The 57671-nt window shown below is 53.1% G+C and carries 51 protein-coding genes and 2 tRNA genes; 22 read left to right on the forward strand and 31 right to left on the reverse strand.

What is annotated here, in order from left to right:
- Positions 1-304: 304 nt before the first annotated feature.
- The 6 genes from ACT3T6_RS12595 to ACT3T6_RS12620 form a co-directional block, all read right to left on the reverse strand.
- Positions 305-1303: an adenosine deaminase gene (locus ACT3T6_RS12595; protein WP_193054677.1), complete on the reverse strand. Its 999-nt coding sequence runs from the start codon at positions 1301-1303 to the stop codon at positions 305-307.
- Between the two features lie 29 nt (positions 1304-1332).
- Positions 1333-3060 (reverse strand): thiol reductant ABC exporter subunit CydC, encoded by a 1728-nt coding sequence (cydC, locus tag ACT3T6_RS12600; protein WP_193054676.1) that lies wholly within the window; start codon positions 3058-3060, stop codon positions 1333-1335.
- Positions 3050-4714 (reverse strand): thiol reductant ABC exporter subunit CydD, encoded by a 1665-nt coding sequence (cydD, locus tag ACT3T6_RS12605; protein ID WP_193054675.1) that lies wholly within the window; start codon positions 4712-4714, stop codon positions 3050-3052. The genes cydC and cydD overlap by 11 nt, the downstream gene beginning before the upstream one ends.
- Positions 4715-4729: 15 nt before the next feature.
- Complete coding sequence (gene cydB / locus ACT3T6_RS12610) at positions 4730-5731, reverse strand: cytochrome d ubiquinol oxidase subunit II (protein ID WP_193054674.1); 1002 nt, start codon at positions 5729-5731, stop codon at positions 4730-4732.
- Positions 5732-5733: 2 nt separating this feature from the next.
- Positions 5734-7149 (reverse strand): cytochrome ubiquinol oxidase subunit I, encoded by a 1416-nt coding sequence (locus ACT3T6_RS12615; RefSeq protein WP_193054673.1) that lies wholly within the window; start codon positions 7147-7149, stop codon positions 5734-5736.
- A gap of 201 nt (positions 7150-7350) precedes the next feature.
- Positions 7351-8325, reverse strand: coding sequence for a calcium/sodium antiporter (locus tag ACT3T6_RS12620; RefSeq protein WP_172118466.1), 975 nt, complete (start codon positions 8323-8325; stop codon positions 7351-7353).
- A 222-nt stretch (positions 8326-8547) separates the two neighbouring features.
- Here ACT3T6_RS12620 and ACT3T6_RS12625 point away from each other — a divergent pair, with 222 nt between their 5' ends.
- The 8 genes from ACT3T6_RS12625 to ACT3T6_RS12660 all read left to right on the forward strand — a co-directional run bounded on the left by ACT3T6_RS12625 (position 8548) and on the right by ACT3T6_RS12660 (position 16941).
- A complete protein-coding gene (locus ACT3T6_RS12625) occupies positions 8548-9852 on the forward strand; it encodes a paraquat-inducible protein A (RefSeq protein WP_287077581.1) in 1305 nt (434 codons plus the stop codon).
- A complete protein-coding gene (gene pqiB / locus ACT3T6_RS12630; protein WP_193054672.1) occupies positions 9852-11525 on the forward strand; it encodes an intermembrane transport protein PqiB in 1674 nt (557 codons plus the stop codon). The genes ACT3T6_RS12625 and pqiB overlap by 1 nt, the downstream gene beginning before the upstream one ends.
- Before the next feature lie 13 nt (positions 11526-11538).
- Complete coding sequence (locus ACT3T6_RS12635) at positions 11539-12129, forward strand: PqiC family protein (RefSeq protein ID WP_193054671.1); 591 nt, start codon at positions 11539-11541, stop codon at positions 12127-12129.
- 322 nt (positions 12130-12451) lie between these two features.
- Positions 12452-13705 carry a DEAD/DEAH box helicase gene (locus ACT3T6_RS12640; protein WP_193054670.1) on the forward strand — a complete coding sequence of 418 codons (1254 nt, stop codon included), beginning with the start codon at positions 12452-12454 and terminating at the stop codon, positions 13703-13705.
- 78 nt (positions 13706-13783) lie between these two features.
- On the forward strand, positions 13784-14287 hold the full coding sequence (locus ACT3T6_RS12645; protein WP_193054669.1) for a hypothetical protein: 504 nt from the start codon (positions 13784-13786) through the stop codon (positions 14285-14287).
- 8 nt (positions 14288-14295) lie between these two features.
- Positions 14296-15495: an MFS transporter gene (locus ACT3T6_RS12650; protein ID WP_172118462.1), complete on the forward strand. Its 1200-nt coding sequence runs from the start codon at positions 14296-14298 to the stop codon at positions 15493-15495.
- Positions 15496-15561: 66 nt separating this feature from the next.
- Positions 15562-16632 (forward strand): asparaginase, encoded by a 1071-nt coding sequence (locus ACT3T6_RS12655; protein WP_193054668.1) that lies wholly within the window; start codon positions 15562-15564, stop codon positions 16630-16632.
- A 69-nt stretch (positions 16633-16701) separates the two neighbouring features.
- Positions 16702-16941: a DUF2789 domain-containing protein gene (locus tag ACT3T6_RS12660; protein ID WP_172118460.1), complete on the forward strand. Its 240-nt coding sequence runs from the start codon at positions 16702-16704 to the stop codon at positions 16939-16941.
- On the opposite strand, the gene ACT3T6_RS12665 is transcribed toward ACT3T6_RS12660, so the two are convergent.
- Entirely contained in the window at positions 16938-17603 is a 666-nt protein-coding gene (locus ACT3T6_RS12665) for a VTT domain-containing protein (RefSeq protein WP_193054667.1), read from the reverse strand. The genes ACT3T6_RS12660 and ACT3T6_RS12665 overlap by 4 nt on opposite strands.
- Entirely contained in the window at positions 17596-18012 is a 417-nt protein-coding gene (locus tag ACT3T6_RS12670) for an SRPBCC family protein (protein ID WP_172118458.1), read from the reverse strand. The genes ACT3T6_RS12665 and ACT3T6_RS12670 overlap by 8 nt, the downstream gene beginning before the upstream one ends.
- 280 nt (positions 18013-18292) lie before the next feature.
- On the opposite strand from ACT3T6_RS12670, the gene queC reads away from it, so the two are divergent.
- The 4 genes from queC to ACT3T6_RS12690 are packed head-to-tail and all read left to right on the forward strand — an operon-like array spanning position 18293 to position 20761.
- Positions 18293-19003: a 7-cyano-7-deazaguanine synthase QueC gene (gene queC, locus ACT3T6_RS12675; RefSeq protein WP_193054666.1), complete on the forward strand. Its 711-nt coding sequence runs from the start codon at positions 18293-18295 to the stop codon at positions 19001-19003.
- On the forward strand, positions 19003-19647 hold the full coding sequence (gene queE, locus ACT3T6_RS12680) for a 7-carboxy-7-deazaguanine synthase (protein ID WP_172118456.1): 645 nt from the start codon (positions 19003-19005) through the stop codon (positions 19645-19647). The genes queC and queE overlap by 1 nt, the downstream gene beginning before the upstream one ends.
- Positions 19647-20480 (forward strand): 6-carboxytetrahydropterin synthase, encoded by an 834-nt coding sequence (locus tag ACT3T6_RS12685; RefSeq protein ID WP_193054665.1) that lies wholly within the window; start codon positions 19647-19649, stop codon positions 20478-20480. Before queE ends, ACT3T6_RS12685 begins: the two co-directional genes overlap by 1 nt.
- Complete coding sequence (locus tag ACT3T6_RS12690) at positions 20477-20761, forward strand: YkgJ family cysteine cluster protein (protein WP_193054664.1); 285 nt, start codon at positions 20477-20479, stop codon at positions 20759-20761. Before ACT3T6_RS12685 ends, ACT3T6_RS12690 begins: the two co-directional genes overlap by 4 nt.
- 3 nt (positions 20762-20764) lie before the next feature.
- Here ACT3T6_RS12690 and ACT3T6_RS12695 read toward each other — a convergent pair whose 3' ends face one another.
- Together ACT3T6_RS12695 and ACT3T6_RS12700 are read right to left on the reverse strand one after the other, a co-directional pair.
- Complete coding sequence (locus tag ACT3T6_RS12695) at positions 20765-24664, reverse strand: AAA family ATPase (RefSeq protein ID WP_193054663.1); 3900 nt, start codon at positions 24662-24664, stop codon at positions 20765-20767.
- A gap of 30 nt (positions 24665-24694) precedes the next feature.
- Entirely contained in the window at positions 24695-25351 is a 657-nt protein-coding gene (locus ACT3T6_RS12700) for a tRNA-(ms[2]io[6]A)-hydroxylase (RefSeq protein ID WP_087107350.1), read from the reverse strand.
- Between the two features lie 518 nt (positions 25352-25869).
- On the opposite strand from ACT3T6_RS12700, the gene acnB reads away from it, so the two are divergent.
- Both acnB and ACT3T6_RS12710 read left to right on the forward strand, forming a co-directional pair.
- A complete protein-coding gene (gene acnB / locus ACT3T6_RS12705; RefSeq protein WP_193054662.1) occupies positions 25870-28473 on the forward strand; it encodes a bifunctional aconitate hydratase 2/2-methylisocitrate dehydratase in 2604 nt (867 codons plus the stop codon).
- A 184-nt stretch (positions 28474-28657) separates the two neighbouring features.
- The gene (locus tag ACT3T6_RS12710; protein ID WP_193054661.1) at positions 28658-30544 is read left to right on the forward strand and encodes a glycerophosphodiester phosphodiesterase family protein; all 1887 of its coding nucleotides are present in this window, start codon (positions 28658-28660) and stop codon (positions 30542-30544) included.
- 50 nt (positions 30545-30594) lie between these two features.
- On the opposite strand, the gene ggt is transcribed toward ACT3T6_RS12710, so the two are convergent.
- A complete protein-coding gene (gene ggt / locus ACT3T6_RS12715) occupies positions 30595-32385 on the reverse strand; it encodes a gamma-glutamyltransferase (protein WP_193054660.1) in 1791 nt (596 codons plus the stop codon).
- A 119-nt stretch (positions 32386-32504) separates the two neighbouring features.
- Positions 32505-34880, reverse strand: a complete 2376-nt coding sequence (gene ppsA, locus ACT3T6_RS12720) for a phosphoenolpyruvate synthase (protein ID WP_193054659.1) — start codon at positions 34878-34880, stop codon at positions 32505-32507.
- Between the two features lie 230 nt (positions 34881-35110).
- On the opposite strand from ppsA, the gene ppsR reads away from it, so the two are divergent.
- Positions 35111-35944, forward strand: coding sequence for a posphoenolpyruvate synthetase regulatory kinase/phosphorylase PpsR (ppsR, locus tag ACT3T6_RS12725; RefSeq protein ID WP_172118447.1), 834 nt, complete (start codon positions 35111-35113; stop codon positions 35942-35944).
- Positions 35945-35972: 28 nt separating this feature from the next.
- Here ppsR and ACT3T6_RS12730 read toward each other — a convergent pair whose 3' ends face one another.
- The 4 genes from ACT3T6_RS12730 to ACT3T6_RS12745 form a co-directional block, all read right to left on the reverse strand.
- Positions 35973-36551: a hypoxanthine-guanine phosphoribosyltransferase gene (locus ACT3T6_RS12730; RefSeq protein WP_193054658.1), complete on the reverse strand. Its 579-nt coding sequence runs from the start codon at positions 36549-36551 to the stop codon at positions 35973-35975.
- Between the two features lie 42 nt (positions 36552-36593).
- Positions 36594-37619 (reverse strand): beta-N-acetylhexosaminidase, encoded by a 1026-nt coding sequence (gene nagZ, locus ACT3T6_RS12735; protein WP_172118445.1) that lies wholly within the window; start codon positions 37617-37619, stop codon positions 36594-36596.
- A gap of 77 nt (positions 37620-37696) precedes the next feature.
- Positions 37697-38224 carry a L,D-transpeptidase gene (locus ACT3T6_RS12740; protein ID WP_193054657.1) on the reverse strand — a complete coding sequence of 176 codons (528 nt, stop codon included), beginning with the start codon at positions 38222-38224 and terminating at the stop codon, positions 37697-37699.
- Positions 38202-38879 carry a TetR/AcrR family transcriptional regulator gene (locus ACT3T6_RS12745; RefSeq protein ID WP_172118443.1) on the reverse strand — a complete coding sequence of 226 codons (678 nt, stop codon included), beginning with the start codon at positions 38877-38879 and terminating at the stop codon, positions 38202-38204. Before ACT3T6_RS12745 ends, ACT3T6_RS12740 begins: the two co-directional genes overlap by 23 nt.
- Positions 38880-39144: 265 nt before the next feature.
- Between ACT3T6_RS12745 and lexA the strand changes: the two genes are divergently transcribed.
- Positions 39145-39822 carry a transcriptional repressor LexA gene (gene lexA / locus ACT3T6_RS12750; protein ID WP_172118442.1) on the forward strand — a complete coding sequence of 226 codons (678 nt, stop codon included), beginning with the start codon at positions 39145-39147 and terminating at the stop codon, positions 39820-39822.
- A 107-nt stretch (positions 39823-39929) separates the two neighbouring features.
- Here lexA and purU read toward each other — a convergent pair whose 3' ends face one another.
- The gene (gene purU / locus ACT3T6_RS12755; RefSeq protein WP_193054656.1) at positions 39930-40784 is read right to left on the reverse strand and encodes a formyltetrahydrofolate deformylase; all 855 of its coding nucleotides are present in this window, start codon (positions 40782-40784) and stop codon (positions 39930-39932) included.
- Between the two features lie 320 nt (positions 40785-41104).
- Between purU and ACT3T6_RS12760 the strand changes: the two genes are divergently transcribed.
- Positions 41105-42682, forward strand: coding sequence for a ribonuclease J (locus ACT3T6_RS12760; protein ID WP_193054681.1), 1578 nt, complete (start codon positions 41105-41107; stop codon positions 42680-42682).
- A gap of 67 nt (positions 42683-42749) precedes the next feature.
- On the opposite strand, the gene moaE is transcribed toward ACT3T6_RS12760, so the two are convergent.
- From moaE to ACT3T6_RS12810, 10 genes are all read right to left on the reverse strand, one after another.
- The gene (gene moaE / locus ACT3T6_RS12765) at positions 42750-43205 is read right to left on the reverse strand and encodes a molybdopterin synthase catalytic subunit MoaE (RefSeq protein WP_193054655.1); all 456 of its coding nucleotides are present in this window, start codon (positions 43203-43205) and stop codon (positions 42750-42752) included.
- Positions 43206-43208: 3 nt separating this feature from the next.
- A complete protein-coding gene (gene moaC, locus ACT3T6_RS12770; RefSeq protein ID WP_172118439.1) occupies positions 43209-44009 on the reverse strand; it encodes a cyclic pyranopterin monophosphate synthase MoaC in 801 nt (266 codons plus the stop codon).
- Between the two features lie 5 nt (positions 44010-44014).
- Entirely contained in the window at positions 44015-44575 is a 561-nt protein-coding gene (mobB, locus tag ACT3T6_RS12775) for a molybdopterin-guanine dinucleotide biosynthesis protein B (RefSeq protein ID WP_172118438.1), read from the reverse strand.
- A 50-nt stretch (positions 44576-44625) separates the two neighbouring features.
- Positions 44626-45858, reverse strand: a complete 1233-nt coding sequence (locus tag ACT3T6_RS12780) for a uracil-xanthine permease family protein (RefSeq protein ID WP_193054654.1) — start codon at positions 45856-45858, stop codon at positions 44626-44628.
- Positions 45859-45945: 87 nt separating this feature from the next.
- Positions 45946-46575 carry a uracil phosphoribosyltransferase gene (gene upp / locus ACT3T6_RS12785; protein ID WP_087107382.1) on the reverse strand — a complete coding sequence of 210 codons (630 nt, stop codon included), beginning with the start codon at positions 46573-46575 and terminating at the stop codon, positions 45946-45948.
- 98 nt (positions 46576-46673) lie between these two features.
- Positions 46674-47357 (reverse strand): uracil-DNA glycosylase, encoded by a 684-nt coding sequence (gene ung, locus ACT3T6_RS12790; protein ID WP_193054653.1) that lies wholly within the window; start codon positions 47355-47357, stop codon positions 46674-46676.
- Entirely contained in the window at positions 47350-47838 is a 489-nt protein-coding gene (gpt, locus tag ACT3T6_RS12795; protein WP_172118435.1) for a xanthine phosphoribosyltransferase, read from the reverse strand. The genes ung and gpt overlap by 8 nt, the downstream gene beginning before the upstream one ends.
- 8 nt (positions 47839-47846) lie before the next feature.
- Complete coding sequence (locus ACT3T6_RS12800) at positions 47847-48392, reverse strand: adenine phosphoribosyltransferase (RefSeq protein ID WP_172118434.1); 546 nt, start codon at positions 48390-48392, stop codon at positions 47847-47849.
- 38 nt (positions 48393-48430) lie between these two features.
- Positions 48431-49729 (reverse strand): NCS2 family permease, encoded by a 1299-nt coding sequence (locus tag ACT3T6_RS12805; protein ID WP_172118433.1) that lies wholly within the window; start codon positions 49727-49729, stop codon positions 48431-48433.
- A gap of 197 nt (positions 49730-49926) precedes the next feature.
- The gene (locus ACT3T6_RS12810) at positions 49927-50553 is read right to left on the reverse strand and encodes a riboflavin synthase subunit alpha (RefSeq protein WP_193054652.1); all 627 of its coding nucleotides are present in this window, start codon (positions 50551-50553) and stop codon (positions 49927-49929) included.
- 462 nt (positions 50554-51015) lie between these two features.
- Between ACT3T6_RS12810 and ACT3T6_RS12815 the strand changes: the two genes are divergently transcribed.
- The 4 genes from ACT3T6_RS12815 to ACT3T6_RS12830 all read left to right on the forward strand — a co-directional run bounded on the left by ACT3T6_RS12815 (position 51016) and on the right by ACT3T6_RS12830 (position 54125).
- Positions 51016-52059 (forward strand): methionine ABC transporter ATP-binding protein, encoded by a 1044-nt coding sequence (locus tag ACT3T6_RS12815; protein WP_193054651.1) that lies wholly within the window; start codon positions 51016-51018, stop codon positions 52057-52059.
- Positions 52040-52693 (forward strand): methionine ABC transporter permease, encoded by a 654-nt coding sequence (locus ACT3T6_RS12820; protein ID WP_087107396.1) that lies wholly within the window; start codon positions 52040-52042, stop codon positions 52691-52693. Before ACT3T6_RS12815 ends, ACT3T6_RS12820 begins: the two co-directional genes overlap by 20 nt.
- A 105-nt stretch (positions 52694-52798) precedes the next feature.
- Positions 52799-53590: a MetQ/NlpA family ABC transporter substrate-binding protein gene (locus tag ACT3T6_RS12825; RefSeq protein WP_172118430.1), complete on the forward strand. Its 792-nt coding sequence runs from the start codon at positions 52799-52801 to the stop codon at positions 53588-53590.
- 67 nt (positions 53591-53657) lie between these two features.
- On the forward strand, positions 53658-54125 hold the full coding sequence (locus tag ACT3T6_RS12830; protein WP_193054650.1) for a GAF domain-containing protein: 468 nt from the start codon (positions 53658-53660) through the stop codon (positions 54123-54125).
- Here ACT3T6_RS12830 and ACT3T6_RS12835 read toward each other — a convergent pair.
- The 3 genes from ACT3T6_RS12835 to ACT3T6_RS12845 all read right to left on the reverse strand — a co-directional run bounded on the left by ACT3T6_RS12835 (position 54122) and on the right by ACT3T6_RS12845 (position 54867).
- Positions 54122-54397: a hypothetical protein gene (locus ACT3T6_RS12835; RefSeq protein ID WP_193054649.1), complete on the reverse strand. Its 276-nt coding sequence runs from the start codon at positions 54395-54397 to the stop codon at positions 54122-54124. The two genes, ACT3T6_RS12830 and ACT3T6_RS12835, sit on opposite strands and share 4 nt — an antisense overlap.
- A 295-nt stretch (positions 54398-54692) precedes the next feature.
- Positions 54693-54769 (reverse strand) — tRNA-Val (locus ACT3T6_RS12840).
- Between the two features lie 21 nt (positions 54770-54790).
- A tRNA-Val gene (locus ACT3T6_RS12845) sits at positions 54791-54867 on the reverse strand.
- Between the two features lie 172 nt (positions 54868-55039).
- Between ACT3T6_RS12845 and ACT3T6_RS12850 the strand changes: the two genes are divergently transcribed.
- Positions 55040-56125 carry an endonuclease/exonuclease/phosphatase family protein gene (locus ACT3T6_RS12850; RefSeq protein ID WP_193054648.1) on the forward strand — a complete coding sequence of 362 codons (1086 nt, stop codon included), beginning with the start codon at positions 55040-55042 and terminating at the stop codon, positions 56123-56125.
- Positions 56126-56133: 8 nt separating this feature from the next.
- Here ACT3T6_RS12850 and ACT3T6_RS12855 read toward each other — a convergent pair whose 3' ends face one another.
- Positions 56134-57510, reverse strand: coding sequence for a class II fumarate hydratase (locus tag ACT3T6_RS12855; RefSeq protein ID WP_193054647.1), 1377 nt, complete (start codon positions 57508-57510; stop codon positions 56134-56136).
- Between the last annotated feature and the right edge of the window lie 161 nt (positions 57511-57671).

A 57671-nucleotide genomic window follows, 5' to 3' on the forward strand; every position in this document is an offset into this window, starting at 1 on the left:
GCTTGTCACTCGAAAGTGACAAAGGTGAATCAATCCTGGCTCAAGGTTCAAACGAATTTAAAGAATTCGAAAATTCTTCTTGTGCGCTTGCCTTGATATAAGGTGACTTGTCACCCTCATCGGCAAACGCCCACATGAATTACCTGATCAAATTGTTAAAGAGCTACCGAAGGGCGCTGCCCGTTCGATGTGGGGCGTATTCTACCCACTTTTCCTGATGGGTCAACAACTTTTTGCAATTACTTTAAAGCACTAACGCATTGATACAAGAAGCTAAGTCAATAGCCCTTATACGCTAGCCAGCCTAATACTCGACCACATCAAGGCGGGCCAGCAGCTCTTGGCGCCTGGATTCCGTTGTAAAGGCTTCTTTTATGGCATTACGGTTAAGAGTCAGGAAAGCCTCTTCACCCCAGCCGAATGATTGAGCACAAGCGATGTGATTAGCCAATAGACCACCACCAAAGTAAGCCGGATCATCCGAGCTAATCGTCACATTAAGCCCTTTATCAAGAAGGGCCGGCAGAGGATGATCGGTTAAGCTATCAACCACATTTAAGCTTACGTTGGATAAGGGGCATACGGTCAGCACGGTTTGCTTTTGATATAGACGCTCCACCGCCTCGTCACTCTCCAGACAGCGAATACCGTGATCAATGCGGCACACATCAAGCAAATCCAATGCCTCAATGATATAAGAGGCCGGCCCTTCCTCTCCTGCATGAGCCACCCGAGCCAAGCCCAACTCCTGGGCGCGCGTAAATACGGCAACGAATTTTGAGGGTGGATGGTCGCGCTCAGCACTATCCAGACCAATGGCGTCAAGCTCACTCCAGTAAGGTGCTGCCTGCTCCAGCACTTGAAGTGCCTCTTCGGCAGGCCGGTCACGCAAAAAGGCCATGATCATTCCGACACTTAAATCCAGAGCCTGCTCTGCCTCTTGCTTGGCACGCAATAATCCGGACATGACCACGTCCAGAGAAACGCCGCGCTGTAGATGTGCCTGAGGATCAAAATGTATATCGATATGGACGACACCCTCACTACTAGCGCGCTTGAAATAATCCATCGCCAAGTCATAAAAATCCTGTTCATGACGAAGAACGCTCATGCCCTGGAAATAGAGATTCAAGAAACCTTGTAGATCTTTAAACCGATAGGCTGCCTTGGCCTCCTCGACGGAGGAATAAGGTAATTCGATACTGTTTCGCTCTGCCAGAGCAAACATAAGCTCCGGTTCCAGCGAGCCTTCAATATGCAAGTGAAGCTCGACTTTAGGGAGGTGACGTAAAAAATCCTGCATCATTTTTCCTTAACGCCCAACTCAAGCAATTACTTACCTGGGTTGAGCTTCCCGGCACTTAAGTGCCAGTGATGGGTTATCTGTCGCGTTAGCAAGCTACCCACTTCATGGTGAACAAAGAAGATGGTGGTGCGCCCGACTAACCAGCGAGAAAGCGTGGTAGCTACTATTACGGCCGTATCATGATCAATCGCCGCAAAAGGCTCGTCTAAAATAACCACCGAAGGGTCCATGAGCAACAGCCGAGCCAGCGCCACCCGCCGCGCCTGCCCACCAGACAGTTGCTGCCCTCGCTCACCTACGGGTGTTTGCAACTGGCCCGGAAGAGATTGAGCCCACCCATCGAGCGCTACTGCTTTCAGCACATCCCAAAGCGCTTCATCATCAGCATCAGGATTCCCCAAGCGCAGATTTTCTTCCAATGACGCATCGAAAAGGTCTACCTGCTGGGTTAACAAAGCAATGTGTTGCGAACGCTCCTGCTCTGGCACAGCAGTAGGCACGCAGCCTCCTACATTAACCACACCTTTAGAAGGAGCAAGCCGCCCCGTCAAAAGCGCCGCCAGGGTACTTTTACCCGCACCTGAGCGCCCGGTAATGATAGCCCACTCCCCCGTTGCCAGATGAAACGATACACTATCAAGCGCTGGCATCAGGCTAGAAGGATAACAATGCGTGACTTTCTGCAACCCAAGGTCAAGCTGTTGCCCGGAAAATGACTGGTGTTGACTCTGCTGGCACTCGGGCCCAAGTGCATTTAAACGCTCTGCTGCAGCGGCACTGCCCCCCAAGCGAGCGAAAGCACCCGGAAGCGGTACAAAAACCTCATTCACACCTAGAACCACCAGCAGCAACATCACCAGAATAGGCCCGGTTATTACCCCACTCGCCACCAGCACGCCACCCAGCCATACAACGCTTAACAGCAGCAACCCGGTAATAACGCTAATGAGGCTATCACCCATAGCAACGCTTCGGCCAAGGCGCCGTTGATTATCAAGCGCTGCATCTTCGTGCGCCTCCACCTGCTGACGGTGCCACGCAGCGCTGCGATAGGCAATTAACTCAGCTGAGGCCTGCAACTGATCAACGACCAACCGCCGTAACCCTTCCTGGTCAGCCACTTGGCGATGACTGTGCGCATACCCCAAGCGCGCCATGCCATAGGTAACACTCGCCCACAGAACCAGCAGAACCACGCCGACCCACAGCGCTAACGCAGGCAACCAAATAGCAATAAAGAGGGTTAACCCCACAATAACTACCAAGCTAACCAGGGGTGGCATCAGCAAACGAAGATAAAGATTGTCGAGAGCATCTATATCAGCGGTTAAACGTCCCAGCCAGTCACTGACACGCTCGCGCTGCAACGCCGCCTCATCCAATCGCATAAGCTGGCCAAACACGCGGTAGCGTAAATCAGCCAAGAGGCGAAGCACCGTATCGTGATTATAGAGACGTTCTATATAGCGGGCGACAGTACGTAATAGCGCAAAGAAGCGTATTCCTCCGCCAGGTACGTACACATCCAACTGAACAGGTAAGCCAAGCAAAAAAGCGATGCCCGCTAATGCACATGCGGTAATAAACCACCCAGAAAGGCCCAGCAGTGAAAGCCCCGCAGCAAGCGTTAAGCAAATAAGGAGCGCGCCGATCGCGAACCGCCTTCGACGCTTCATCATTAACGCCACCCAGGGCGACAATGCCTGGCGCGCTTGGGACAGCTCACTTTTTTGTGAGGACGCATTAGGTTGCATCACGCACCTCCTTTAAACGGCCGTCCTGCATATAAAAGTGGAGCTGAGCCGCCTTAATTGCAGCCGGGTGATGCGTTGCCATAATCACCGTACGCCCCTGTGCAGCCCATGCTAACAATGCACTAATCACAGAGGCTTCGGTTTCAGCATCCTGGCTTGCTGTAGGCTCATCGAGCAGGATTAAATCAGCATCACTTAAATAAATGCGCGCCAACGCCAGCCGCTGGGCCTGACCACCCGATAACCCCACTCCGCGCTCTCCTATCATGGTATCCAAACCATCAGGCAATTGGTTTAGAAGCTCCTCCAAACCAGCCTGGTGAAGTGCTGAAAGCATTGCGGGAGTATCGGCATCAGGGTTTGCCAGCCGCAAGTTATCCGCCAAGGTGCCATGCAACAGGCCCGGCTGCTGGTCCAGCCACGCGTAACGCGGCTGAGCCAACTGAAGCGTGCCGCTTGATGGCGTCAAAAAACCGGCCAATAACGCCAACAGTGTCGACTTCCCGCTCCCGGATGGACCACTAATCGCAATGACACTGCCTTTTTTGATCGTCAGATCCATTGGCCCTAACACCCGGCCGCGGATCGGATAGTCAACGCTGACATTTTGAAGCACTGCAATATCGTCATCAGTTGCAGGCTCATCAAACGTACTTCGTTGTATGCTCGACTCATTCAGCACCGTTACCAGGCTTTCTGCGGCACCTAAAGCAGTAGCACGATCATGGTAGTGCTGTGACAAGGTGCGTAACGGCTGGAAAAACTCAGGAGCGAGCAGCAATACGGCTAAGCCCGTAAAGAGCGTTAAAGAAGGTGCAGGCCCGTACTCAATATATCCCAGTAAGCCAAACCCTACGTATATCGCTACTACGGCAATGGCGACCGACGCGAAAAACTCGAGCACTGCAGACGATAAAAAAGCCAAGCGCAACGTTCGCATGCTTAAACGACGGTAATCATCTGTTGCCCACCAAACGTCCTGATGAGCACTCGCCGTGCGACCAAATAGCTGAAGCGTCGACATTCCACGAACACGGTCAAGAAAGTGGGCAGAGAGCCGTGCAACCGCTGCAAACTGGTCCCGATTTATACGCTCAGCTCCCATACCTACTAGTGCCATGAATAGCGGGATAATGGGCGCAGAAAGCAACAAGAAGAGAGCAACGACATAATCCAGTCGTAGCACCACCAATAGAATCAGTAGCGGTAAGAGAGAAGTAATTCTTAGCTGCGTATAGAAGCGCGAAAAATAGCCATCCAGTGCCTCTATATTTTCTACCGCCTGCGTCGCCAAGGCGCCGCTTTGATGATAAGCCAACCACACAGGACCCAATGTCCAGCATTTATCCAGCAGTTGACGTCGGGCGTATTGGCGGATACGTAGGCTAGCCTCCAGGCTTATTACCTCTTGCCCCCACAGGCATACTCCGCGCCCAAGCACGCACAGCGCCAGCCCTATTAATACGTTTAAAAACGGATAAGGCGCTTGTTGATCAATAACCAACTGCTCTACTAACCAGGCCAATCCCACTACAATAATAACCGTTTGAACCCCAGCTAAAATGCCAAGAAAAGCGGCGAGATTTAATCTTCGCCGCTCTAAGGTTGCCAGCATTTTTAACCAGGAGCGCGCGGTTAGCGACTGCTCCGTCATCTGATAGCCTCTGGCTTAATGATAACCTTCACCTACACGCACCTTGCCGCGAAATACCCAATACGTCCATGCGGTATACATCAGGATAAAGGGGATAACAAAGAGCACACCAATCAACAAGAAAAGCTGTGACTCAGGTGCTGACGCCGCATCCCACAAGGTGTAGTTAGGCGGCACTATCATCGGCCATTGGCTCACGATCAAGCCCAGATAGGTAAATACATAAATACCGATAGTCGCAAGGAAGGGATAGCTCTCACGGCGCTGCTTTACCGAGCGGTATACAAGAAAGGCGAAGAAGAGCGCTAGCGCTGGGAAAATCCAGATCAAGTGCAGATGACCAAACCAGCGATCCCAAACAACCGGGTTCACGAACGGCGTCCAGATACTAACAATGGCGAAGACCACCAGCACCATTGCCAGCAGCATAGGCGTGATTTTATACGCCCAATCCTGTACGTGGCCTTCCGATTTTAGAATCAGCCAGGTTGAGCCCAAAAGCGCATAACCTGCCATAAGCCCCAAGCCTGTTAACACCGTAAACGGCGTTAACCAATCAAAGGCGCCCCCGGTATAAACAAAGCCTTCGGTTTGAAAACCCTGAATATATGCACCAACCACAGCGCCTTGAGCGAACGCAGCGACCGCCGAACCCCAGGCAAAGGAGCGATTCCACCAGTGGCGGTTACGGCGCGACTTAAAGCGGAATTCGAACGAAATGCCACGAAAAATCAACCCTGCCAGCATCAAGAAAACACCGATATAGAGTGCCGGTAAGAAAATCGAGTAAACCAAGGGAAAAGCCGCTAACAAGCCAGCCCCCCCCAAAACCAGCCAAGTCTCGTTACCGTCCCAGACCGGTGCCACAGAGTTCATCATGACATCACGAGCCTCTTCATCTGGCGCAAAGGGAAATAGAATCCCCAAGCCAAGATCAAAGCCATCCATCAGTACATACATGATGACGCCGAACCCGATAATGCCAGCCCAAATAATCGACAGATCAAACATTTCCATGGTTAGCTCCTCACCGGATCAATGTCATCATCAAAAGGGGTGTGGGCGGCAGAGAGCGGCCGCTTGGGACGGTCAGCATCCCTATTAACAGACGCCTTTTCTTGCTCAGGCAACATGCCGTTGCGAACCACCCGGGTTAGATAGTAAATACCGGCATAAAAAACCACCGCATATACCAGCACATACCCAATAAGCGTAAACAGCGCCATCCAACCTGTTAGCGAAGGTGTCACACCCTCTGCATGAGACATGATGTTGTATACCAGCCAAGGGGACCGACCTACTTCGGTCACGATCCAGCCAGCCAGAACCGCAATGAAGGGTAAAGAAATCATGCCGACCAATGTTTTCAAAAACAGCTGACTCTCATAAATACGTTGATTGCGCCGCAAGAATAAGCCTACAAAGGAGACAGCAATCATTATTAAGGCAATGCCAACCATCACCCGAAACGCCCAAAATACGATGGCAACAGGAGGCTGGTCTTCAGGTGGCACGGCCGTAAGCCCTGGAACTTCACCATGCAGCGAATGGGTAAGTATGAGACTGGCCACGTTAGGAATGCCAATCTCATAAAGGTTTCTCTGCGCCTCCTGGTCCGGCAGCGCAAACAAGAGCAATGGCACGCTGGTAGATGTTTCCCAGTTCCCCTCCATTGCTGCGACCTTCGTTGGCTGATATTTGAGCGTATTCAACCCGTGGGAGTCGCCTATAAACGCCTGAAGAGGCGTCAGGAAAAGCAGCAACCATAAGCACATGGAAAGCGCACGACGGTTAGCCTCTGGATCTCTTCCACGCAACAAAAACCAGGCGCTAACGCCTGCCACGACAAACCCGCCGGTGATAAAGGAAGCTACAGCCATGTGTGCAAAGCGATGAGGGAAGGAGGGATTGAAAATCGCGTCAAACCAGGAGATCACATGGAAACGATTGTCGATCAACTCAACGCCTGCCGGTGTATGCATCCAACTGTTTGCCGCGAGGATCCAGAACGCTGAAATAAAGGTGCCCAGCGCCACCAAGGCAGCCGCCATCAAATGGATACCCTGCGGCACTTTTCCACGGCCAAACAGCAATATGCCAAGGAAGGCAGCTTCAAGGAAGAAGGCTGTCACAACTTCATAACTGAGCATGGGACCTATAAAATTGGAGGTCGCCAGAGAGAAATTACTCCAGTTCGTACCGAACTGAAACGACATCACGATTCCCGACACCACCCCCATGCCAAAAACCACAGCAAATACTTTCGTCCAGAACAGTGCTAAACGGTCCCATGCAGGATTTTGCGTCTTAAAAAAAAGTGCTTGTAAAAGCGCAATATAAGAGGCCAACCCAATGGTGAAAACCGGAAAGATCGTGTGAAAACAGATAACAAACGCGAATTGTATTCGCGACAGCATTAAGGGATCGAGTTCCATTGCACGCTCCTAACCTGAATTAATACCCCAGTTTTTGTTAACGCAAGCTTAGCTGAAACTTAAAGATTCAGCCTTTAATTATAAGCATCTAGCCTGTTTTTATTTATATTGCCATTTTACTGGCTTACATCTCATTATACACCGATCTATCTTTCGCAAAGCGTGTCGCATTGACGCACATCAAATAATGCCAATTATTCATTAAGATAATACGACAACGCTTATCATATATCCGGTATACGCAATAAAAAGCGTAAAAAGAACAGCGCCTTCGAGGCGATTAATTCGACGCGGACGTCCTTTCCAGGAAAATGCGAAGAGAACCATTAGCAGGGTCATGCAGGTCATAATGCTCCAATCACGCACCAGCACTTCCCGCCCAGCATCAATAGGTGCAATAACCCCCGCAAGCCCCACTACAGCAAGGCTATTAAACAAGTTAGAACCAACAACGTTACCCAGCACCATATCGTGCTCTTTACGGCGCAGCGCGCTAATCGAAGAAGCAAGCTCGGGCAGTGAGGTACCAACGGCTACGACGGTTAGCCCGATAATCAAGTCACTCACGCCAAAACGTTGCGCAATTTCTACCGCTCCCCAAACCAACATACGCGAGCTTGCAACCAAGAACACCAACCCAACCAACGTCCACATAATCGCTTTACCACGCGACATGGGGTTACTGTCCAGCGTCTCAGCGACTTCCTCAACCAGCGCATCGTCCTTTTGCTTTTTTGAACGAAAGATGCTTACGCCGATAAATATGACGAGGGCTACCAATAAAAGGGCCGCTTCCCAGCGAGACACCCAACCATCCCAGAGCATAATCCCAGTGATCAGTGTGACCAGAATTAAAATCGGCATCTCTTTGCGGATGACGCTGGAGTGCACAGCTAACGGTGCAATGAGTGCAACAAAACCCAATACCAAACCAATATTAGCAATATTGGAACCATAGGCATTCCCTACTGCAAGCCCGGGATTCCCCTGCAAGGCTGCCAATACTGACACCATCATCTCAGGGGCTGAGGTACCGAATCCAATGACCAACATACCAATCAATAAAGGCGAAAGACCGAGCCAACGTGACGTTGCAGCTGCGCCATCAATAAATTTCTCAGCACTCCAGATGAGCAACACCAGTCCCATCACTACAGCTACAAGTGGAAGCAACATTTTATTTCCTTATGGCAGAATATTAGGCACTATCGCGGCTGCATCCTTGACTAACCCTTCAGTCGGGTCAAGCATCGGGTTATGCCAGCATGGATCTATTTGGGTTTGATATAAAAAAGGCCCGGTGTTCATTCGGTTTACATCGCATTCGCAGTGAGAGTGTCCCCTTTGCCCCACTTCCGTTTATTAAAGCGTTCCCCACTTTCCGTTAATGCGCCTCTAGTGGATCGGCAACCACCTGAGTCTCGCGTTCAGCGTCGACGTTTACGCGCCTGCCATGAGTGCGACTGGGTATCCGCGCTGCCCCCCTTATGCTCGGGCGAAAAGGCCAGCTGCCCGCGCTGCTCACATGTACTCGTAAAACGCCACCGCTACCCCGCTCAGCGCAGTATGGCACTTGCCATTGCGGCATTAATTGCATTAATCGTGGCTATTTCGTTTCCGTTTGTAAGCTTCAGCGTTAGTGGCGTCGGCAATCGCATAGAGCTGTCACAAACGGCCACCACGTTAATTGCCTTTCACCAACCGGTCGTGGCCATTATCGTCATCATGACCATCGTTGTGCTGCCGACCCTTTATCTGCTTAGCGTGATTTGGCTGCAGCTGGGGCTTTTACACGGCAAGCCACTCGCCTATAGTCGCGACATTGCCCGCTCACTTGCCCACTTGACGCCCTGGATGATGGCGGATGTCTTTATTATAGGGGCGCTGGTAAGCCTGATTAAAATAGCCGGTATGGCGCAAATTGAGTTGGGTATCTCCTTCTGGGGTTTTTGCATCTTTGCGGTACTTTTATTAATGACCATCCAGTCCATTGATGCCGATTGGATGTGGTTTTCCCTCGAAGGAGAACCCTTGGCGCCAGAGGGCACCCAAACAGGAGCAACCGCCGCTAGTCAGCGCCTAACAGGCTGTCCAACCTGTGGGCTTGTCAATTCACTCACCCCAGGACATAAATCTCGCTGCATTCGATGTCATGAGAAACTTCACTCCCGACTCCCCTATAGCTTACAACGCACCTGGGCACTGCTAGGCGCAGCGACTGTCATGTATATCCCTGCGAATGTTTACCCTATTATGACCACGACGAGTCTGGGGCATAGCGGTTCTTCGACCATCATAGGAGGCGTCGTTGAACTGATTCAGATGGGCTCATGGCCAGTCGCCACCGTTATTTTCGTTGCCAGCATTATTGTGCCTGTCGGTAAACTGCTGGCGCTTTCATGGCTATGTATTGTCGTCCGAGGCAACAGCCAACCCAATACCATCAGCCGTACGCGGCTTTATCGCATTACCGAGTTTATCGGACGATGGTCGATGGTCGATGTTTTTGTAGTGGCTATTCTGGTTGCCTTGATACGCGCTGGCTCACTTATGTCGATCACGCCAGGTCCTGCCGCGCTGGCGTTTGGCTCGGTCGTGGTATTGACAATGCTAGCCGCCATGACGTTTGACCCCCGCTTAATATGGGATGCTCCTACCAAGGCAGCGTCCACATCAAATAATAGCCACTCTGGGAGCCATTAATGGGTAACGACACCCCCATAGCTAACAAGCAAGAGCCTGACATGAACAAAGCCAGGTCTTCGCCGCAATCACGCATCTCCCCTATCTGGATTGTGCCTTTTGTGGCTATCATTATTGGGCTATGGCTGGTGTACGATAATTACACCAGCCGCGGCACACTTATCACATTAACCATGAACAACGCCGAAGGTATCGAAGCGGGAAATACCTCCATCCGCAGCCGCAACGTTGAAATTGGCCTCGTGCAAAATGTCCAGCTCTCTGAAGACCTAAGCAGTGCTGTGATTACAGCACGCATTCAGCCTCAGGCTGAAGCCTTGTTGCGTGAAGATAGCCGCTTTTGGGTGGTAAAGCCTCGTATCGGGCGTGAAGGGATTAGCGGCCTGAGTACTGTCCTCTCTGGCGCTTATATACAGCTTGAGCCCGGAAGCTCTGAAGAACAGCGGCGTAACTTTCCGGTAAGCGACGTCCCCCCTGTCGCCACGGCCGGAATGGCCGGCATCAATATCAATCTCATTAGTCAACTCGGCAATTCGTTGCGTGTCGGCGACCCGGTTTCCTACCAGGGCTATACGGTGGGCCGCGTTGAAGAAGCAAGTTTCGACCCCGAATCACGCACCATGCATCACCAGGTATTTATCGAAGAGCCCTATGCACTGCTGGTGACCGACAGCACCCGCTTCTGGTCCTCGAGCGGCATTGACCTACGCCTTGATTCAAATGGCTTTCGGGTTAACGTTGAATCACTTGAAACCCTGTTAGGAGGAGGTGTCACGTTTGGGGTGCCCGAAGACTTACCAATGGGACGCCCTGTAGAAGCGGGCGCCCGCTTTAATCTGTACGGGGATGAGGATGATGCTCGCGAGGGTACCTTCAATCAGTACCTGGAATACGTTCTGTTAGTGGATGACACCGTTCGCGGCCTTTCACGCGGTGCGCCCGTCGAGTTTCGAGGTGTTCGTATAGGCACCGTGGCCGCTGTCCCCTGGAACTTTACATCACCACAGCCAAGCTCACGCGCAAGCTTCGCCATCCCCGTACTCATTCGCCTTGAGCCCCAGCGGCTTGGCATCGAGAATTCGGATATTGATTTGGAAGAGTGGGAAGAGCGCTTTAACCGCATGTTTACACTTGGCCTTCGTGCGTCGCTTAAAAACGGTAACCTGCTAACCGGCGCTTTATTTGTGGATCTGAACTTTCAGCGAGACACCGACGAGGACTACATTGCGTCGACTTTCTCTGGCCGCACGGTTTTCCCCACGGTGTCGGGTGGTTTTTCCCAAATCCAATCCCAAATTACCGATCTACTCGACAAGCTGAACGCGCTTGAAGTGGAGCCCTTACTGGCGGGCATGGACAGTAGCTTACAAGCCTCTGAAAGCATGCTTAATGAGGTCCGCGGTGTCAGCGAGTCGCTCAACCAGCTGCTAAGCGACCCTGAAACTCGTGCAGTAGGCGGCAACCTCAATGCTACGCTTAACGAGCTTCAAAGCACCCTCCAGGGCGTGTCGCCTTCCTCACCGGCTTACCAGGACCTGACGTCGGCCATCGAGCGCCTGGATCGATTAATGCGCGATCTTCAACCACTAACCCGCACACTGAACGATAATCCGCGGGCGCTGCTGTTTGATAATCTGGATACTCAAGATCCTATACCGCGTGCACCGCGCTAAACAGGGGAATATTATGCGTATACTCGTTTTAAAATCCTTATTGCTAATGTCCCTATCGCTCATGCTGGCTGCTTGCGCAAGCAGTGTGACGCCCCCGGCGCGTTATATGCTACCCAGTAACGGGCTGGCCAATATACCAAGTAGCCCCCAAGGCACGCTACAGCTGCGCTCGCCACGCCTTGCTCACTATCTCGATGTCGATGGCATCGTCATGCAACTGGATGACATTACGCTTAACCAGGCGCGAGAGCATCAATGGGCCGAAAGCATTGACCGACAGCTTGCACGCAGCTTACGGACACAATTGTCGCAAGAGCTACCGCTTATTCGCGTAGTCTGTGATGACAGCAGCCAACCTGAAGCGCTCACCCTGCGGCTTGATGTTGATCAATTTCAAGGCCGCTACGATGGTTTAGCGGTGGTGGCCGGGCAGTGGCAGCTACGCAGCCCAAGTGATGAATTGTTGGCCATGAAGAGTTTTTCTGCGCAAACAATACTGGATGAGGACGGCTACCCCGCCCTGGTACGTGCCCTAAGCGCTAGCTGGGAGGATGTTGCGAGACAAATTGCCGATCAAATACGTCAGGGTAGCTATTTCCATTAGCCGGTTTAAGCGGGATGAAATAACCAAAGCGCTTGAGAGCCCGCCAACCAATCACCACAAGTATGCCCGTCTGAGGTAATCTTCATGTTACACTGACGGGTATATTTTGAGTGTTGCGATAGCGTAACACCCACAGTCAAATGCCCGTCTCTTCCATACTGACCACTTTTTTTCGTTATGGTCATACGTGGCTAATCAACGATCATCGCGGCTTGGCAAGCTTTGCTGTCGCGAGGATAACCATTCTCGTCTTTTGAAAAATTACGCCTAGCAACAACGCTTTTAAGCAACTGTTGCCTTGTTAGGTGGCTGCGGAGAACGCATGAGCTTTTCTGAACTTGGTCTGCAAGAAGATTTATTACACGCCGTTACGGCGCAAGGCTACACCCAGCCTACTCCGATCCAATTAAAGGCTATTCCTGTCGTATTAGAAGGTCGCGACTTGCTCGCAAGCGCCCAAACGGGCACGGGTAAAACGGCCGGCTTTACCCTACCCATGCTACAGCGTCTTTCCGGTGGAAAACGGCCAGGCAAACGTCAGGTGCGTGCGCTGGTATTGACGCCTACTCGGGAGCTTGCTGCACAGGTAGGTGAAAGTGTATCCACCTATGGGAAGCATCTCTCTTTACGCTCGCACACTATTTTTGGTGGTGTAGGCCAACAGCCCCAGGTCGATGCACTTAAAGCAGGTCTGGACGTACTGATTGCCACCCCCGGCCGCCTGCTGGACCTTCAGCAGCAGGGCCACGTTGACCTTTCAGCCATCGAAATTCTAGTGCTTGATGAAGCCGACCGCATGTTGGATATGGGCTTTATTCACGATATTAAACGTGTACTACGCCTAGTGCCCAAACAGCGCCAAAACCTGCTATTTTCCGCCACGTTTTCAAATGAAATTCAGACGCTGGCGCAGCAGTTGCTCAATAACCCCGCCCTTATTGAAGTGGCTCCACGCAACACAACCGCCGAGAAAATTCTCCAAGCGGTTTATCGCGTAGACCGCGAAAAAAAGCGTGAGCTGTTGGCGCATTTGATTCAGCGCCACGGCTGGTTCCAGGTGCTGGTTTTCACCCGTACCAAACATGGCGCCAACCGGCTTGCCGAACAGCTTTCAAAACAGAATATTCCTGCCATGGCTATTCATGGCAACAAAAGTCAGGGCGCTCGTACCCGTGCGCTGGGGGCTTTTAAAAGTGGTGACTTGCAAGTATTAGTCGCGACGGATATCGCCGCACGTGGGCTGGATATTAGCGAGCTTCCCCACGTGGTTAACTTCGACCTGCCCAATGTGGCGGAAGACTATGTACACCGCATTGGCCGGACAGGCCGAGCGGGTAGCAATGGTGAAGCAGTATCACTGGTGTGTGTGGACGAGCACGGTTTGCTGGGCAATATCGAGCGGCTGATCAAGCAAAACCTACCCAAACATATAGAGCCCGGGTTTGAGCCAGATCCCACGATCAAACCAGAGCCCATTGAGAATGGTCGTCGCCAGCGCCAACCTCAAGCACGACGCAAACCAACTAGCGATAATGGAAATGCCAGCGGCGAGCGCCGTCGGCGCGCACGCCGCTAGCCTGCTAACAAGGAATATGCGAAGGTTATGCCCTCGCATATTCCACTACGTTGGCTACTACATTATCAGGGAGCGATCATGTCATCTTCTCAACTTATTAATGAATATCGGCAGTGGCTCAGTTTTCAACGCCAAGAACAGCTTAGTCGTGAACACCAGGGAATCGTGCAACGCCTGGAAGATGCACGCGCCTCTTCAAAGCAGGTCATACAAGCCTACCGCAGCATGGCGGAGAAAGCCGCTAACGAAGGCGCTTGCTACCGGACGCTGTTCCTACGCGAGCGTGACGATAATGTAGCGCTACCTTGCGAAGGCTGGCTGTTTATTCGCCGTGTACTCAGCGAAGACAACAGCACCCGCGTGCGCGCCACGTTAATCGAAACCTTTACCCTTGAAGATGGCATTCTGGCACCAGGTGATAAACCTGCTCAGAAAGTGACACTTGAGATTTTCGATAAGCTGGATATCAATCAAGGTATGCGCACTAGTGTCCGTGTGGACTCCATTGAAACACCACAGGATTATCACTTCATCACGCTACTGGATGCAGTCCGCGGCGATTTACGCCCTTACCTCAAGTAGGCCGCACAATGTTGTCTCGACGTTCCGTTACCTTTATTTTACTGATGGTTGTGGTGGGGCTAAATTTACGCCCTGCCCTTTCCTCAGTGGCCCCCTTGCTGACGCGTCTTCAGGAAGCTGCCGGGCTCTCACCCGCGGCAGCGGGCGTACTGACAACACTCCCCGTGCTGTTTTTAGGCCTGGCTGCTCCTATTGCGCCGCTTTTAGCAAAACGGCTAGGCAGCGAGCGGGCGCTTAGTGCTGCGCTACTACTGTTGGCTGCAGGTTTGATTCTGCGCGGTTTACCGTTGCCCGGCGTCCTGTTTATAGGCTCAGCAATGGCGGGCGCCGCCATAGGCATTAGCGGCACTCTACTGCCCGCACTGGTGAAACGCGAGCTACCCGAAAGTGCTGATCTTTTGACGGGCCTCTACACGATGGCACTCTGCTTGGGAGGCGCGTTGGGAGCGGGATTTAGCGTGCCGCTGACAGTGTGGCTGGGCAGTTGGCAGGCAAGTTTGATGAGCTGGTCGTTACTGGCGCTATTTGCTCTGATTCTCTGGCAATGCCAAATGCCCTCGACTTCCTCTCATGGTATGCCTCAGCCGCCATCTTCGGGACTTCTTAAACTGTTACGCAAACCGCTCACGTGGCAAGTAATGCTGTTCATGGGCATTCAATCATCCATGGCATATATCGTTTTTGGATGGCTGCCAACGCTGCTTGTCGATCGTGGCTATGATGAGGCCAGCGCGGGTTGGACAATGGCTATTTCGATCATGTGTCAACTCGTTTCAGCCTTGGGGGCACCCTGGCTTGCCCGCATGGGGTCAGACCAGCGCCCGGCGCTCTTGCTTGTACTGTTTAGTACGGCCCTAGGGCTTTGGCTGCTACTTATAGCGCCCTTAGCCTGGAAATGGCCTGGCGCCATCTTGTTAGGCCTTGGCCAAGGCGGCAGTTTTAGCCTGGCCCTCAGCCTGCTGGTATTAAGAACAGCGACATCACGCCTTGCAGGACAACTTTCCGGCCTGGTACAAGGCGGAGGATATACCATTGCCGCTATTGGGCCTTTTAGTGTCGGCTTGCTGCTCCAATCCGGCGTTCATGCAGACCAAATTGCCTGGCTTTTGATCTCGTTGGTAGGTGTTTGCTGTGGATTCGCCCTGTTGGCTGGCCGCACGCGCCAGCTGGACGATCAAAGCGGCACGCTTCTGGTTCACCGTTACTAACCTGCACTGGAATCAAACAGGAGTTTTAGTGCTTGGCCTTCAAATATTTACGCCAGGAAATCCGTGATGAGTAGCTTCTCACCTTTAACCGCAACGGCTCCCACCCACGAACGCATTTTGGTTATTTATACGGGCGGCACCATCGGCATGCAGCAAAGTGCCAATGGGCTGACTCCCGGCGCGAACTTTGCCCAACGCATGGCGACCGCGCTTGGCAAGCTCCCCATTGCCCAACAGCAATCGCTTCCTGCTTATGATGTTATTAGTTATACCACGCTGATTGATTCCAGCGCGGCGACCCCACTTCAGTGGCAGCAGTTAGCCAGTGACATCGCCACCCGGTTAACGGATTACCGGGGGTTTGTCGTGATTCATGGTACCGATACGCTTAGCTGGACGGCCGCTAGCCTTGCCTATCAATTGCAAGGCCTAGAGCGCCCTGTCGTTGTAACCGGCGCAATGCGCCCCCTGGAAGCACCCAACAGTGATGCTCTTGATAATATTCATGGCGCGCTGCGGTTTGCGGCAAACGCCGAGCTTCAGGAAGTCGCTATTTATTTTGCAAACCGGTTATTGCGTGGCGTACGAGCTATAAAGCTGCACAGTGACGCACTAACAGCCTTCACCTCTCCAGGTTACCCGCTACTTGGTGAGCGAGTAGGCAATGACTTTGTTTACTACCCAAGCCGTGGGCTTGCCTCTCAACAGCGTGGCGCGCCACGCTTTGAACTCCCCAGCTACCAAGGGTTGGATAAAGGCGAAGTGGTTCGTATCGCGCTCTGGCCCGGTTTGGCCGCTTGGCAGCTGGAAGCCTGGCTTGGAGATTCACGCGTTAAAGGCGCTGTTATCCAGTTGTGGGGGGCGGGCAATCTACCTAACGATCCAGCTCTATTGAATGTACTGGCTAGCGCGGCCGGTGAGGGGAAATTGCTAGCGGCGATAAGCCTTTGCCCTGAAGGCAGCGTTCATATGGGAGCATACGCTGCGGGCGAGGGGTTAACAGATGCAGGCGTGCTCTCAGGCGATGCCATGACACCAGAAGCCACCTTTACCAAACTGGTCCATCTTTTAGCTCAACCGCTTGATGTAGAGACACAGCGGCAACGCTTTCTCGCTTCATTAGTCGGCGAACGCTAATAAGCATGGTGATATCCGTAATTTACGCTATGTTTAATCAATGCTAACCAGTTGACGGAGCCCGTAATTATGGAAAAACCGGTACATCTTTTTAGTGATCTTTTCGAACAACTGGGCCTGCCATCAGACGCTGAGTCGATTGAAGTTTTCATCAAGCGCCATCGCCCTTTACCCAAAGAGATGGTGCTTTCCGATGCGCCCTGTTGGAATGAAGGCCAAGCGGAATTTCTTCGTGAAGCCATTGAAGACGACGCTGACTGGGCCGAGCTAGTCGACGAGTTGGACGTTGCCATGCACCAAGGGAGTTAACGCGCTGGCGCCGCTTTCGAGCGGCGCTTGACCCAAGCACCAACAAGCAATAGTACCGTAAGAGCAACAAGCGGTAGCAGCACCTCAAACTGAAGTGCATTTTCTTCCTCTATCGCTTCAAGCGCCCCATGAATAGCGCTGCTGTATACGCCCCACTTAATCGATAGGCCTAGCGTTGCCGCAAGAAGAAAAATCGACAGTGGCACACGGCATAGCCCAGCTGCAAAGTTGATCACCGCGTGAGGAAAACCCGGCAAGACACGAAGTGCGCACTGGGTTAATAGATCTCCCCTGTCCTGAAGCGTTTGCATGACTTTTAGGGTTAGCCCTTTAGGTTGCCATGCGCTACGGGTACGTGCTGCTAACTGATGGCCACCCAACGCGCCCGCCACACTTCCAAGTGTCAGCATAATGGTGGCAACGACAGGTGGGTAAAAGGGGGCAATTAACCAAAAGCCAATACTCCCGGGCAACCCGGCAGCCAGGGTAACGGCCATAAGAACAACCACCCCAACCACTACTGCGGGATGATGTGTCCATTCGTCAACGGTATGCCTGACCGCCATTAAATCCGGCGAGTGCCAAAACCACATACACGCCAGTATGGCTATCATGCCAACAGCTATCGCCAAACGCCACACAAGACGAAAGGCATTACGCATTCAGCCTGGCCTCAACACGCTCAAGAATTTGCCGGCTCACTTTACCTACGAGCGGCTTCGCTGCTTTATTAACGGCTTTTTCCATAAAGCGATTATGAATTTCATAACCAAGCGTAAGTGATACTTCCGTTCCTTCTGGCACTTCACGCAGCCGGTAACGCCCCTGGTTTTTCACCCCATCAAGCGACTCCCAAGCCAGCGTATGGGGCGCCTGGATCTCTGTCACTTCCACGTCAAATGCCCAGTCCATACCTACTGCACGGACATGCCAACGATAGCGGTCGTCCCCCAACACATCAATGGAACGTATTAAATCAGAATAATCAGCAAAATCTTCCACGCGGCGCAATAGCTCAAATACGCGCTCAGGTGATGCTTTAACAATTTCACTGTGCTCTATGGTGGCCATGATCCCCTCGAACCGCTGAAAACTAACTGTTAACCGCTAAGCTACCTACCTGTAAGCCGAAGCACCATCTGTAACCGCCGGAAACGATAAGCTTAGCAAAACAATGAGCGTAGCATGCTGCTCAATTTATCGGGAATGACGAAGAAGGAGAGACGATCATTCAGACTACGGCTGGTCAGATACGTTCTCATTGCGTAAACTGCCGCCCTCCCGGACCGGACCCCGGCACTCCGTGCAGCCTTATCGCGCACGAAAAATTCTCCGACAGCGAGCACTATTTATGTCCAGTACGTTTTCTCTCCCTTCTACGTCACCGACAGCGACGGTGGTTATCTATTCCGGCGGCATGGACTCCTATACGGTGCTTCACCGCGCACTGCGTGAAGGACTGGAGGTCCACGCACTATCTTTTGACTATGGTCAACGTCACGCACGCGAGTTGGATGTGGCTACGCACGTGTGCCGTCAGTTGGGTATTCCTCACCAGGTGGTCGACATTCGAGCCATCCACGGTTTGATCGATAACTCCGCACTGACCAACGCCGACCAAGCCATGCCGACGGGTGACTACGCAGATGATAATTTGCGCGCCACTGTCGTTCCCAATCGCAATATGATTTTACTGTCCCTGGCGATTGCCAAAGCGGTCAACATAGGCGCTGGGCGCGTGGATTATGGCGCCCATGGCGGTGACCATGTTTTATACCCGGATTGTCGCCCCGAGTTTGTCGATGCCATGAATCACGTAGCGGGTATTGCCAACTTTGAGCACGTTACGCTGCATGCCCCTTACCTCTACTCATCAAAAGCGGATATTTTACGCGATGGCCTGTCCATGGGGCTCGATTACCAGCATACCTGGACCTGTTATGAAGGACGTGCGTTAGCGTGTGGTCAGTGCGGCAGCTGCCGAGAGCGCTTGGAGGCCTTTGCCGCTAACAATGCCCTCGACCCCTTGGCTTACGATGCGGCAGTTAAGGTGAATCGCTGATGTATCACGTTAAAGAAGCCTTTTACACGCTACAGGGCGAAGGCGCACAAGCGGGTCGTGCCAGCGTTTTTTGCCGTTTTAGTGGCTGTAATTTGTGGTCAGGCCGTGAAGTGGATCGCGCTCATGCAAAATGCACCTTCTGCGATACCGATTTTATCGGTACTGACGGACAGAACGGCGGGCAGTTCGCAACAGCGGCCGAGCTGGCTGCGCATATTAATGCGCTCTGGCCAAAAGGTAGCGCGAATGCCACCCCGTATGTGGTGTTTACCGGCGGTGAGCCGCTGCTCCAACTGGACACACCGTTAATTGACAAGCTACACCAGCAGGGCTTTGAAGTAGCCGTTGAAACGAACGGTACGTTGCGGCCCCCTCCCGGCATTGATTGGTTATGCGTTAGCCCCAAAGGTAGTAACCCTTTGGTCATTACGCAGGGAAATGAATTAAAACTTGTTTATCCGCAGGCTGACGCATTGCCCCCGGTCTTTGAGGACCTTGCGTTTACTCACTTTTTTTTGCAGCCCATGGATGTAAGCCCGTTAGGGCAACAGTCCGACACCATCGCCCAGGCAACGGATTACTGTATGGCTAACCCACAATGGCGCCTTACGCTTCAAATTCACAAAATCGCAGGGTTTGACTAATGGCTCTCTTTGTAAATCAGTTAACCCATATGGATGTCTCTGCCTGGTGCCCGACGCGCGGACTCATCGGCTGCAGCTGGCAAGTAGATGCACTCCTTGAAGGCGCCTTGGGTGAAGACGGTATGCTATTTGATTTTGGCGAGGTAAAGCCCTGGATCAAACACACTCTGGACAGCGGCCTCGACCATACGCTTCTGGTGCCCACGCAGGCGCCCGGTGTAAGCATTACTGATTGCGAGGAAGGCCTCTGCGTTCGCACCGAAACGCCTTATCCCCTGGAGGTTCGTGGGCCTGTCGAAGCCTTTAGCCTGCTTCCCTGGGCATCTATTACGCTTGAAGAGGTAGCGGCGCATTTAAGTGGCGAGTTGACCGCACAGCGCCCCGTCAATGTTGACCGTGTCACGCTAACGTTAAGTGATGAAGCTACAACCGGAGCAGCCTATGGCTATAGCCATGGCCTTAAACGACACCAGGGCAACTGCCAACGTATTGCCCACGGCCACCGCTCCAGACTCTCTATTTGGCAATCGGGCACGCGTCAACCTGAGCTGGAAGCTCGCTGGGCACACTGGCTGGATAACCGCTACCTACTTGAACAAGCGGATATTGAACACCAGGACGATGTGTTCTTGACCTGTCGTTATCAGGCTGCCCAAGGAGACTTTTCCATTCGCCTGCCAGCAGACCGCTGTGCGGTATTGCCGGGCCCCACTACCGTTGAGAATATCGCCATCTGGCTGGCACGTAGCATCGCCGATGAAAGCGGCCACGCCACACGCGTTCAAGCATTCGAGGGGATTAACAAAGGCGCCTTTGCGGAATTTACGCCATGAGCGAGGCAGGTATCATCGTTAAGCAAAGCGCTGGCTGCCGGGCGGGTTGCGGAGCTTGCTGTATAGCGCCGTCCATCAGCTCACCGATTCCAGGGATGCCTCAAGGCAAGCCTGCTGGGGTTCGCTGCATTCAGTTGGATGAACAGAATCTATGTCGGCTTTTTGGCGATGCAAGCCGCCCCGCCGTATGCGCCAACTTTAACTTTGATGCCAGCATTTGTGGCGAGCACCGTGATCAGGCGCTCGCCACCCTTGCATACCTCGAAACAGCAACGGGATAACCCCTAACCTTCTACACCCGCAGGCTGGGTCAAACGACGATCCAGCAGGCTCACCCAACGCACCAGCACCGGCGCATCGCTATGGCTAACATCATTCAGCAAATGTCGGAACGACTCTTTTGCAGTAGGGTCACCCGGCTCAATGTGCATCAACCATAGCTCAAGCGCCGCCAGCTCCTGGTGGCGGTTCCCATTTTCTCGGGATTGGCTGATGGCCATCTCGGCAAGCGCCCTAACCTCGTTCGCAGGATGTCCAAGCTGATGCCGAACACTCGCCAGCAGCGTCGCAAGCTCAGGCAAAAACAGCGTGGTACGCTCGCGGGCGATCACAAGGCATTGATCCAAATAGTCTTCTGCGACATCAAGCTCACCCAGCTCAATACAGGCATCGATATACCATAATGAGGGCCGCTGGTAGCGGTCGCTCCCTTTAAGCTCGGTCATCCGCTCAAGGCTTTCGCGTATTTGTGCAAGCCCTCCTTGATCCCCTGCTAACGCGCGCTGCCATCCCAACACCGCTTGGGCCGAGATTTGCCATAATTGCAAGTCGGGCGTGACGGTCATGGCTGCCGCCCTCTCAGCCTGGCGCGCCGCCAGGTGCACATGCCCTAACTGACGATAGAGGGAAGCCGCGAATAACAGCGACATTGCCAGCGTTCCCGGGTGGCCAATTTTTTCCGCCAACCGAAGCGCCGCCGATACTTGCCGCTCTGCCCGCTGATAGTCGCCCCGTAAACAGAGCGCCCAGCCTTGAAAACACGCTGCCGTTACCTGCGGGTGATCAGAGAACGGCAACCACTCAATCATCATTTGTGCATTGAGCGGATCAATTTCATCCAGATGATCGTGGGCCTGCTGGATACGTCCTGCCCAGTACTCGCATTGAGCGCGTGCATAATCCGCTAAACGGCGATAGCGCGGGTCTTCCAGTCGCTCCGCGATATCCGCAAGCGTCGAGGCAAGCGCAAACGCATCGGCATGCGCATAGCGCTGGCTGCGCCCTACCCAGAGCCCCCACTTAACCAGAAAGACCTGCTCAAGCTCTTCAGGGTCATCCAGCATATCGCTGCCGGACTCACGCAGTAGCTCTCGGGCGCGAACAAAACTTTCATGAGCGATGGGTGAGCCGTGTCCTTCCAGGGAAAATGCGGCCTGGCCACGTACCGTAAGCAGACTAACCTCGCGCTCTATCTCATGCTCAACATGGCGCAAGCTTGCCAACCCTGCGTCGGCCATCCGCAACGCCGTTCGGTTAGCACTGACCTTTAGCGCCTCGCGAGCAGAAAGCTCAAAATAGCGTGCGCCGCGTGCGTAATGACCGCTTCTACGCAAGTGTGCAGCAAAGTCGCCAGGATGGCGGCTAATCCACATGGGGAAACGCTCTTCAATTAGCGTGACGACCTGCTGATGCAGTTTGACGCGTACATCGCGCGGGCAGGAGAGATAGGCGGCTTCCTGAAGAAGCTGATGGCTAAACTGGCACTCTTGCTCACCGAGCTCTTTATTAACGGGTTCAATGATCTCGAGCTGACGCATATGCTCAAGCGCTTGCGTTAGTCGAGCGGGCTCCCAGCCGCTGCACTCCAACAAAAAATCCAGCCGGAAACGTTTGCCAAGCACTGCCGCCACGTGGGCAATCGCGCGGTCGGCCTCCAACTGATCAATACGGCTGGCTAGCAAGCCCAGCAGCCCTTTCGGCAGCTCATCAAATTGAATACTACGCCCTTCGCGACGGTCCATGTCCAGACGTCGGCAAATTTCCTGCATGTAAAGCGGCACGCCATCGCACCGCTCTATGATCTGGTTACGCAGCCGGGGGCTTAAATGTATGCGGTAGCGGCGTGACAGCTGGGAAAGCAGGCGTGATGATTGCTGAACGTCCAACTTACCCAACGTGATCTGCTGGTCCCAGTGAAGCTTAACCGGTAAGGGTTCACGGCCATGATGACTGGCAATCAGCATAAACGCCGTATTGATAGGCAAGCGCGCCTGAAGGCCTGCCAGCACTTTAAAGGAGGGCTCATCAATCCATTGAAGATCATCTATCATTAGCACCAGCGTACGTTCACTGGTTTTCTGCTCAATCAAGCGATGTAACAACTGTACGACCAGCTCCGCCACCTCGCCGTTTTGCGCAAGCTGCGCCACCTCTTGAACGTCCCTAACCCCAAGCGCTTCTTCAAGCAGGTGCTGTCGGCTCTTTTCTAAAAGACCCAAGCCCAGCGTTGCTTGCATGGCATGCAAGGTATCCAGCGCAGGTGGCGCATTTAGATACCAGGCCACCAGGCTGCGGGCAATACCGTAAGGTTCAAGTACGGATAATCGCGTCGTTGGCTGCCAACAAATCGCGGCATCGCGACTTAATTCAAGCTGACGAAACCCCACCATGAGCGCAGATTTCCCCATGCCCGAAGCACCTCGGACAAGCACGCTTTGGCGCAGCCCAATTCCCGCCCGCGCCAAGGCATCGCGGAGCGTACGCAACGGGGCCTCACGCCCCACCAGGCTCGGCGGGAGCGCATCACGCCCCCCCTCGTTTTGCCCCAGGACCAGCGCGCGCAGGCGAATACGCCCATCGCTTGCCACCAGCCGAGACACCAGTCGTGGCTGTAGATCAAGCGCGGGGGGCATGTGCTGGCTGGCCTCCTGAGAAATGACCAGCTCACTGCCCTCTGCCGCACTCATTAGCTCCAAGGCAACTTGCGTCACCTGACCAAGTGGGTCCGCTAGCTGACGCTCTGCCAAATAGACGACCCGCCCGCTATTTAACCCGGCGGCAAGCTCAAAGGAAGGCGGCTCACCTTCCCCTTCCCAGTGACGCGCCGACTCTTGCGGCAGCGCGTGTTGACAGTGTTCGTAAAGCGCTACCAGCTCCGCAAGCTGGTGTGCGGGCCCATGGGTACCAAAACAGGCAAGCCCGAGTCCTCCGGTAGCCCCAGGTAACCAGAACCCTCCCAGATGATGACACTGCTGCTCTAACCAACGCAGTAACTCCAGCTGCAGGCCCAGACAGCTACGCACTGCCGCACGCTCCTGCCAGTCGCCCTTCAAGCGCAGCCGAATCGCCATCACGGAGAGCTGGCGCAGCTCGATTTCATCGTCGCGCAGCGGCTTGCTATCCGCTGCCAATACGCGCGAAAAAGCACCCTGAGGGGACATGGCACGAGGGTCATGCGGCCCATCCGACCAATAACTTGCGAGCTGTAAAAAACTGGGCTCAGGCTGCTGCCCCGAAAGTGCTAATAGCTGTAAATAACCATTGTATTGCTCGTGAGCAGCAGCGATTTGGTTCTGCTCGGCAAGCTGGCGTACCAAGCGCTCATGAAAAGGTGCGTAGCCAGAAAAGCGGCTTACCAGGCCTTCAAGCATTACATCTGGCGCATCCTCATGGGCTTCCAGGACCTGCTCAGCAAAGCGAATGACGCGCTGACGCCATTCGTTGCGCACTTGTACGAGCCACCGCTGAAATTCGCTACAGCTGGTTAGCTGGAGCTCCTCAACGAGGTCCCCTTGATAGCAGGTCAGCACCGCTTCGAGCGTTGTTAGTTCGCGGGGGCCTTCCAGCAGTTGCTGCAGTTCATGTAAATCGATGCGCCAAGTCGCTGGCAGGTTAAAAGCGATGGTTTGGCGCGACACTTTCAAGACGTGATCAGCGTTATCCCCAAGCGAATGACGCAGGCAGTGCAGGGCATGGCGCAAGTTAGTTCTGCCTGATGAAAGCCCTTGGTCAGGCCATAACAGCTCGGCGAGCACCGAGCGGTTCACCGGCTGGCGGTGAAGCAGTAAGTAGACTAACAGCGCTTTGACTTTGTCATAGCTAAAGTGGGTTAGTACACCATCCCCCTGAGAGAGGGAAAAATGACCAAAGAGGATTAGCTGATCAGACTCACGAGTATCGCGCATGATACATATCCTGCCTGGGCTAGTGGTGTATTAAGCGGGTACACCACTATGAAAACGAAAAGCCGTATCGGGTGACGTTATCAGCTCTGCTTCCCGGGCCACAAAAAAAGCAATTCTTTCATCAATGGAAGCGTTAGTTTGTTGCTGCGCAAGCAGTAGATAGTCTTCAAAATGACGCCCTTCGGACTTAACCAGCGTGCGATAAAATTTAGCCAACTCTTCATCCAGGTAAGGAATCAAGCGAGCAAAACGCTCGCAGCTGCGTGCTTCTATTAAGGCGCCAATAATGAGGATATCAATAAGACGCTCTGGATCATTGCTGCGCACATGACGTCGCAGGCCCTCAGCGTATCGGGAAGCGGTTAAATGCTTGTATTCAACGCCGCGCTTCTCCATTAAACCCACAACTTGCTCAAAGTGCAGCAATTCTTCGCGGGCGAGCTGAGACATTTTGCTCAATAAAAGAGGTTGGTCTACATAACGATACAGCAAACTCATGGCCGTCGAGGCGGCCTTTTTCTCACACTGAGCGTGGTCAACGAGCAGTATTTCCGGGTTATCTAGCGCCCATTTAAGCCAGCTGTCGGGCGTTATGCAGGCAAGAAATTCATTTAAACTTTCGGGCAACAAGTCATCTGCTTGAAGCTTATGGTCTGCGGGTGTTAATTCCGGCAATTGCATTGACATAACGTTCTTCCGAGCATTTTTTCATAATTGTACAATATTTAAACGCCGATAGCGTTCACCTCGTTCCTGGTCCGCAAGAACGACGCCATGCCATGTCTCTTGGATACGTATTGCTGGCCACCGCTAATAGTAATAGCTAATTAGTAACAACAATGGCGCTCTACGCTTCGCTGTGAGGTTAGTTCAACTTGGAAAGCAACCGTAACGCTATAGCGTCCAAGCCATGGTAACGCGGCGCAACCGCAATCACACCTTTAGCGTGCTCGGGCCCACCACACCCTGCCAGAAAGTGCCTCAAACGGCCAAAACACAGGTCTTTAAAGCGGTATTTTTTGTGTATCAACACAAAGTACAACACCTGCCTATCGCCTTCTTCTTAACATTGTCGACAGTTTGCCGTAGAATCCATGCCATCCAACCAGACGCTGTTTCCAAGCGTATGTCATGTGTCCGAGCGCACGCTCAAACACCGTGAAAATGTGTGTTCGCCACCATAAAGCAGATGAGAGGGCCCCAACGTGCTTGAAGCATATCGCCAACATGTCGAGGAACGCGCCGCTGAAGGCGTACCACCCAAGCCTCTAAACGCCGAGCAAGTTGCCGCCTTAATTGAGCTGCTAAAAACCCCACCGGCGGGTGAAGAGGAATTTGTTCTTGACCTGATCACCAACCGGGTTCCGCCGGGCGTCGATGAAGCCGCTTATGTGAAAGCGGGCTTTCTTACTGCCATCGCCAAGGGCGAAGCAACCTCTCCGCTGATCGATAAAATCCACGCGGTTAAGCTGCTGGGCACCATGCAAGGCGGTTACAACATCGTCTCCATGGTAGAGCTATTGGATAACGAAGAGTTAGCGCGTGAAGCCGGCGAACAGCTCAAGCATACCCTGCTGATGTTTGATGCCTTTCATGATGTTGAAGAGCGCGCCAAAAAGGGTAACAGCGTTGCCAAAGACGTTATTCAGTCCTGGGCAGAAGCAGAGTGGTACCTCTCCAAGCCTGCTTTAGAAGAAAAAATCACCCTAACCGTCTTTAAGGTGCCGGGTGAAACCAACACGGATGATCTGTCACCAGCACCCGATGCCTGGTCGCGCCCCGATATCCCGCTGCACGCTAATGCCATGCTCAAAAACGAGCGTGACGGCATTGTGCCTGAAGTACCGGGCTCCATGGGTCCGCTCAAGCAAATTGAAGAAGTCAAAGCCAAAGGCTTCCCGGTTGCTTATGTCGGTGATGTTGTGGGTACGGGCTCTTCACGTAAATCAGCCACTAACTCCGTGCTGTGGTTCTTTGGTGACGATATCCCTTACGTTCCCAACAAGCGCGCGGGCGGCTTCTGTTTTGGTAGCAAAATTGCTCCGATCTTCTTTAACACCATGGAAGATTCTGGCGCACTCCCGATTGAACTGGACGTATCAAAGCTGGAAATGGGCGATGTCATTGACGTCTACCCCTACGAAGGCAAGGTATGCAAGCACGGCACTGATGAAGTGCTCACCACGTTTGCGTTGAAAACGCAGTTGATCCTTGACGAAGTACGCGCTGGCGGCCGTATTCCTCTGATCATCGGCCGCGGCCTGACGGGCAAAGCACGTGAGTCCCTTGGCCTTGAGCCTTCTGATGTATTCCGCCTCCCGGAACAGCCCAAAGACACCGGCAAGGGCTTTACCTTGGCGCAGAAAATGGTCGGTAAGGCGTGCGGCCTGGAAGGCGTTCGTCCGGGGATGTACTGCGAGCCCAAAATGTCCACCGTCGGCTCCCAGGATACCACTGGCCCGATGACACGTGACGAGCTGAAAGACCTGGCATGCCTGGGCTTCCAAGCGGACCTGGTGATGCAGTCATTCTGCCACACGGCGGCCTATCCGAAGCCGGTGGACGTAGACACTCACCACACGCTGCCTGACTTCATTATGAACCGCGGCGGTGTATCGCTGCGTCCTGGCGACGGCATCATCCACAGCTGGCTGAACCGCATGCTGCTGCCAGACACAGTAGGTACCGGTGGCGACTCGCACACTCGCTTCCCGCTGGGCATCTCGTTCCCGGCTGGTTCTGGCCTGGTAGCTTTCGCTGCTGCCACCGGCGTTATGCCGCTGGATATGCCGGAATCCGTACTGGTACGCTTTAAAGGCAAGCGCCAGCCTGGCGTTACCCTGCGTGACCTGGTTCACGCCATTCCGCTTTACGGCATCAAGCAAGGTCTTCTGACCGTTGACAAGGCCAACAAGAAGAATGCGTTCTCTGGCCGCGTACTGGAAATTGAAGGCCTTGAAGACTTAACGGTCGAGCAGGCGTTTGAGCTTTCCGACGCCTCTGCTGAGCGCTCTGCCGCTGGCTGTACTATTACGCTGTCTGATGAGAGTGTGACCGAGTACTTGAAATCCAACATCACACTGCTGAAGTGGATGATTGCCAACGGCTATGGCGATGAGCGTACTATCAGCCGTCGTATCGAGGGTATGGAAGCGTGGCTTGCCGACCCGAGCCTGATGCGTGCCGATGCGGACGCCGAATACGCCGAAGTCATCGAAATTGACCTGTCCGAGATTAAAGAGCCTGTGCTTTGCGCACCTAACGATCCTGACGACGCTCGTTTGCTGTCAGACGTTGCGGGCGAAAAGATTGATGAAGTATTTATCGGCTCGTGCATGACCAACATTGGTCATTTCCGCGCAGCGGGTAAACTACTTGAAAAGCAGCCTGCAGGCAGTCTAAAAACTCGCCTGTGGCTGGCACCGCCGACCAAAATGGATCAGCACCAGCTGACCGAAGAGGGTTACTACGGCATTTATGGTCGTGCCGGTGCGCGTATGGAAATGCCGGGATGCTCGCTGTGTATGGGTAACCAGGCACGCGTTGCGGCAAAAAGCACCGTTGTGTCTACGTCTACACGTAACTTCCCGAACCGTCTGGGCGATGGTGCCAACGTGTACCTTGCCTCGGCGGAACTCGCCGCGGTTGCCGCGGTGGAAGGTCGCCTGCCAAGCGTTGAAGAGTATCAGCGTTACATGAGTGAATTTGACGCCATGGCAGGAGAGATCTATCGTTATATGAACTTCCACGAAATTGAGGAGTATCAGAAAATCGCCTCAAACGTGATTCCGGTTGCTCAAGAAGCGTAACCACCCTATCGCCGATGCTCGCACCATCACAGACTTAATGAAGTTTCGTTAATTCTGAGACGATGACCGAACGCCCCACAACCTCTCGTTGTGGGGCGTTTTTATTACCGCAAGAGGTCGTCGACTTGCGAGGGCTTCCGGATACTGCCACTCTGTTAGTTCATCCTTATGATTTAAAAAGACAATGCAGCCACTGACACATCTTGGCTCGGCCTTAATGAAGACACTGCGCGATCATCTACGCCCCTTGATCGCCTATCATTTGTTTTTTACCTTACTTGCCTCTGCCCTGTTATTACCCGTGATTGGGTGGATAACCCAAGGTCTGCTCGCTCAATTAAAGCGTACAGTGATTACCAATGACGAGCTGATCAGCCTGCTGTTTAGCCCGCTGGGCCTAGCTTGCATGCTGGTCGGCCTGGTTTTCACCTTTCTCATTCTTTACTGGCAACAGGCTGGTATGCTCCAGGTCGCCGTTCGACCTCGAGGCAATCATTACCGGTTAGCCTTTGATGCACTCTGGTTAAGCGTTCGTCGCCTCCCCGCGCTGGCAGGATTAGTCGTGTTACAGGTGGGCACGCACCTTTTACTGCTGGCCCCTTTCATGGCCGCACTTGCATGGCTTTATAGTGTTTGGCTAAGCGGCCTGGACCCTTACTATTTACAGCGCGTCATGCCACCTGTGCTTTGGTACTTTATTGCCTGCGCGCTGCCGCTTGTAGTGGCCTGGCTAAGCTTGGCGGCCTGGCTTTATCTGCGTTGGCTGTTGGCGCTTCCGTTAGTGGCACTTGATAACTGCAGCCCGTTACGCGCCTTGACGCGCAGTTTTCATTTAACCAAAGGCTGGCACCGCTCCATTGGCGCGGCCGTGCTCATCCTGCTACTGCTCATTATTGCGCTACCTGTTATCACCACCATCGCCTTTGATGCACTGGTGACGCCGCTCCTCTGGTGGTTACCAGAACACAATGCGTTTCTAATTCCCATCATGTTTGCCTATTTAACAGGCTATCTGCTACTAACCCTCGCCGTTACCTTTATCGGTATTGCGGCTAACGCACTGCTTTCTGCTTGTTTGTACCTTCAGTTAGCGCATCACAAGATGCGCCCTGCTCCTCCATCAAAAATCGTCCTCCCGGGCCGATTTGCCTGGGCGGTTGAACTTAGCGTATTGCTACTGGCCGCCTTACAAGCCTGGTGGATCCTGAATAGTTTTGAGCTACGCGACAATGTAAAGGTGTTCGCGCACCGTGGTAGTTCAATGGTCGCCCCCGAAAACACCCTGGCCGCGGTTGACCAGGCCATCGTCGATAAGGCTGACGCCGTAGAGCTGGATGTTCGCTTATCCGCCGATGGGCAGGTCATGATTTACCATGACCGGAGCCTGGCAAGATTAACCGGTGATAACAGAGAATTCGGCGACTTAACACGTGAAGAGCTTAGTCAGTACGATATAGGCAGTTGGTTCGGTGATGCTTTTCAAAACGAGCCTATCGCAGGCCTGGATGAGGTACTCGAACGCGTGCGTGGCCATGCCGGGTTGATGATCGACATGAAAGCGCTGCCCGGCGAGGAACAAGCACTTGCTGATGCAGTCATTGCCCTGCTGCGTGCTGAAACCGATATGCGCTATGCCTGCTGGGCTAAAAGCAGTCATCCTATAACAGCGTATGGCGAGTGCGGCTTTCCCAATGCAATGCTGGAGATGCGGGTAGCCACGATGACGCCAGCACTGACTGCCCACATTAAACGCCAGGCGCCTGAACTACGCGTCACACTGCTGGCACAATTAATCCTGCCAGGCACACTGGACCGTCGAAGTTTCGATGCCCTGGGACTTCGCCATAACCGCATTACAGCAGAGGAAGTGCGTCTTGCAGCGCTTTATGGCTATGAGATACATGCCTGGACAGTTAATGACCGGGCAAGAATGTCCACACTGATCGATTTAGGGGTTGATGCGATTATTACCGACTATCCCGAGCGTTTACGTGAATTGATTGAAGAGCGGCGAGCGTTAAGCGATGGGGAACTTCTGTTGGTGAGGCTGCGCAATTGGCTACGTCAGTGACGTGTACTTAAACACGCCACTGACAGCTCATTTCGTAAAGCCAAGTGGGATCAATCGCCCATAACAACGCCTTCGCGACGCGGGTCGGCACCGCCAAACAGCGTCCCATCCTCCAGCCTACGGATAGCCTGAAGCCCACTGGTTAGCTCTCTTTCACTGATGGTATGACCGTACTCCTCAAGCACTTCCAGGGTCGCTTCGGGGAAGCCTCCCTCTTCCAAATAAACATCGCCTCCCATGGTAATGGCGTGAGGCAAATTGAGCGCTTCTTGTGCACTCATCCCCCAATCACGCATCGCCACTAACGTGCGGGCGGTGTAATGAATAATAGCCGCACCACCCGGCGATCCCAGGCTTGCCACCAGTTCGCCCGACTCTTTATCGAAGACGAGTGTTGGGCTCATGCTTGAACGCGGACGCTTGCCAGGCTCAACCCGATTAGCAACCAGCTCGCCGTCCACCTCTGGGGTAAACGAAAAGTCGGTCAACTCGTTATTAAGCAGGTACCCACCCGGCAGCCCGGTTCCTCCATCGGCAAGGATGCGCGAACCAAACGCCTGCTCAATAGACGTGGTCATCGCCACGGCATTGCCTTCAGCATCAATAATACTGATATGGCTAGTGCCATATTCCGGCTGATCCGGCTGTGAGGCAAAGCTAACGTCAAGCTCACCAGGGTTTCCTGGCTCCGCACTATCGCCCATGCTGGTGTCGCCAATTAACTTACTACGCTCTGAAAGATAGTCAGGCGCCAGCATTAATGACCAGTCCCCACCCGGCGCCTCTACGAACTCAGGGTCCGCGATATAACGTCCGCGATCAGCGAAGGCCAGCCGAGAAGCCTCCAAAAACTGATGCAGCCAACCACTGCTGGATACGCCGTTATCCAAGGGTGCTTCCAACAACGGCTGCTGATCTAAAAGGCCCAGTATTTGCATAATGGTAATATGCCCAGACGAAGGCGGAGGAAATCCGCACACTTCCCACTGTTGCCATGGCGTACACAGCGGTTCCCGCTCAATTGTCTGGTAGCCGCCAACATCCTCAAGGGTCATGCTGCCTGGCCGCACCGGATGGTTCTGTACACGATTTACTAAATCCTCAGCAATGTCGCCCTCATAAAAGGCCGCGCTGCCGTTGGTCGCAATTTGGCGCAATATGCTCGCCAACGCCGGGTTTTTTAACGTGTCGCCAACCGCTAGCGGCTCGCCGTTAGGCTGGTAATAGAAGCTCTCGGCGAGCGGGTCACTACGTAACGCTTCATCATTGGCAAGGCTGGTGTGCAGCCGTTGACTAACGGCAAACCCTTCCTCGGCAAGCGTAATAGCGGGTTCAAAAAGCGCCTCCCAAGCCAACTGGCCGTGCTCTTTATGTGCTTGTTCCAACATTCGCACCGTGCCTGGCACACCAACAGAAAGTCCACTGGCTACCGCATCTGCAAAGGGCAGCGGCTCGCCATTTTCCATGAACAGTTCCCCTGTCACCGCACCAGGCGCTGTCTCTCGGCCGTCGTAAGCCTGAACGTTTGAGCCATCATAGAACATTAAAAAAGCACCACCGCCAATGCCGCTGGACTGAGGCTCGACCAGTGTTAATACCATTTGCACAGCGATAGCAGCGTCAATGGCATTACCACCATTTGCCAACACTTGATAGCCTGCATCCGTTGCCAACGGGTTAGCCGCCGCAACTGCAAACGACTCCGCCTCCCAGCCGGGTTTTTCCTCATACCCCGACCCAACTTCTGGCGTTATAGAGGGGGTTTCATAGCTAAACCCAAAGCTATAGACCGGCACTAACAGCAATCCTGATAGTGCTAATTTAATCCTTTTTGGGGACATTACACTGCCCTCTCGCATCCTGGGAAATATCAAGTAAGTAACCACACAACAGAGTAGCCTATAAAACGCATGCGCCCGGCACAATGGCCGGGCGCAAAATAGCGGTTTACAGGTCGACGTTAGGTGATTGTCTCGCCTGCCAACATAAACCACGTCTCAAGTACTGCATCAGGGTTGAGGGATACTGAATCAATCCCCTGTTCCATCAACCACTTAGCCAATTCAGGATGATCTGAGGGCCCTTGCCCACAAATACCCACATATTTGCCTTGGGCTTTACAAGCCTGAATAGCCATTGCCAACAACTTTTTCACCGCCGCATTACGCTCATCAAACAGATGCGCCACGATGCCTGAGTCACGGTCCAGCCCCAGCGTTAACTGCGTAAGATCGTTAGAGCCGATTGAGAAGCCGTCGAAGTGTTCAAGAAATTCTTCAGCCAACAATGCATTAGCAGGTAACTCGCACATCATGATCACTTTCAGCCCGCTTGCATCGCCGCGCTTCAAGCCGTTTTCTGCCAACAGATCAACCACCTGCTTGGCTTCATCGGTGGTGCGTACAAAGGGCACCATGATTTCGACGTTATCAAGCCCCATCTCGTCGCGTACGTATTTTAAGGCGCGACACTCAAGCTCGAAGCAGGGCCGGAAAGCGTCCGAGATATACCGCGAAGCCCCACGGAAGCCCAACATGGGATTCTCTTCGCCCGGCTCGTAAAGCTTACCGCCAATCAGGTTTTCGTACTCGTTGGACTTGAAGTCAGACAAACGCACGATAACCCGCTGAGGGTAAAAGGCCGCCGCCAACGTGGAAATACCTTCCACCAGCTTGTCCACGTAGAAAGTTACCGGGTCGGTATAGCCCGCGGTACGAAGGTCAATCACCTGCTGCAAGTCAGCTGGCAGCGTTGCGTAATCCAGCAGTGCCTTAGGGTGAACGCCAATCATGCGATTGATGATGAACTCAAGCCGGGCAAGCCCTACGCCTGCGTTAGGCAGGCTGGCAAATCCAAATGCGCGATCAGGGTTGCCCACGTTCATCATAATCTTGAATGGGATTTCAGGCATGGCATCGACGCTTGAAACCTTGCAGTCAAAATCCAGCAGGCCATCATAAACGTGGCCGGTGTCACCTTCGGCACAGGAAACGGTGACATCGGTGCCTTCTCTGAGCTGCTGTGTAGCGTCACCACACCCAACCACCGCCGGAATGCCCAGCTCACGAGCAATAATCGCCGCATGGCAGGTACGCCCACCACGGTTGGTAACAATGGCTGAAGCCCGCTTCATAATGGGCTCCCAGTCTGGATCCGTCATGTCGGTCACCAGAATGTCACCGTCAAGAACCTTATCCATATCTTCCGGACTCATGACCACTTTGACCGTGCCGCGGCCAATGCGCTGACCAATCGCCCGGCCGGTAATCAGGGTACGGCCCTTCTCGCGCAGCTGGAAACGCTCTAACTTGCCGCCTTCCTGCTGCGAGACCACCGTTTCAGGGCGTGCCTGCACGATATAAAGCTTACCGTCGTCACCATCAAGCGCCCACTCAATATCCATGGGGCGCTCGTAGTGCTGCTCAATCGTCACCGCCTGACGGGCAAGATCCATCACCTGCTGGTCGCTAATACAGAAACGATTACGCTGATTAAGCGGCACATCAACGGTGTCGACGGATTTACCGGCGCTGGTTTCCTGGCCGTAAACCATCTTGATGAGCTTGGAACCCAGGTTACGCCGTAAAACCGCCGGGCGGCCAGCGGCTAACGTGCCCTTATGAACATAAAACTCATCAGGGTTGACAGCACCTTGCACAACCGTTTCGCCCAGCCCCCACGAGGCCGTCACAAAGACAGCATCGCGGTAGCCTGATTCGGTATCCAGGGTAAACATGACCCCAGAGGCACCCGTCTCAGAGCGCACCATTTTTTGAACACCCGCTGACAGCGCGACGTTTTCGTGGGCGTAGCCACGGTGAACGCGGTAAGAAATTGCGCGATCATTAAACAGCGAGGCAAACACCTCGTGTACAGCGCGTTTGATGTTATCGAAACCTTCGATATTCAGGAAAGTTTCCTGCTGGCCCGCAAAAGAGGCATCCGGCAGGTCTTCCGCGGTTGCCGAGCTGCGCACCGCTACTTTCAGCTGAGGGTGCTGCTCCTGCAGTTGCTCATAGGCCTGACGCAGCGCACTTTCAAAAGCGGGCGGCAGCGGCGTATCAATAACCCATTGGCGAATATTAGTACCCGCTTCGGCCAGTGCTTTAACATCATCAACGTCCAGGCGCGATAGCGTGCTGTTAATGCGCTCGTTAAGCCCTTCATGAGAGAGAAATTCACGATATGCGTGAGCCGTAGTGGCAAATCCACCCGGTACGGTTACCCCGGCACCTGACAGATTGGAAATCATCTCGCCCAGCGAGGCGTTTTTACCACCCACGCGTTCGACGTCGGCCATACCTAACTGATCGAACCACAGAATGTACTCTTCCACGCAACCCCCTCGCTTTAAGACGTTGATGCAATCTTTTAGATCGCCAATCATTGATCGTGTCACCCTATCACCGTGCCACCCTATTCGCCATTGGTCTAATAGCGAAGGGAGTGGAGGATTTTTACAACATAAGGCGTATACGGGCAGTTTATGTAGTCGCCTGGGGCGTTGTGCTTAGCGAACGCTCGGCACACAATAGCGTATCTATTATTTAATTGACGGGCGTGATTATGAAGCGGACAGCTTTCTTTATTTCCGATGGTACCGGTATTACGGCCGAGAGCCTGGGTCGCAGCCTGTTGGCTCAATTCAGCGATATTGAGATCAACATGCTGACCAAGCCTTATATCGATACGCTTGATAAAGCGGAAGCGCTTGCCCGGATTATTGAATCCACTGCCGCTCAAGATGGGCAACAACCGATCATTATCGATACCATCGTTGACCAGCAGATACGCGATGTAATTCGCCAAGCGCCGGGCTTCAAGGTGGATATCTTTTCTACCTTTTTGAAACCCTTGGAGCAGGAATTAGGCACCCACTCTTCTTACAGCGTGGGAAGAACTCACTCGATTGGCAGTGACGACGTCTATATGGACCGGATTCATTCGGTACACTTCGCACTCGATAACGACGATGGCGCCCGTACGCATCAATACGACAAAGCCGATATTATTTTAGTGGGCGTATCGCGCTGTGGCAAAACACCCACGTCGCTTTATTTGGCGCTTCAGTTTGGCATTCGAGCGGCTAACTACCCACTTACCGAGGACGACCTTGACGAAGACGGCACGCTCAAGCTGCCCAAGGTGTTAGCACCGCACCAGCGCAAGTTGTTTGGGTTAACTATTGATGCTCGCAGGTTATCCGCCATACGCAATGAGCGTCGGCCGAACAGTCGCTATAGCTCAATGGATCAGTGTCTGCAGGAAGTCGAACAGGCCGAAGCGCTTTACCGCATTATGCATATTCCGTTTATTGATGCGACGCGCTTTTCAGTAGAAGAAATTTCGACACGAATGATTGCCGAGACAGGCTTAGCGAGGCGCTTCTCCCCCCGCTAAACCAGCACTAAATGTACAACGCTAAAAATTACATGCCTTTGGGGGCGAAGATACCTGGGGCGTTACGCCAGTAGCCTTTGTAGTCCATACCAAAACCGAACACATAGCGGTCCGCGACCTCCAGGCTGCAGTAATCAGCTTTCAAGCCCGGCACCGCTTTGCGGTTATGTTGCTTATCCACCAGGACGGCAGTCGTAACGCTGGCTGCCTGAGCTTCTTTACAGTAAGCAAGAATTGCGGCGAGCGTCGATCCTTCATCCAAAATGTCATCCACGATGACGACGTGGCGCCCGGCCATGGGAATTTCAGGCGACACACGCCAGAAAAGCTCGCCACCGCGCAGCTCGTTGCGATAACGCGTGGCATGCAAATAGTCCACTTCCAGCGGAAACCCCAATCGGGTCAGCAGATGCCCGGTCGTAATCAAGCCACCGTTCATCACACAATAAAAAACCGGCAGTTTGTCCCCCAGGTCTTCAGTAATGGCCTCCGCCATGCGATCCAGCGCCCGCTCGACTTCTTCCTGAAAGATCAAGCAGTCTGCTGTTTCCATTAGCTGGCGCATTGAGTCCAATGACTCAAGCGCTTCTTTATCCAATTTGGACATGGGGTAACTCCCAAAAATGTAGCAATATTGCGAAAAGAAAATTCAGGTGGGGTTAGGGAAGTCCGCCAGCGCTTCTAGCCTGGCATGCGTACGTCGCCAACGCCCCAGCGCGCTCAGCGCATCCAAATCAGGTCGTGCACGGCCATAGCGGAGTTTCGCAGGGCGCTTATTGGCGATGCCCTGGCTGGCTTCAACGACCTCAAGCGCAGCGGCACGGTCGTTACACACCAGCAACATATCGCAGCCAGCGGCGAGTGCAGCAGCGGCACGCTCGCGTGGCGAGCCCGCTTCGTGAGCACCTGCCATACTTAAATCATCTGAAAAAATACAGCCTTTAAAGCCCAGCGATTCACGCAGCATCCCCAACCAACTGGGCGAAAAGCCCGCCGGGCGTGTATCAAATGCTCGATAAATGACATGCGCGGGCATGATGCCATCAAGCTGGGGGGCTAGCTGTTCAAAGGGGACAAGGTCGCGCTGTTTAATTGCCTCCATTGAACGCTCATCAATGGGCAGTGCGACATGGGAATCCGCGGCTACGCCGCCGTGACCAGGGAAGTGTTTACCCACAGCGCCCATGCCCGCCTGATGTAAGCCCTCAACAAAAGCGGCGCCTAATTGAGCAACGTGCTCAGGGTCACCACTGAAACTACGGTCGCCGATGACGCTAGAAATCCCGCTATCCACATCAAGCACTGGTGCAAAGCTTAAATCCAGCCCACAGGCGGCCATTTCCATGCCAAGCAACCAACCTGCGTCCATGGCGAGAGAGCGGCCTTCTTCAGGGTCTTGAGCATAACGCTCACCAATCCGGGCCATGGCCGGTAAGCGGGTAAGCCCTTTTTTGATACGCTGTACGCGGCCACCCTCTTGGTCAACCGCCAATAAAAGATCGCCCCGTATGCGCCTTATATCGCTACACAGCTTGCGCACCTGGTAGGCGTCTTCCACATTACGGGCAAACAAAATCACGCCACCGACAGCAGGTTCAAGCAGCAAGCGCTTTTCAGCATTGGATAATTCAGGCCCTTCCAGGTCGAGCATGACCGGGCCAATAGGTTGAGTCATTAGCAGGGATCCAACAAAAGGGCCGATGATTTTAGACGATCAACGCACAGAGTCAAAAAAGCCTCTGCGTAAGGCCATTACAGATGGCTGCCATGTAGCCAAACAGGCGTTCCAGGCACGGCGCGCTCAAAGATATAAAGCAGGTCCTCGTTGCGCATACGAACACAGCCATGTGAAGCAGGTTTGCCCATCGGTTGATCGGGCGGCGTTCCGTGTACATAAATATAGCGGCGCTGAGAGTCAACCGTGCCTGCACGGTTAAATCCTCGCTCTAACCCACACAGCCATAAAATACGCGTCAAAATCCAGTCACGTGTCGGATGAGCGTCGGCCAAGTCACTTGAGAAAATTTCACCGGTAAAACGCCTGCCTCTAAATACCGCATTGACCGGCTGTTCATGGCCAATTGCCGCGCGAACATAGTGCCAGCCATGCGGCGTTTGGCCACTTCCTTCTTGCTGGCCAACGCCAGCGCCTCCAGTAGAGATAGCGCACTCAAAGTCTGGTGTTTGACCCTGCCACCAGCGCAGGATTTGTGCGCCGGTATCAATTTCGATCCAGCCGCCTTTTTTAGGTGGCAACTCAGCTAACAGGGGCGTTCGCATGCTGCGCTCCTTCAACCTCTTGCGGCAGTGGAGCATTCATGGCGGCAACGACCACAGGGCGCAAGCGTCGCACTAAATCACGCACAGTCACCTGCTCCTGATAATCCTTGGAGGCGATATCACGTAGCGCATCCAGCCCCGACAAGGTGAAAATGACCGTACCCAACATAAAGTGCAGCCGCCAAAAACGCTCGGCATCGGGTAAATCAGGGGTCGCCTTACGCACAAGCCCGGTAAAGCGGGTAAACACATCCCCATATTGCTCTTGAATATGGCGCCGTAAATGCCCCTGCGCTTGGCTATAGGCTAATCCCAATAAGCGCATGAAGACTTTCAAACTATCCCGTTCAGCAGGCACTGCCAGCACCGTGGTGGCCATTGTTTCAAGCAGCTCTTCCAGGGGGATGGCACGATCGGCGTAGTGGGCTTCAAGCTCATCGAGCGCACCATGAAAACGCTGAGTAAACGGGTCTAGATAGCGCGAGAATACGGCTTGGATAAGGGCTTTCTTGGAACCAAAATGATAATTAACAGCCGCCAGGTTTACTCGCGCTTTACTGGTAATGTTACGCAGTGACGTTTCAGCAAAGCCACGCTCTGCAAACAGCACCTCAGCGGTATCCAGAATGCGTGACACCGTGTCAGATTGTGCCATTATGGCCTCCGGAGAAACGAGTGTTTAAAACATGCCAGAATAGTAAGTCATATCTTAATCAGGCTCAATCACCCTTATTCACCGATTTTTTTAATTGGCTACCCTGCACATTAGCGTTAATTCAAACGTCTTACCGCTCACAGACAGTGTTTTAACAAGCTGCTTTTTTAACCATGTACTGGATAGAGCAACATACTGTATACTTAAACACATACTGATCAAGCAGACAGATACCGACTGTCTTTTATTGTTTATGGAGTTTGGTATGTCGCGGCCACTCACAGCACGTCAGCAACATGTTTTTGATTTTATAGTAAAAACCATGGGTGAATTCGGCTACCCTCCCACCCGCGCCGAAATTGCCAAGGCCTTGGGCTTTAAATCCCCCAATGCCGCTGAAGAGCATTTACGTGCTCTTGAGCGTAAAGGCGTTATCCGGATTATTCGCAATACGTCGCGGGGGATTCGCCTCCCCAACCAGGAAGCTCAGGACGTTAGCGAATTACCCGCCACCGTTGCAGCCAACAGCAATGATCTTCCGCCGATGGGCTTGCCAGTTATTGGTGAAGTGGCCGCTGGCAGCCCGATCCTTGCAGCGGAGCATATTGACCGTTACTGCCCGCTACCCGCGGAATATTTCACCCCTAAAGCCGACTACCTCCTGCGAGTACGCGGTTTATCCATGAAGGATGTGGGCATCCTGGAAGGCGATTTACTGGCGGTGCACCGCACTGATCGTGTACGTGACGGGCAAATCGTCGTTGCGCGGCTGGAAGATGAAGTCACCGTAAAACGCTTTCAACGCCAAGGGCATCAGGTCATGCTGATTGCGGAAAACGCTGATTTTGCACCGATTGAAATCGACCTGCGAACCCAATCCCTGGATATTGAAGGCGTAGGTGTAGGCGTCATCCGTGGCGGTAATGGCCAAGCGCTAGGCTAATAAGCCGTTTGCGTAAAATCGGATTTTAAAAGCATCAAGGGGGTGGCCATTTTCATGACCACCCCCTTGTTTTGTTACTGGTTCAGCTTAAACAGTTTTTAAAACGCTTAGCTAAAGACAACGGTCTTATTGCCGTGGATCAAAACGCGGTCCTCCATATGCCAGCGCAGGCCTCGCGCCAATACGGCTTTTTCTACATCGCGCCCAAAGCGAACCAGGTCAGTTGGCGTATGGCAATGGCTCACACGATGAATGTCCTGCTCAATAATCGGCCCGGCATCCAACTCCTCCGTCACGTAGTGGCACGTCGCGCCAATTAGCTTTACGCCGCGCTCATAAGCCTGATGGTAAGGCTTGGCGCCGGCAAATGAAGGCAAGAAGCTGTGGTGAATATTAATCACCTGCCCAGCATAGCGCTCACACAACGACGGGGGCAGAATCTGCATATAGCGCGCCAATACAATACAGTCCGCTCGCGCGTTATCAATAAGCTCCTGCACCTGAGTAAACGACTCTTCCTTATTATTCGGGTCCACCGGCACATGGTGATAAGGAATACCGTACCACTCAGCGATTGAGCGCATGTCTTCGTGATTAGAAATCACACCGGCGATATCACAATCCAGCTCACCTGCCTGCCAACGGTAAAGTAAATCCACCAGGCAGTGAGACTCACGGGAGACCATGAGGATGACGCGCCGACGCTTTTGAGTATCCATTAGCGCCCACTGCATGGAAAACTCTTGAGCAATTGGCTCAAAGGCGCTGCGTAATGTTTCAACGGACATGCCAAGCGAATCGGCCAATATCTCATAACGCATAAAAAAGCGGCCCGTTTGCAAGTCAGAATGCTGACTGGCCTCGGTGATAGAGCCGCCTTGTTGAGCAATAAATCCAGACACACGGGCAACAATACCCACCTGATCGGGGCAGGAAACGACTAAACGGTAATAATGAGACATGTGAAGTACTCTTGACGACCTACGAAATACAAATGACAAACCACTATTGGCATCGTCTATTGGCATAGTGCAACGGCGCCGCAAACAGCGGCTAAATAGCGACGCCGTAAATAACGGCTGCCTAGTGTACCGGAACCCTATTAACGAAGCACCGTTATCTAATGTCGGGGGTCATTGTTAGCCGCCCCTGCCTTCCCGTATAGTTAAGGCATTACTTTTTAGGCTTTTCATAACCGATGCATCCACCACGCGTTCAACTTCGTCCTCGCCGCCGCCCACCTCTGCGCCTACTGCCGCTGGGTGGGTGTGGTGAAATCGGCATGAATCTAACGCTGTATGGATACGACGATCACTGGATCGCGGTCGACTGCGGCATGATGATTCGCCAGGATTTGCCTAACTCGCCCCTTCAAGTACCTAACCTGGGCACCGCCGAGGCACTGAACATAACGCCCCAAGCGTTATTTATAACGCATGGGCATGAAGATCACATTGGCGCGGTTGCCTGGTTATGGCCCAAGTGGAACTGCCCTATCTATGCCACCCCACTTGCGGCAGGTCTCTTACGTGCAAAATTCGCTGAACACCAGCTAAGTAGCGCCGCGATTAAGATTATCGAGCCGGGCGAAGCAATGGAAACGGCGCCCTTTTCGGTGCGCTATTTGCCGGTTACTCATTCGATCCCTGAAAGCTGCGCGCTGGTCATCGTGATGGGCGATTACCGCATAATGCACACAGGGGATTGGAAGCTGGACCCAGAGCCGCTGATTGGCACGCCCATTAACGCGGCGCACTTTCGAGCGCTTGCCCCGATTGATTTAGTAGTAGGTGATTCAACCAATGCCCCTCTGCCTGGCCACTCCAGCAGTGAAGGCGATGTGGCTAAAGCGCTGGCTAAAAGCCTGAAGGAATGCAAGGGCCGCGTCGTGGTCTCCTGTTTTGCAAGCAACCTGGCACGCGTACTGGCCATTGGCCGGGCGGCTCATCAATGCGGCCGTCGGGTCAGTTTGATGGGGCGATCCATGGAGCGCATGGTGAGCATTGCACGCGGACTTGGCTACATGGATGACTTCCCAGCGCTTGTACCCCCTCATGATTTGGGCTATTTGCCCCCCGATGAAGTGGTGATTATCGCCACCGGTAGCCAGGGTGAGCCTCGTGCAGCACTGCAACGACTCGCCCAAGGGCGCCACCCGTTTATTGACCTTGAGCCTAGCGATAACGTCATTTTCTCTGCCAAAGCTATCCCCGGCAATGAACGCCCCATTGAGCAGCTCAAAAAACGCTTGGTCCAACTTGGGGTCACGATCTTTGATGAGGTTAATCATCCAGAGCTGCACGCCACAGGCCACCCTGCGCAAGAAGAACTCATCACATTCTACCAGTGGATCAGGCCCAAATATTTGATCCCCGTGCACGGCGAAGCGCGCCACCAGCAGGCCCACCAAGCGATTGCAGACTCCTTGGGCATCAGCGCACCTTTAGCACCCGTTAATGGCGACATGATCGTTATGGACCACTTGGGACTGCGCTGCGAAGCCCGCCACCCTCAACCGCCCTGTATCGTTAATCAAAATAGCGTTGTGCCGCATCCGGGCCTGGATGCCACCAAAACCACGACGCGCCGAGGCAGTTTATTTCTCGCCCTGCCTGTCGCGGCCAGCGATACCGGATGGTGGCGCATCGGTCGCTTGATGCTGGATAGCAGCAGCGCCAGCCCGCTCGACGAAGATAGCTTTAGCGAATGGCTGGACAATCAGTTGGAGGAGATTAAAGCGGATACGCTGGCTGATTTGCGCCTTGCGCTACAGCCACGCTTGATTCATTGGTTGGCGGACCACATGCAGCACATGCCCGAGGTCCACTTACAAATAATGGCCGCAGAAGCGCCTCTATAAACGCAACGAGGCGCAACCGAATCCTGTAGAACGCAGCGTACTCGCCAGGCGGCGTACTGTAATAGCCTTATGACCAGCGCTCGGCATCTTGCCAATCGGTAGCGCGCTCTTTCACCCAATACTCACCCTTGGTGGAATGCTCCTTTTTCCAGAACGGCGCTTGGGTTTTTAAAAAATCCATAATAAAGTCACACGCTTCAAATGCTTCGCGCCGGTGAGCGCTCGCCACCAGCACCCTAACGATGGGATCCCCCGGCGCCAGGTAGCCCACCCGATGAACAATATAAACCGCTTGAAGCGCCCAGCGCTGCCACGCCTGTTCGCCTATCTGCTCCAGCATACGCTCTGTCATGCCGGGGTAATGTTCCAGGGTAAGCCCGGTGACATCAGGCGACTCGTTAAAGTCCCGAACCAACCCTGTAAAACTGACAACCGCCCCAATATCGGTTCGCTGGGCGAGCGTCGACGCATAGCCATCGCCTAATGAAAAAGGCGCTGACTGGACTTGGACCTGGATATTCATCGTTTAGCCCCCTGTCACGGGTGGAAAAAAGGCGACTTCATCCTCGTCAGTAATCCGTGCGCTATCGTTGGCCATCACCTGGTTAATCGCACACAGCGTCCGCTGGTCGGTGAGCACGCTAAATCGCGTATCACGCTGGCTCAGCGCAGCCTTCAAACCCGCAATATCACGGCTCGGCACCTGGTCCAGATCAAGCACCGTATCACTCACACCGACACGTTCACGCAGCTCGGCTAAAAACTTCACCCGAACACAGGGCGAGGCGCAGCGTTCGCCTAATGTCACTTCGCCTGCCGTCCCTTCTCCCGTCACAATGGGGGCTTGCGGACGAGCACTGCGCTGATAATCACCACGTACGCCGCCGCGTTTGCTTTCAAGCTGAACAGCGTCGATACACATATCCTTATCGACGGCTTTACACATATCGTAGAGCGTTAAACACGCGACCGACACCGCGGTAAGCGCCTCCATCTCAACACCCGTGCGCCCATTTAATCGGCACAGTGCCGTCACGTGGACACAGCCCTGCGCAGGGTCGATATCAAATTCAATGGAGACTTTGGAAAGCGCCAACGAATGACATAAGGGAATCAATTCATGGGTACGCTTCGCGGCCTGAATACCGGCAATACGGGCCGTTGCAATGACATCGCCCTTGGGTAACTCGCCATCACTTAGCAGCTTCAGCGTTTCTGGCTGCATTAAAATCCGCCCCGAGGCGACGGCCTCACGACGTGTTTCGTGCTTATCACCCACATCGACCATATTAGCTTCACCACGCGTATTGAGGTGGGTTAGCTGCATGTTTATCACCTATGTTTTAAAAATGTGCCATTGGGTTGAGTACTAGCCCACGTACGCACCCAGTGAGTAATTGCATCGATATCATTAAGGTTTAGCGGGGTAATCCGGGGGTCAAGCTCAACCGGTGGTTGATCATCAAGCGCCACCGCCTGAATCGTCGCATCATGAAGAATAGACGGCTCTCCAATTCCCTTACGATACAGTACGAGCTTGGGAATGGGCCATGCTTTGAATCCTTCGACAATCACAAGGTCTGGCTCATGGTAAGCCATCATCGCCAGCAACGCTGCCAGGTCTGGCTCATCCTGACCCGGCGTTTCCTGCATTAGCGCAAAGCGTTCCCGTGAGGCGACCAGCATCGGTGCCGCCCCGGCGCTACGCAGCTCATAGCTATCTTTACCGGGTTTATCCACTTCAAAACTGTGATGGGCATGCTTTATGACAGCTACCTTTAGCCCTGCTTGGCGCAACCGTGGCAGCAACTGCGTTAGTAGCGTCGTTTTTCCCGTTCCACTCCAAGCGACAACGCCGAGTACGGGAAATGCAGTGGCTACATTACTTACCATATACATGTCTCCTTCCCTGGTAATGAATCCTGATAAGGACGAGGGAGCTGTTACTCCCCTTCGCGCTCACGAGGCAATAGCCAATTCAGTACAATACCTACGAGAGCCGCCAAGCTTACGCCCTGCAGGGTAAATTGGCCTCCCCCAAATTGCATGCCGCCAATACCAAACACTAAAATCAACGACACCACCACCAGATTGCGTGGCGCGGTTAGCGACTGACCCGCACGTACTAGCGTATTCATTCCGACGACAGCAATCGAGCCAAACAGCAGCGTCATAATGCCGCCCATTACCGGACCTGGAATCGTTTGCAACAGTGCACCCAGCTTGGAAATAAAGGCCAGCAGAATGGCGATAATCGCCGCGACAATCATATAAACAGGGTTAAACGCCCGCGTCAGTGTTACGGCACCGGTTACTTCGGAATACGTCGTGTTGGGTGGGCCGCCAAACAGTGCCGCCACCATGGTCGCCAAACCATCGCCCAGTAATGTACGGTGCAGGCCCGGTTTTTCAAGATAATTTTTACGCGTTACCGAACCAATCGCCACCATATCTCCGATATGCTCAACCGCAGGCGCAATGGCCACAGGAATCATGAATAAAATAGCCGCCCAATGAAAGCTAGGCGCCGTAAAATTGGGTATTCCAAGCCAGGCCGCTTCATGTACCGGTGTAAAATCGACAACCCCCATCACCAGGGAGAGTGCATAACCGGTAACGATCCCCCCCATAATGGGAATCAAACGCAGCAGGCCACGCCCAAATACCGCTAATACCAGCGTCACCAGCAGGCTGGCCATGGATAAAAAGATCGCTTGACCATAGCTGATATTGTCGCTGGTTTCCCCGGTTGCCATGCTAACGGCCACCGGCGCTAACGCCAGGCCAATCACCATGATGACCGGGCCAACCACCACCGCCGGTAACAAACGATTTAGCCAACCGATACCGCGTACGCGTATGATCTGGGAAATAATGACATACACAAGACCGGCTACCATTAAACCGCCAAGCGTCGCGGAAACACCGAAACTGGCAATAGACCCCTGAATAGGCGCGATAAACGCAAACGAGGACGCCAAAAATACCGGCACCGACTGCTTAGTAACCGCATGAAATATTAACGTTCCCGCACCGGCAGTAAAAAGTGCAACACTTGGATCCAGGCCCGTTAACAGCGGAACCAGTACCAACGCGCCAAATGCGACAAACAGCATTTGTGCTCCGGTCAGCAGTACCTTCGGCCAAGACTCGGACCGGCTGCCAGCATTACTCATCACTCAACTCCCAGGAATCAATTTATATCGAAAAGGCAAAAAAATGCCCCCAACGCGAAGCGTAAGGGGCACCGTTAGGCAAAACGCTTAACGCGTTCCAAATATCTTATCGCCGGCATCTCCCAATCCCGGCACGATATAACTATTCTCATCGAGTCGATCGTCTACCGAGGCCGTATAAATTTCCACGTCTGGGTAAGCATCCTGCACACGCTTGATGCCTTCGGGAGCAGCGACAAGAACAATAATCTTCATATGCTCACAGCCCCGCTCACGCAGCATGTCCAGTGTGGCGATCATGGAACCACCGGTTGCCAACATCGGGTCAATCACCAGCGCCATGCGCTCTTCAATATCGTTAGCGAATTTCGCAAAATACGGCACAGGCTGCAGCGTTTCTTCATCGCGATAAAGGCCGACAACGCTGACGCGCGCACTGGGAATCAAATCCGTAACGCCTTCCAACATGCCTAAACCAGCCCGCAGAATGGGCACAACCGTTACTTTTTTACCTTTAAGTCGGCGCGTGGCGATAGGCTCGCCGTTCCAACCTTGAATTTCGTGATCCTCAAGCTCCAGGCCTTTCGTGGCCTCGTAAGTCAAGAGCTTGGCCACTTCACCTGCCAGTTCACGAAAGCTCTTGGTGCTCAAATCAACTTCGCGCATCAGTCCCAGCTTATGTTGAACAAGCGGATGGTTAATGGCGTAGACACTCATGGGGCTTCCTCACTGCAGTGTGATATCAGGATAACGACTCAGGCCGCATCTTCAGGCATACAAAATTGCGCGCATTCTACCTGCATCTGTCCATCAGGTTAAGCGCTTTCGGGCAGTTGCCATTCAACGGGCGAACGTCCTTGCCCCACCAGGAACTGGTTCGCTTGAGAAAACTGGTGATTGCCAAAAAAGCCCCGATGGGCAGACAGCGGCGAAGGATGGGGCGACTCCAGCACTAAATGGCGCCGCTGATCAATCAACGCTTTTTTCTGGCGCGCATGACTACCCCATAACAAAAACACGCACGGCGGAGCATGCTGACTTACCGTTTCGATTGCTCGATCGGTAAACGGCTCCCAACCTTTGCCGCGGTGCGACGCGGCATTGCCTTGCTCAACGGTTAACGCCGTGTTTAACAGCAAAACGCCTTGTTTGGCCCAGCTAACCAGGCTGCCATGCGGCACCGGTTTAACGCCCACATCGTTTGCCAGTTCTTTATAAATATTGGCAAGCGACGGGGGGATTTTCACCCCCGGCTGAACAGAAAAGCTTAACCCATGCGCTTGACGGGGGCCGTGGTACGGGTCCTGACCTAGAATAACGACTTTCACCTCTTCCAATGGCGTCAGTTCAAACGCACGAAACCAATCAGAAGAGTGAGGGTAAATAACCTTTTTAGCCGCTTTTTCCTGAGCCAAGAACTGTTTCAACGCCTTCATATAGTCGGCTTGAAATTCATCACCGAGCCACCGGCCCCAGTCGTTCGTTAATGGATTAGTCATAAGTCCTTTTAACTTGATCAACGAGAGGCTCAACATAGGCAACTCCCATATCCCAAGGGAATTGAATCCAGCACTGCTGAGCCACTTCAGTGAGATATTGGTCAACCAAAGGGCGCCCTTCTGGCTTGGCATAGATAGTGACAAAATGCGCTTTAGGCATCATTTCACGTACCGCACGCGCGGTTTTACCGGTATCCACCAGATCATCGACCAACAGCCAACCTTCGCCATCATGGTCAACGCCCTTCATGATATTCAGACCACCCTGATCCATATGGTCATAGCTTTTAATACAGATCGTATCAATCAGGCGCACGTTAAGCTCACGTGCAATAAGTGCCGCTGGGATTAACCCGCCACGGGTAATCGCCACAATACCCTTGAAGTCCCGCTCCATCATTTGGTGGCAAAGCTGACGCACATCTCGGTGCAGCTGGTCCCAGGAAATAGTGAAGTGTTGGTGATAGCGTTCGCTGCTCATGAGAGGCGTTACTCGTCTTCGTTGAAAGAACATACCGCGAATACGCTGAAGCCAGCATCGCGAATTTTCTGAGAACCGCCCAACTCGGGTAGGTCAATAATAGTGGCAGTTTCTACGACATGCCCGCCAGAACGCTGAATAAGGTTGGCGGCGGCCAACATGGTGCCACCGGTAGCAATCAGGTCATCCATCAGCAGGATCCGGTCACCTTCCTGAAAAGCGTCAGAATGTAGCTCTACTTCCGAATGACCGTATTCCAGCTTGTAGGTTTCACTGATCGTTTTAAAAGGCAGTTTGCCTTTTTTGCGAACCGGTACAAAGCTACAACCTAGCTCATAGGCGAGCGGTGCACCGATAATGAAACCACGCGCATCAATCGCGGCGATGGCATCCAGGTTCATTTCCTGATAGCGATGCACGAAACTATCAATTAGTTTGCGAAACGCCGCACTGTTTTGTAATAACGGAGTGATATCACGAAAGTTCACTCCCTGCTCAGGCCAATCAGGAACGGTGCGAATAACCGACTTAATGTAGTCACCGTAGATGCTCATCGCGTCTCTCATAGATTAATAATAAATAGCCTGGATAATTAACCCAGGAATAGAAACTTCGCTGCAAACAGCAAGGCCAGAATCACGACAGCAGGATTCAGGTCGCTAAACCGGCCTGAAAGCGTTTTAATTCCTACAAAGCTAATAAAGCCCAAGGCAATACCGTCAGCAATTGAAAACGTCAGCGGCATTGCCAATGCTGCAATTAATACCGGAGCAGCATCGGTTGGGTCTTCCCAGTTCGCATGGGATAAACTGCCCGCCATGAGTACCGCAACGTACAGCAGCGCACCGGCAGTGGCATAAGCCGGGATAGAGCCTGCTAACGGCGCAAAGAAAAGACTGATTAAAAACAGTACACCGACCACGACGGCTGTTAGGCCTGTTCGCCCACCCGATGCAATACCCGCCGTTGATTCGATATAGCTCGTGGTGGTTGAGGTGCCGAGAGCCGCGCCTGCCATGGATGCTGTGCTATCGGCCATCATGGCGCGCCCGATACGAGGCAGTTTGCCATCCTTGTCGAGTAGATTACCCCGATGAGCAACCCCTACCAGCGTGCCGGATGTATCGAACAGGTCAACAAACAGGAACGCAAAAATAACGCTGAGCATCGCCACATCAAGGGCGCCCACCAGATCCATCGCCATAAAGGTAGGCGCGATAGAGGGCGGCATCGACATCACACCGTTGTATGCATTATGCCCCAACAGCATCGAAATGAGAGTAATGCCCAGGATACCAATTAATACCGCGCCCTTGACCCGCAGGTACGCCAACGCCGTAATCACAAAAAAGCCCAGCAATGAATAAAGAGCCGCTGGCTGTGAAAGATCTCCCATCGCGACCAGAGTCGCCGGATTAGCCACCACAATACCTGCGTTTTTAAGCGCAATCATGGCCAGAAAAAGCCCTATCCCTGCCGCAATCCCTAAGCGTAGCGAGAGTGGTATCGAGTTGATAATCCACTCACGGACTTTAAAAACACTCAATACGAAGAATATCAAACCCGAGAAGAAGACCGCACCAAGCGCGGCTTCCCAGGTATATCCCATACCTAGCACCACGCCGTAAGTGAAGAAGGCGTTAAGCCCCATCCCCGGTGCTTGCGCAATGGGGTAATTAGCCCAAATGCCCATCACGAAGCAGCCAATCGCTGCCGCCACGCACGTCGCGACAAAGACGGCACCGTAGTCCATACCCGCTTCCGACAGGATGCTAGGGTTTACGAAAATGATATAAGCCATCGTCAGGAACGTTGTGATCCCGGCGACCACCTCTGTTTTCACATTCGTATTTAGCTCAGTGAGCTTGAAATACTTATCCAGAAGTTTCATGTATGTTTTATCCTTCGCGCAAACGCAGTATGCGTCCCCTTGGAGCGAGAAAAGCCGCACATATTACCGAAAGCTCCCGCGCGATGCGAGTACCTAACGCACAGCCGGTTTAAGCGGAGCCACCTCCACTGACACTAACGCTAGCAATCTTCAGGCCATCAGCGAACCAGCAGGTCAGCCAACCACCCGCTGCTTTCTTATAATCGTTTAGCCAGCACGCGCTCGACCGTTTCGACAATCACCTGTGTTTGCGGATCAATTTCAATATTGACCTTATCGCCAGGCAGACGCTCTTTGAGCATGGTGCGTGAGAGCGTTTCGGGTATCAGATTCACACTGAACTCAATGCCGCTATCATCTGCCGCGCGACGCACATCTCCGACCGTCAGACTGATACCATCAACACCGATATACCCCTTTTCAAACACAAAGCGGCCAATCGTGTCGGGTAGAGAAAACCAAAGCCGACGGTTATTGGGAGCTTCTTCTATCGCGACGACGTTGGCCATACAGATAATATGGCCGGACATCGAATGCCCCCCAATCTCGTCGCCAAACCGTGCAGCACGCTCTATATTGACGCGCCCCCCCGGTTCAAGTGCACCAAGATTAGTCAAGCGCAGGGTTTCGCGCATCAAATCAAAACTAACGTTATCGCCTTCAATAGCGGTAACTGTTAAACACACGCCGTTATGGGCCACTGACGCACCAATTTCCAACCCCTCACGCATTTCGGGTGGCAATGCCACTACATGGGTTCGAAACGCGTCAAGTTCATGCACCTCTACTATACTTGCGGTGCCCTGTACGATGCCGGTAAACATAATCCACCCTTACTACGTCGCTGTGAAAACGCCTATTCAAACACGAAATCAACCCGGCGCAAGTTTATCCGTGAGAAGTTAACAATGCGCACACCGCACCCGGGAAAGCATGATGAGCAGCATGCGTGACGCTAATCAAATGCCTTGATGGACGCAAAGCAAAGTGCAGTACGCCTAAAAACGTTTAAAAACGCACGACTGCGCCTAATCAAGCGGCCACACGCGTAAAGCAGCCGGTTTCAATTGACAAAGAGGAAGGGGCTGCTTAGACTTTCGGCCCATGTAATGGCGCCGATTTGTACCCATATTGCGGGCGCCCACCAAGCCACAGGTTTGGTGAAGTGCAGCTAAAAGGGTGTGTCCAGCGTTGATGGCCACCCGAAAGGGTGGCCTTTTTTTTATTCCTCGCCCTACGCTTGCTCCCTTGCACTCCGTCTTTGGCCTCCTATTAAGGCAGACGCTATGATTGAACTTAGCAACGTCAGTAAAACTTATGGCAGCGGCAATAACGCCGTTCACGCCTTGAAAGATGTTAATTTGCACGTACCTAGAGGCGCTATTCACGGCGTTATCGGCCTATCCGGCGCTGGAAAATCCACGCTAATCCGTTGCGTTAACTTACTTGAGCGGCCAACCAGTGGCAGCGTGACCGTGGATGGCCAAGAGATGACTCGCTTAAACGGCGGCGCCCTAAACCAGGCACGTCACCGCATTGGCATGATTTTCCAGCACTTCAACTTGCTTACTACGCGGAACGTGTTTGATAACGTTGCTCTGCCGCTTGAACTGATGGGTGAAAAACGTAGCGCCATTCAACACCGCGTACTCCCGCTACTGGAAATGGTCGGGCTGGCGGACAAAGCCAAACAGTATCCCGCGCAGCTCTCGGGTGGCCAAAAGCAGCGTGTTGCTATCGCCCGCGCTCTAGCCAGCCAACCCAATGTGCTGCTGTGTGATGAAGCAACATCGGCATTAGATCCACAAACTACCGGCTCTATTCTTGAGTTGCTGCGTGATATTAATCACCAGTTGGGTATCACTATTTTGTTGATTACCCATGAAATGGAAGTGGTTAAGTCAATTTGCCACCGCGTAAGCCTTATTTCCAACGGCACACTCGTGGAGGACGCAGAAGTCGGCGACTTTTTCACGGCCCCCAGCACTCAGCTTGGCCGCGAATTTTTGAACGATTTTCTCCAGCTTAGCCCCCCTAAAGAGCTGATCGAACGCTTAAGCGATACGCCAGGAGAGACCTCTCACCCCGTCGTACGCCTAACGTTTTCTGGCGATGCCGTCTCAACACCGCTTATCTCCCGCCTGGCCCGCGAGTGCAATGTGGATGTCAGCATTTTACAGGCCAAAGTCGAGTCCATTCAGGACCGCACCTTAGGGCTTATGATTGCAGAACTGCTTGGCACGACAGAGCAGACGCAACAGGCAATGGATTATCTTCAGTCTCACCAGTTAGAAGTCGAGGTACTTGGTTATGTCCAGCGCAATGTTTGACCTTATTTTACAGGCCACGCTGGATACGCTGTATATGGTGGCCATCTCTGGCGTCATTTCGACACTGCTCGGCCTACCATTAGGCGTATTGTTGTACGCGACACGGCCAAGGCAAATTCTAGCCCAGCCAGTGCTTAATCAGGTATTGAGCATTATTACTAATATTGGCCGCTCGATTCCTTTCATTATTTTGATGGTAGCCATCATCCCGTTCACACGTATGCTGGTAGGTACGTCGATAGGCATCAACGCCGCATCAGTTCCCCTAACCATTGCGGCCATCCCTTTTGTGGCGCGTCTGATAGAGGGCGCACTCAATGAGGTGTCGCCGGGCCTGGTAGAATCTGCTCAGTCCATGGGCGCAACCCCGTGGCAGATTATTCGCAAGGTACTTGTACCAGAGGCACGGGGCGGCATCATTACAGGCTTAACCATTACGCTGGTAACGCTAGTCAGTTACTCCGCTATGGCGGGTGCGGTAGGTGGCGGCGGCCTGGGGGACCTGGGCATCCGTTATGGATACAACCGTTTTAACCCCACTATTATGCTGATTACCGTGATTATTTTGGTGGTCATGGTGCAAGGCTTTCAAAGCCTGGGCGACTATCTGGTGCGCAAAAGTGATCGTAAATAGTGATCGCAATTGGCTATGCTCTCTTATAACAAAAAAACATTAGAATTATTTTTCTTATTCCAATATTATTAAAAAATGACGATACAACGCATTAGGAGACTTATCATGCAAAAACTAATAATTGGTAGCCTGACAGCCTTGGCACTGGCCGTTAACGTTGCAAACGCAGAAACCCGCACGCTGAAAATGGGTACCGTTGCTGGCCCCGAAACTGAAGTCATGGAAGTGGCGGCGCGGATTGCCAAAGAAGAGTACGACCTTAATGTCGAAATTATCGAATTTACCGACTACGTAACGCCCAACGTTGCGCTGGCCGACGGTAGCCTTGATGCCAACGCCTACCAGCACGCCCCTTACTTGAATGCCATGGTTAGCGATCGCGGCTATGACCTTGCCGTTGCAGGCTATACCTTTGTTTATCCGATCGGTGCTTATTCAGAAAAATTCGATAGCATTGAAGATCTGCCCGACGGCGCGCAGATTGCACTGCCCAACGACCCTTCCAATGAAGGTCGTGCGTTGATTTTGATGCATAACGAAGGCCTGATCACACTGAACGACCCGGAGTATCTGGAAGCGACGCCGATCGATATCGCCGAGAATCCGCGCAACTTCCGCTTCCGTGAAATTGAAGCTGCCCAGTTGCCCCGTGTATTGCGCGATGTCGACATGGCGTTTATCAACAACACGTTCGCCCAACCAGCTGGTTTGAAGCTTGACGATGCCCTGATCAAAGAAGGGCCTGAGTCTCCCTACGTGAACCTTATTGCCGTACGCGGCGGTGACGAAGAGCGTGAAGATATTCGCCAACTAGTGGATGCCTATCAGCGCGACGAAGTAGCAGCCAAAGCTGAAGAGCTGTTTAAAGGCGCTGCCGTGCCGGGCTGGACTGAATAACCCCTTCAGCAAGCACCTCATCAGGCCGACCTTAGTGTCGGCCTGATGCGTTTATGATGAGATAATGATGCCAACCATTAATTACGCGCTACTCAACCGCCAGCTCGAAGCCCTGCTTGATACACGCGACTGGCTTACCAACAGCGCTCAAATGTGCGCGTTTATTCAGCAGGAAGTACCTGACCTAAACTGGGTGGGGTTTTATCTTCAGCGTCAACCCGAGATCCTGGGGCTAGGGCCTTTTCAGGGCAAGCCCGCCTGCCACCCCATCCCTTTTAGCAAAGGCGTATGCGGAGCCGCAGCGCGTCAGCAGCAAACACAGCGGGTCGATGATGTACACGCCGTCGCAGACCATATTGCCTGCGATGCCGACTCACGCTCCGAGCTGGTCATTCCCATCGTGATAGAAGGCTTTCTATGGGGCGTTCTAGACCTGGACAGCCCACTACCTGCGCGCTTTACCGCAGACGATCAGGCAGGAACCGAAGCGCTAATAGCGACTTTTCAGCGCCAAACAGATCTACCGACCCGCTAGTGATAAGCATGTAGATGAATGGTGCAGTAAGCGCGAAAAATACCGTCGCTCATGGATAGCTCAGAGCGGCGGCGCGCTTTTCTTAGCGTTTGGTTGAATATTTCTTCTGCCTTATAGCGGCTCAACCCTAGCTCTTGAGCCGTATGAAAATACTCATCAAGCTCCACACTCTCACTATTATCGCTCACTAGCGGCGGTTTATTTGCAGATTTACGGCCTAACTTTAAGCCACCAAAAACTGAGGCCCAACGGGGCAATAAATTAAGATACATATCTTCATCCTTGAATCATGTTCATGGAGAGAGTTGTTCATCACAGCGCGAATTCCCGCATAGCGCCATGCCAATAGCTATACACATATTGTACTTTATGAAGCATGACGTTATCGTGACAGGCATCATCTCACGCCAAAAGACACAGCGTACCAAGCCCCCTGATCTCCGGGCGATACACCCGACAAGGTAAGCTGTGTCTGAATAGCAATGCTGCGCGCAATAAACGTGCACGGCATGAGAACGACGCTAAACAAAAAAACCCCGTGCTTTAAAAAGCACGGGGCTAACAATTTGGTAGGACCAGGCGGATTTGAACCGCCGACCTCCACGATGTCAACGTGGCGCTCTAACCAACTGAGCTATGGTCCTAAATAGAAAAGGTTGCGATGATGGTAGGACCAGGCGGATTTGAACCGCCGACCTCCACGATGTCAACGTGGCGCTCTAACCAACTGAGCTATGGTCCTGTCGTGCAACGGATGCGTATTCTACTTATTTATCACTGCATTGCAAGCTAATTTTTTCTTTCTGAACAACCCACTCACGCCCTATCTCGCTATAAAATCGCTACGTAAGTGAGTATTTAAATTTTCAGCATTTTAAACCGTCCACCCCTCTTTTTAAAGCAGGAAACCCATAATGCTCGCCCCTCTCCTTACCCCCCTCCTTGCGTGCATAGCGTTAATACCACTGCTTGCAACACTGATTGCACGCATCCCTCTTCGCTGGTGGTGGATCCGCTGCTTTGAATTCCCTCGCGTTCAAATAGCAACTCTGTCGCTGCTTTGTGGGGTATCCGCTCTCGTCTTTCTATCGCCTGGCAATTGGCGTACCGCGATTTGGGTTATCGTTCTCATCACCGTCGCTTTACAAAGCCAATATATCTTGCCTTGGACTCGGCTATGGCCAGTGGACGTTAAAAACGCATCCAAGCAGTCTTCCAGCAAACAGCACATTACGCTTTTAATTGCCAATGTGCTGACGCCTAATCGGCACACGGAAGGATTATTGGGGATGATCCAGCAACACCAGCCGGATATCATTTTAACCCTTGAGTCAGATCAGTGGTGGCAGGATAAGCTCGACCCCGTGCTAGCAGAACGCTGGAAATATAACGTTAAAGTGCCTTTAGATAACTTGTACGGCATGCATCTTTATTCGCGCTTGCCGCTGAAAGACACCTCCGTTAAGTGGCTAATTCAGGAGGACATTCCTTCCATTCACACCCAAGTGCAGCTTGAAAGCGGCGATTATATTCGCCTATATGCCGTCCACCCTCGCCCACCTGCGCCATCAGAAAGCGAAAAGTCGTTATGGCGTGATGCCGAACTTTTATGGGTGGGCCAAGAGGTACATCAAACGCCCCAGCCTACCCTGGTGGCTGGCGATCTGAATGACGTCGCCTGGTCACGTACCACTCGACTATTTTGCAGGGTTAGCGGCATGCTTGACCCCAGGCGCGGACGGGGCATGTTTAGTACCTTCCACGCCAAGAACCCCTTATTACGCTGGCCTCTTGATCACATTTTTGTAACCAACCACTTCACCCTGGTCAACATGCAGCGCCTTGATGCCTTTGGGTCTGACCACTTTCCTATTCTCGCCACCCTATGCTATCAGCCCTCTCGCCAAAATGAGCAGGAGCGACCCGAAGCAGACAGCGAAGAGCATCAACAAGCCAGCGAAACGATTCAAAAAGGCAAAACCGAGAAGCAACTAATCTGATCGACGGGTTACTCCGGAACGCCTCCCTGGGTCAATACGCTTGGATCCAAAAGGCGTTCCAGCGTTTTACGGTCCAGATCCGTCTCTTCCTCAGCAACATCAATGATAGGCCTACCTGCCTGGTAGGCTTTTTTAGCCACTGCCGCCGCGGCATTATAGCCAATCACGCCATTAAGCGCGGTCACCAGAATCGGATTTCGAGCCAAGGGGACTTGCAAGTTATCTTCTCGCACCTTGAACGTTGCAATTGCTCTATCCGCCAGTAGCCGTGACGTATTACTCATTAGCGTAATCGCCGTGAGCAAATTCGTTGCCACCAGTGGCAGCATGACGTTCAACTGAAAATTACCACTCTGGCCTGCCACGGTAATGGCCGAATCCAACCCAATCACCTGGGCTGACGCCTGCGCTGCCGACTCAGGAATCACAGGGTTAACTTTGCCCGGCATGATGGAACTACCCGGCTGAAGCGCCTCAAGCTCAATTTCGCCGAGCCCAGCCAAGGGGCCTGAGTTCATCCAGCGTAAGTCGTTGGCAATCTTCATAATGACGCACGCGAGGCCTTTTAACTGCCCGGATAGTTCAACGGCGGCATCCTGAGATGAAAGACTGGCAAAAAAACTATCGTTGGGTGCAAAATTAAGCCCGGTTTGCTCGCTTAGCTCTTTGGCTACCTGCTCAGCGAATCCCTCAGGTGCATTAATACCCGTACCAACCGCTGTCCCACCCTGTGCCAAGCGGCATAGCCTGCTCATCGCGCTGTCGAATCGCTCAATAGCCTGCCCTAATTGACTCGACCAGGCCCCGAGTTCCTGGTCCATACGTAACGGCATCGCATCCATTAAATGGGTGCGTCCCGTTTTGACAACATCTTTTAGCTCCTCGGCACGCTGATCAATACAGGTCTTTAAATGCTCAAGTGCTGGCTTGAGAGACTCATTAACCGCAATCGCTGCTGACACATGTATGGCGGTTGGGATAACGTCATTGCTTGATTGCCCCATATTCACGTGATCATTAGGCGTCACATCGACACCTTCACGGCTTGCCAGCGTAGCCAATACTTCATTCACGTTCATATTGGTAGAGGTGCCCGAGCCCGTTTGAAAAATGTCGATCGGGAACTGGTCGTCGTGCTGCCCGTTAATCACAGCCTGTGCTGCGTTTTGAATAGCCCTGGATCTAGCATCATCCAACAGGCCCAACTGCTGGTTAGCCCGCGCTGCAGCCAGCTTTATCCGCGCTACGGAATGGATAAACTCTGGGGGCATAGGGGTGTGAGACACCGGAAAATTATTAATGGCCCGCTGCGTTTGAGCGCCATAAAGCGCGGAAGCAGGCACTTCAAGCTCACCCATGCTATCGCGCTCGATACGAGTATCCATATGATTCTCTCCTTTGAGTGGTAATCAACCTTATCTACAAGCGATCACGTGGGCAAATCCCTTCCCAACCGCTGCCGCTTTTCAAACTAGACGCTCCAACCGGCCAGGTAAACCGTCATGTCCCATCATGCTCACATTAAGCCTGCCTCTTTATATTGCGG

Source organism: Halomonas sp. 72 (assembly GCF_052379785.1).
Lineage (GTDB): Bacteria > Pseudomonadota > Gammaproteobacteria > Pseudomonadales > Halomonadaceae > Vreelandella > Vreelandella citrativorans.

What these genes read in the sequence shown, in the direction of transcription:
- ACT3T6_RS12595 (WP_193054677.1), bottom strand. Translation starts at nt 1,303, where the DNA reads ATGCAGGATTTTTTACGTCACCTCCCTAAAGTCGAGCTTCACTTGCAT.
- cydC (WP_193054676.1), bottom strand. Translation starts at nt 3,060, where the DNA reads ATGCAACCTAATGCGTCCTCACAAAAAAGTGAGCTGTCCCAAGCGCGC.
- cydD (WP_193054675.1), bottom strand. Translation starts at nt 4,714, where the DNA reads ATGACGGAGCAGTCGCTAACCGCGCGCTCCTGGTTAAAAATGCTGGCA.
- cydB (WP_193054674.1), bottom strand. Translation starts at nt 5,731, where the DNA reads ATGGAAATGTTTGATCTGTCGATTATTTGGGCTGGCATTATCGGGTTC.
- ACT3T6_RS12615 (WP_193054673.1), bottom strand. Translation starts at nt 7,149, where the DNA reads ATGGAACTCGATCCCTTAATGCTGTCGCGAATACAATTCGCGTTTGTT.
- ACT3T6_RS12620 (WP_172118466.1), bottom strand. Translation starts at nt 8,325, where the DNA reads ATGTTGCTTCCACTTGTAGCTGTAGTGATGGGACTGGTGTTGCTCATC.
- pqiB (WP_193054672.1), top strand. Translation starts at nt 9,852, where the DNA reads ATGGGTAACGACACCCCCATAGCTAACAAGCAAGAGCCTGACATGAAC.
- ACT3T6_RS12635 (WP_193054671.1), top strand. Translation starts at nt 11,539, where the DNA reads ATGCGTATACTCGTTTTAAAATCCTTATTGCTAATGTCCCTATCGCTC.
- ACT3T6_RS12640 (WP_193054670.1), top strand. Translation starts at nt 12,452, where the DNA reads ATGAGCTTTTCTGAACTTGGTCTGCAAGAAGATTTATTACACGCCGTT.
- ACT3T6_RS12645 (WP_193054669.1), top strand. Translation starts at nt 13,784, where the DNA reads ATGTCATCTTCTCAACTTATTAATGAATATCGGCAGTGGCTCAGTTTT.
- ACT3T6_RS12650 (WP_172118462.1), top strand. Translation starts at nt 14,296, where the DNA reads ATGTTGTCTCGACGTTCCGTTACCTTTATTTTACTGATGGTTGTGGTG.
- ACT3T6_RS12655 (WP_193054668.1), top strand. Translation starts at nt 15,562, where the DNA reads ATGAGTAGCTTCTCACCTTTAACCGCAACGGCTCCCACCCACGAACGC.
- ACT3T6_RS12660 (WP_172118460.1), top strand. Translation starts at nt 16,702, where the DNA reads ATGGAAAAACCGGTACATCTTTTTAGTGATCTTTTCGAACAACTGGGC.
- ACT3T6_RS12665 (WP_193054667.1), bottom strand. Translation starts at nt 17,603, where the DNA reads ATGCGTAATGCCTTTCGTCTTGTGTGGCGTTTGGCGATAGCTGTTGGC.
- ACT3T6_RS12670 (WP_172118458.1), bottom strand. Translation starts at nt 18,012, where the DNA reads ATGGCCACCATAGAGCACAGTGAAATTGTTAAAGCATCACCTGAGCGC.
- queC (WP_193054666.1), top strand. Translation starts at nt 18,293, where the DNA reads ATGTCCAGTACGTTTTCTCTCCCTTCTACGTCACCGACAGCGACGGTG.
- queE (WP_172118456.1), top strand. Translation starts at nt 19,003, where the DNA reads ATGTATCACGTTAAAGAAGCCTTTTACACGCTACAGGGCGAAGGCGCA.
- ACT3T6_RS12685 (WP_193054665.1), top strand. Translation starts at nt 19,647, where the DNA reads ATGGCTCTCTTTGTAAATCAGTTAACCCATATGGATGTCTCTGCCTGG.
- ACT3T6_RS12690 (WP_193054664.1), top strand. Translation starts at nt 20,477, where the DNA reads ATGAGCGAGGCAGGTATCATCGTTAAGCAAAGCGCTGGCTGCCGGGCG.
- ACT3T6_RS12695 (WP_193054663.1), bottom strand. Translation starts at nt 24,664, where the DNA reads ATGCGCGATACTCGTGAGTCTGATCAGCTAATCCTCTTTGGTCATTTT.
- ACT3T6_RS12700 (WP_087107350.1), bottom strand. Translation starts at nt 25,351, where the DNA reads ATGTCAATGCAATTGCCGGAATTAACACCCGCAGACCATAAGCTTCAA.
- ACT3T6_RS12710 (WP_193054661.1), top strand. Translation starts at nt 28,658, where the DNA reads ATGCAGCCACTGACACATCTTGGCTCGGCCTTAATGAAGACACTGCGC.
- ggt (WP_193054660.1), bottom strand. Translation starts at nt 32,385, where the DNA reads ATGTCCCCAAAAAGGATTAAATTAGCACTATCAGGATTGCTGTTAGTG.
- ppsR (WP_172118447.1), top strand. Translation starts at nt 35,111, where the DNA reads ATGAAGCGGACAGCTTTCTTTATTTCCGATGGTACCGGTATTACGGCC.
- ACT3T6_RS12730 (WP_193054658.1), bottom strand. Translation starts at nt 36,551, where the DNA reads ATGTCCAAATTGGATAAAGAAGCGCTTGAGTCATTGGACTCAATGCGC.
- nagZ (WP_172118445.1), bottom strand. Translation starts at nt 37,619, where the DNA reads ATGACTCAACCTATTGGCCCGGTCATGCTCGACCTGGAAGGGCCTGAA.
- ACT3T6_RS12740 (WP_193054657.1), bottom strand. Translation starts at nt 38,224, where the DNA reads ATGCGAACGCCCCTGTTAGCTGAGTTGCCACCTAAAAAAGGCGGCTGG.
- ACT3T6_RS12745 (WP_172118443.1), bottom strand. Translation starts at nt 38,879, where the DNA reads ATGGCACAATCTGACACGGTGTCACGCATTCTGGATACCGCTGAGGTG.
- lexA (WP_172118442.1), top strand. Translation starts at nt 39,145, where the DNA reads ATGTCGCGGCCACTCACAGCACGTCAGCAACATGTTTTTGATTTTATA.
- purU (WP_193054656.1), bottom strand. Translation starts at nt 40,784, where the DNA reads ATGTCTCATTATTACCGTTTAGTCGTTTCCTGCCCCGATCAGGTGGGT.
- ACT3T6_RS12760 (WP_193054681.1), top strand. Translation starts at nt 41,105, where the DNA reads ATGAATCTAACGCTGTATGGATACGACGATCACTGGATCGCGGTCGAC.
- moaE (WP_193054655.1), bottom strand. Translation starts at nt 43,205, where the DNA reads ATGAATATCCAGGTCCAAGTCCAGTCAGCGCCTTTTTCATTAGGCGAT.
- moaC (WP_172118439.1), bottom strand. Translation starts at nt 44,009, where the DNA reads ATGCAGCTAACCCACCTCAATACGCGTGGTGAAGCTAATATGGTCGAT.
- mobB (WP_172118438.1), bottom strand. Translation starts at nt 44,575, where the DNA reads ATGGTAAGTAATGTAGCCACTGCATTTCCCGTACTCGGCGTTGTCGCT.
- ACT3T6_RS12780 (WP_193054654.1), bottom strand. Translation starts at nt 45,858, where the DNA reads ATGAGTAATGCTGGCAGCCGGTCCGAGTCTTGGCCGAAGGTACTGCTG.
- upp (WP_087107382.1), bottom strand. Translation starts at nt 46,575, where the DNA reads ATGAGTGTCTACGCCATTAACCATCCGCTTGTTCAACATAAGCTGGGA.
- ung (WP_193054653.1), bottom strand. Translation starts at nt 47,357, where the DNA reads ATGACTAATCCATTAACGAACGACTGGGGCCGGTGGCTCGGTGATGAA.
- gpt (WP_172118435.1), bottom strand. Translation starts at nt 47,838, where the DNA reads ATGAGCAGCGAACGCTATCACCAACACTTCACTATTTCCTGGGACCAG.
- ACT3T6_RS12800 (WP_172118434.1), bottom strand. Translation starts at nt 48,392, where the DNA reads ATGAGCATCTACGGTGACTACATTAAGTCGGTTATTCGCACCGTTCCT.
- ACT3T6_RS12805 (WP_172118433.1), bottom strand. Translation starts at nt 49,729, where the DNA reads ATGAAACTTCTGGATAAGTATTTCAAGCTCACTGAGCTAAATACGAAT.
- ACT3T6_RS12810 (WP_193054652.1), bottom strand. Translation starts at nt 50,553, where the DNA reads ATGTTTACCGGCATCGTACAGGGCACCGCAAGTATAGTAGAGGTGCAT.
- ACT3T6_RS12815 (WP_193054651.1), top strand. Translation starts at nt 51,016, where the DNA reads ATGATTGAACTTAGCAACGTCAGTAAAACTTATGGCAGCGGCAATAAC.
- ACT3T6_RS12820 (WP_087107396.1), top strand. Translation starts at nt 52,040, where the DNA reads ATGTCCAGCGCAATGTTTGACCTTATTTTACAGGCCACGCTGGATACG.
- ACT3T6_RS12825 (WP_172118430.1), top strand. Translation starts at nt 52,799, where the DNA reads ATGCAAAAACTAATAATTGGTAGCCTGACAGCCTTGGCACTGGCCGTT.
- ACT3T6_RS12830 (WP_193054650.1), top strand. Translation starts at nt 53,658, where the DNA reads ATGCCAACCATTAATTACGCGCTACTCAACCGCCAGCTCGAAGCCCTG.
- ACT3T6_RS12835 (WP_193054649.1), bottom strand. Translation starts at nt 54,397, where the DNA reads ATGTATCTTAATTTATTGCCCCGTTGGGCCTCAGTTTTTGGTGGCTTA.
- ACT3T6_RS12850 (WP_193054648.1), top strand. Translation starts at nt 55,040, where the DNA reads ATGCTCGCCCCTCTCCTTACCCCCCTCCTTGCGTGCATAGCGTTAATA.
- ACT3T6_RS12855 (WP_193054647.1), bottom strand. Translation starts at nt 57,510, where the DNA reads ATGGATACTCGTATCGAGCGCGATAGCATGGGTGAGCTTGAAGTGCCT.